Origin of the sequence: Acidihalobacter prosperus (genome assembly GCF_000754095.2) — a bacterium.
In the GTDB taxonomy this organism is placed as follows: domain Bacteria; phylum Pseudomonadota; class Gammaproteobacteria; order DSM-5130; family Acidihalobacteraceae; genus Acidihalobacter; species Acidihalobacter prosperus.
In genome coordinates this window covers 164324-218448 of record NZ_JQSG02000006.1, presented here as the reverse complement: position 1 = coordinate 218448, position 54125 = coordinate 164324, and the positions used below count along the sequence as shown (strand labels likewise).

Genomic DNA, 54125 nt, shown 5'->3' with positions numbered 1-54125 from the left:
ATTCGTCTGGATGCGCCCGAGGGGCTTGCCGATGCATTCGATGCGCTGGGCGGGGTCGAATGCGTCCTGGAGCAGCGTGTCGAGCTGGCCTGCGAGGTGTCGGTGGTGCTGGCGCGCGCCGGCGACGGCGAAATCGCCAGCTATCCGCTGGCGGAAAACGAACACCGCGACGGTATCCTGGCGATCTCCAGCGTGCCGGCGCGGATCGACGACGGGTTGGCGGCGCAGGCGATCGAGATGGCCGGTCGGATCGCCGGGGGGCTGGATTACCGTGGCGTGCTGGCGGTGGAGTTCTTCGTGACCCGGGACGGGCGCCTGCTGGTGAACGAAATCGCGCCGCGCCCGCACAACAGCGGGCACTACACCGTCGATGCCTGCGTCTGCTCGCAGTTCGAGCAGCAGCTGCGTGCGCTTTGCGGACTGCCGCTGGGCGACACCCGCCTGCTCAGCCCGGTTGCGATGGTCAACCTGCTGGGCGACCGCTGGCTGCGTCCTGACGGCCCGCGCTGGCAGTCGCTCTATGCGATGCACGGCGCACGCCTGCACCTTTACGGCAAGCGCGAGGCGAGGCCGGGGCGGAAGATGGGACACTTGTGCGTGCTGGCCGCGACGCGGCAGGCGGCGCTCGATGCCGCGCTGCAGCTCGATGCCGCGCTGTCGCCGGCCACGGACGATGCCGGCTAGGCGCTTGCCGCGCCGCTGTGCGTGCGCGGCAAGCGTACGTGTCGGGCGGCTTCGGCCAGCACGTAGTCGTGAAAGGCCTGGGTCACCGGCGTGTTGCGCTTGCCACGGCGATGCACCATGTACCAGTTGCGCATGATGGGGAAGTCGTCAGCCTTGAGCACGGCGATGCGCTCGGCCTCCAGTTCGAGCTCCAGCGTGTGCAGTGACACGATGCCGAGGCCGAGACCGGCCTCCACCGCATGCTTGATGGCTTCGTTGGAACTCATCTCCATGCCGGTGCGCAGCGTCTGGCCGTGCTGCTCGAAGAATCTCGCGATCGCGCCGCGTGTACCCGACCCCTGTTCGCGCAGAACGAAGCGCTCTTTCGCCAGGCGTGCCAGCGGTATCGAAGTTTCGCCTACCAGCGGATGTTCGGGCGCGGCGATCGCCACCAGCGGATTTTCCATGAAGGCCTCCGCCTCCAGGTCCATGTCGCTGGGCGGTTCGCCCATGATCACGACGTCGGTTTCGTTGTTGGCGAGCTGCTTTAGCAGGGTTTCGCGATTGGTGACATCCAGGCTGATGGCGACGTCGGGGTACTGTCGCGAGAAGTCGGCCAGCAGTCGGGTGGTGAAATGATTGGCCGTGGAGGCGACCGAGATGCGCAGTTGTCCCCGGCGCAGGCCCTTCATGCCTTCGAGCACCTCGTCGGCCTCGGCGACGACTTCGTTGATGCGCTGCACGAAACCGTGCAGCACGCGTCCGGCATCGGTGAGATCGATACGCCGCCCGAGGTGCTCGAACAGGGGGAGGCCGATGTTCTCTTCGAGCTGCCGTACCTGCATCGAGACGGCCGGCTGGGTCAGGAACAGCTCCTCGGCCGCGCGGGTGAAACTCAACTGCCGTGCCACGGCCTCGAAGGTCTTGAGTTGGCGGAAGGTGAAATTCATGATGCCCTCCTCGAAGTGGGGCGAGCGCGCCGCGCGCGGGACGTCTACCCTCCATGGGCGGTGGCGTCATGTGGCGGGTGCAGGATTCGTTTGACGCGGGTCAATATATAAGTTTTATCTGATCAAAACAATCATTAAAATTGATTGTTCTTTATGCTAGCGTTCGGACTAAGCTTGCCGGACCGGGAATAGGGTGGGTGTCCTACGACCACGCGGGCCCCAGATATCTGGATCGAATCAAGAGCTGCTTTCTGATCTGAGGAGACAAATATGGCCGAAAAAAAATACAGTGCCGGTGTTAAAGACTATCGGCAGACTTACTGGCAGCCGGAGTACGTGCCGCTGGATACCGACCTTCTGGCGTGCTTCAAGATCACGCCCCAGGCCGGCATCGACCGCGAGGAAGCGGCCGCTGCGGTGGCCGCCGAGTCTTCGACCGGTACCTGGACCACGGTGTGGACCGACCTGCTGACCGACATGGATTACTACAAGGGTCGCGCCTACCGCATCGAGGACGTGCCGGGCGACGACACTTGCTTCTACGCTTTCATTGCCTACCCGATCGACCTGTTCGAAGAGGGATCGGTGGTCAACGTGTTCACCTCGCTGGTCGGCAACGTGTTCGGCTTCAAGGCCATCCGCGCGCTGCGCCTCGAGGACGTGCGCTTCCCGATCGCCTACGTCAAGACCTGCGGCGGCCCGCCGAGCGGCATCCAGGTCGAGCGCGACAAGCTCAACAAGTACGGCCGCCCGATGCTCGGCTGCACCATCAAGCCCAAGCTCGGCCTGTCGGCCAAGAACTACGGCCGCGCGGTCTACGAAGCCCTGCGCGGCGGTCTGGACTTCACCAAGGACGATGAGAACGTCAACTCGCAGCCGTTCATGCGCTGGCGCGACCGTTTCGAGTTCGTCATGGAAGCCATCCTCAAGGCCGAGCAGGAAACCGGCGAGCGCAAGGGTCACTACCTGAACGTCACCGCCCCGACCCCCGAGGAGATGTACAAGCGTGCGGAGTTCGCCAAGGAAATCGGCGCCCCGATCATCATGCATGACTACATCACCGGCGGTTTCTGCGCCAATACGGGTCTGGCCAACTGGTGCCGCGACAACGGCGTGCTGCTGCACATCCACCGCGCGATGCACGCGGTGCTCGACCGCAATCCGCACCACGGCATCCACTTCCGTGTACTGACCAAGATCCTGCGCCTGTCCGGTGGCGACCACCTGCACACCGGCACCGTGGTCGGCAAGCTTGAGGGCGACCGCGCCGCGACGCTGGGCTGGATCGACCTGCTGCGCGAATCCTTCGTGCCGGAAGACCGCTCGCGCGGCATCTTCTTCGATCAGGACTGGGGTTCCATGCCCGGTGCCTTCGCCGTGGCTTCCGGCGGTATCCATGTGTGGCACATGCCGGCGCTGGTCAGCATCTTCGGCGACGATTCCGTGCTGCAGTTCGGCGGCGGCACGCTGGGTCACCCCTGGGGCAACGCCGCGGGTGCGCATGCCAACCGCGTGGCGGTCGAGGCCTGCGTCGAGGCGCGCAATCAGGGTCGCGAGCTTGAGCGCGAAAGCAAGGAAATCATGACCGCAGCCGCTCAGCACTCCCCCGAACTCAAGGTTGCCATGGAAACTTGGAAGGAAATCAAATTTGAGTTCGATACCGTCGACAAGCTGGATGTGGGCCACAAGTAACCTTGTGGCCGCATCACGCATGCGGTTAGAGATCAAGCCTATCCAAGCGCGCCACGGCGCAGAAAGAACAGGAGTATTGCAATGGCTGTGAACCCGTACATTTCGAGCAAGCGTTACGAGACGTTCTCCTACCTGCCGGCGTTTACGCCCGAGCAGGTGCGAAATCAGATCGCCTACGCCATTTCCCAGGGCTGGAACCCGGCGGTCGAGTATGCGCATCCGGACGATCAGGCCGACCACTATTGGCACATGTGGGGTCTGCCGATGTTCGGCGAGGACTCGGTCGATGTCGTGCTGAGCGAGATCGAAGCGTGCCACCGCGCCTTCCCGAGCTATGTGGTGCGCTTCGTGGCGTATGACAACTACACCCAGAGCCAGGGTCTGGCCTTCGTGGTCCATCGCGGATAGCCAAGCGCCTGACCCTTGTTCGGTGACGGAAGGCCCGCTGCAGGGCCGATTGACCTGCGGCGGCCCGTGTTGGTGAAAGAAGGTAAACGTTATGACGCATATTCAGCCTGAAACTCATGCCGATGTGCGGCTCTCGGGCCGCGAACTGGCACGCCAGCGTCGCAAGGCGATGGCTTCCCAGGGCAAGCGTGCGGTCAAGCCTGCGCGCCAGGTCGCCGCTCGCGCGGCGAGCGTGTCCGGCGGACAGTCGCCGGCGACGCGCAACGCCTCCGCGGTTGCCGCCGCCGAGCCGACCGGGCGCATGCTTGCCCGGAGCCGTCGCGAAGCAATGGCGCGCAACGGCAAGGCTGCGCTGCCGAAGGCGCAGTCGGGTGCGAGGCCTGTGCGTGCGGTCCGGAGCGAGTCCGCCGCCGCGAAGAATCGCGCCGAAGACTGCGGCTGCGGCTGCAAGGGCAAGGGTGCATGCGGCGAGGCGCCGGCCGTCGATAACGGCCCTTCGGCGGATCGCCGCGCCGCCATGGCGAACACGGCAGTGTCGCTCACGCCCAAGGAAATCGCTGCGCGACTGGTGAAGAACCACGTGCATGGCAGCGGCCGCGATATTGCCCTGGCTCGCCGCAAGGCCCTGGGTCAGGAAGGCAAGGCTGGACTCAAGCGCGCGGCGCAGGCGACCAAGATCGCCAAGTATCTGCCCGAGAAGGACTGGCGCATCGCCATCGCCAAGGGCGTGACCGGGCGTCAGGTGGCCATGCAGCATCGCAAGGTGAGGGCGCTCACCGGCCGCGGCGAAGCGGGCGGTCACACGTCCGGCGAAAGCCGCAAGCCTGCCGCACGCCGCTCGGCGCGCGCCCTGACGGCGCCGCCGAAGGTCGAACAGGGGCACACGCTGTCGGGACATGAAGTCACCGGCACGATGGTGGAGCGTACGCGACAGGTCACCGGCAACGAGCCGGGTTCCTGCCGCTCCGTCACCGGGACCGAATATATCGGTCTGGAGCAGTTCGACGCGTTCTGCGGGACGCGTCCGGAGGCGAATCCCGCCAAGGTCACCCTGAGCCGGACGCTGCACGGGCGTTCCGTGTCGGGTACCGAGGTGGCGCCCGACGATGCGATGACGGGCGCGGAGCACGGCGCCTGTCGCGAGGTGACCGGCACGCAGTATCTGTCTGCCGACCATTTCGAGCGTTTTTGCCCGACCCGTCCGCAGCCGCCGGCGAACAAGATCGGCATGACGCGCACGCAAAAAGGCCAGACGCTGACCGGCACGATGGTGATCTCGGAAAACCGCGTGACCGGGGGCGAAGCGGGTGCGGCTCGTGACATCACGGGCACGCGTTATGCGCGCGCCGAGGCTCCGAAGCCGGTCGCTGACAAGGTTGCGGTCACGCATACGGCCAGCGGCAGCCAGGTCACCGGCACCTCGGTCGGGCGTTCGCAGCGCGTGACGGGCGACGAACCCGGTGCGTGTCGCGTGGTGAGCGGCACCGAATACCTGAGTTCTGAACAATATGCGGGATTCTGCGAGAGCACACCTCCCCGGCCGCCACGGAAGGTCAGCATCATGTCGACGCCGGCAGATCAGCCGGTGACGGGTACCTCGGTTGCCCGCGATAAGAAGGTGACGGGTAGCGAACCCGGTTCGTGCCGCGCCATCACCGGTACGCCGTACTTCAACAGTCGCGACTTCGGCGATGCCTGCGCGATCGAGGGTCCGACCAAGGTGGGTGCGGCTGCGACGCGTGCCGGTACCCAGGTGTCCGGCACGGAGGTGCGTTCCAACCCAAAAATGACGGGTGACGAGGAAGGGCGGTGCAGCCTCGTCACCGGAACCGACTACGTCGGCGCGCAGGACCTGCGTGCCGTCTGCGTCGACAGCACCCCGCCGGACCAGGCCGTGGCCAAGGTGGCGGTCGACCGTACCTGGCAGGGCGAGACGATCACCGGCGCGGCCGTGGGCCGTAGCGCCAGCGTGACCGGCGACGAATACGGCGGTTGCGCGCCCATCAGCGGGACGCCTTATATCGGCCAGGGTCAGTACGCGCAGTTCTGCGAGCCGCGCGATAGCGAAGAGCAGTTGGCCCGCGTGCCGACGCGCGGTGTCGTATCGGCCGCCGAGATCACCGGTGATCGCCCAGGCGCCGGCGGTTCCGTGATGACCGGCGACGAACGCGGTGCTTGCGAGCCGGTCACCGGCACGCCTTATGTCGGCCTGGACAATCTGTCTGCGGCATGCGCCATCGACGGCGCCGGTAGCGGCCGTTTCGTCGGTTCGCGCCGACAGGATGCTGAGCCGCCGCGTCCGCCCGCACCGCGGGATTTCAGCATTGTGCCGCCTGCGCGGCAGGCCTACGAGGCGCGGCGTGGTCAGGGTGTGACAGGCGCGCAGATCAACAGCGACCGCATCACCGGCAGCGCCAATCGCGCGCAGGGCCTGATCACGGGTACGCCCGAGTTTCGCCACCGCGACAGCGGCGGCCGCATGGCTCAGGCCGAGGCTGCGCAAGATGCCGTCCGCCAGCGTTTGACCGGAGAGGCGAGCCCGCGAACCGCGCAGATTACCGGCGATGCCTGGGGCGAACAGCAGCGCGTGACCGGCACCGAGGGTCACTTCTCGGTGGTGCGTAACGTGACGCAGCGCGGCAATCCGCGCGGCGCAGGCCGCAATGCGCAGGGTTATCGCGATCTTGAGCGTCCGGATGTGCCGGACAGCCCGGTTACGGGTTCGGCCGGTGCCACCAAGCGTGGCGCGGTCGTGACGGTGTCCGGAGGCGCGCGCGGGTAAGGCCATGCGTACGCGTACCCAACAACGTCAACCAGCCCGGCGCATCCGCCGCCCGGCGTCGACGCTGCCCGGCGGTACGCTGGTAGCCGGCGCCGATGCGTGGGTCGCCGCCCGCGTCACGTTGGCCAACCCGGCCTGCAATCTTGGCGAGAACCAGCATTGCGAGCATGCCCTGGTCGACCGGGAGTTGAATAAGGCACTTTACGGCTACGAAGCCATGCTGCAGGCGCGCTTCGACGGCGTCGCCGATACCCTTCAGGCGGTCGCGGCCTTGCCGCGCGAGCGAGGTTTCGTCGCACAGGCGCAACAGTTGGCGCGTAGCCGTTTGGGTTGCGAACTGCCGACGTCGATGTTGGAGCAGCCGTGGATCGCCGGCCTGGATATGCCCGCCCTGTACGCCCACTGTCTGTTCGAGATGTGCCGCCGTAGCGTGGCGCAGGCGCGCGACGAACAGCGTGGCTGGCTGAAAGGCATGGCGATCGACGACGACTTTATCACCGGATGCGGCTATCACACGCTGGATGTCACGCCTTGCGCGGACGGCCGGCTCCAAGGCGTGCTGCCGTTCGTGCTGCGCATTGCGCCGACCAGCGATGCGGTGGTGCTCAAGGCCTATGCCGGGGCGCTGTTCGATGTCGAGCTGGACATGGCGGACTGGACCCAGCGCGAGCTGGCGCAACGACTGGGCGGCCGGCGCGATGCCCGCTATCTGAAGATGGCGGTTTACCACTACAGCAGTTCCAAGCCCTCGAGCGAAGGCTGCGCGGCGCACGGCAGCGACGAGCTTGCCGCAAGAGACGCCGCGATCGATCGCCTGAAACAATTGCGCGGCGGGATCGCCCAAGCCTTCGGCGAAGGCTTGGGGCCGGACCTGCTGCTGCTGGGTGTGGATACCGATCTCGACGCGATCCGGGTGCACTTGCCCGACGCGAAAGGCGAGCCGACGTCGGCGCCGACCGTCGACGCGGCACGTCTTTACCGCGAAACGCTGGCCATGCCTGCGGAGCAGGCCCGTGCGCACATCGCGGCGGCCGTCGATGCGGCGGCTGGGCAATTGCGCAGTACGGCTTCCGCAGGCATGAAAACCCTGGTCGCACGATTGATCGAAGCCAATCTGTCGCAGATCGAGTTCGTCATACAGCATCACGAAGGCCGCTATGAAAGCCTAGGCCATGGCGAGCGCTTCGTCTGTGTCGGCGACCCGATCGACGACCTTCAGATGCGCAATCTTTATTATTTCGCGCACCTCGATACGCTGGAGGAGGGCGCAGCCTGTGTCGACGTGGGCGTGCATATTTTCGAAAAGCTCAACCTGTCGCGGGGCTTTCCGATGCCGGTCATCGTGCATTTCAGCTATGCCTCAGTCGTTCCTGGCGCGCGCGAGCGGGCGATCGAGCGCGGCGAGCGGGTACTGGCTGCGATCCAGTCGCGCTACCGCGAGCGCATCCCCGCAGGCATGCTCAAATTCGCGCTCTGCGTGAGTGATGCCACCGGCACGGAGCGCCTGGCCCTGGTGCGCGAATGCGGCACGGTTGCCAAGGTCGCACATGGCGAAGGAATGGATTCATGAAGATCATGCGGGTGGTGCAGACCCTGGTGTCCACCAATCGGATCGACAGCATGGGGCATCGGCCACTGCTGGTCGTTCAGGAAAAGGAGGGCGGTACGCCGAGCGTGGCGATCGATGCCATCGGATGTGTGCCCGGCGATTGGGTGATCTGCGTCGGCTCCTCGGCTGCGCGCGACGCGGCGGGGGCCAAGGATTTTCCGTCGGATCTGACGATCGTCGGCATCATCGACCATTGGAATCCGTAGGGGAACGCCATGGAAATCATGCGCGTAATGGATGACTTGGTTTGCACGCGGCGCGCAGCGGGGCTCGGCAGCGAGGACCTGCGGGTGCTGGAATCGTTGAGCGGCGCGCTTTCGGTCGCCGTGGACCCCGTGGGCGCGCCGGCCGGTAGCTGGGTCTTCACGACCAGTGGCAGCGCGGCACGCTATGCGCTGCCGGACCCGAGGATTCTGACCGATCTGACGATCTGCGGAATCATCGACCACTGGGAGGCACCACAGCCTGCGGCATGAAGTGATGGAGGCGTGGCGAGCCGGCTGGCTTGAAACGCATGCTTGGTTTTACTGAATCAATGTTGACATGAGAGGAGATTGACAAATGGCGGATTACAGCGGTGTAGCGTTGGGCATGATCGAAACCCGTGGTCTGGTGCCGGCGATCGAGGCGGCGGACGCGATGACCAAGGCGGCCGAAGTGCGCCTGATCGGGCGTCAGTTCGTGGGCGGCGGTTACGTGACCGTGCTGGTGCGCGGCGAGACGGGCGCGGTGAACGCGGCGGTTCGCGCCGGTGCCGATGCCTGCGAGCGCGTGGGCGACGGTCTGGTGGCGGCGCACATCATTGCGCGCGTGCACAACGAGGTCGAGGGCATCCTGCCCAAGGCGCCCGACGCCTCCGGCGGCGGCCGCGACAGCGAGATCGCGCCGGCGCTCAGCTAAGGGCCGGGCGGCATGAATCCGCGAGTCGATCCGCGCACGTTGGGATGGCTGAATCGCGCGCTCAATCATGAGATGGGCGCCGTCCAGCAATATCTGGCCCAAAGCGTGCTCGCGAGATTGTGGGGCGACGCGGCGCTGGCCGACCGTTTGCGCAAGGAAAGCATGGAGGAACTCGACCATGCCGCGCGACTGATGGAACGCCTGATTCTGGAGGGAGTGGCGCCGAGTGCCGGCACGCTCCCGCCCGCCCGACTCGGGCGCGAGGCCGCAGCATTGCTGGACGTGGACCGAGCGCTGGAAACCGATGCCGTCGCCCTGTACGAAATGGCGTTGGCGCACGCTCGCCGCGTGCGCGATCAGGCCGGCGAGCAGTTGTTCGCGCAGCTGCTGGTCGAGGAAGCCGAGCACGTAGAGGCACTGGACCGTTTCGATGGCGCTGCCAGGGGAGGCGAGGCATGAGCATGACACCACCCGAGGGTTGGGCCGCGAGCAATACCGGCACGGCCGCCTGGTTCAAGCGCTTCGAATTCTCCGACTACGCCCGACTGCGCCGTTTTCTAGACGACCTGGCGGCGCTGGCGGAAGAGACGGGAGTGCATCCCGACAATATCGGATTCGGGCGGGATTATGTGAACGTGACCCTGGAGGCCCCGGCCGAGACCGGCCACGATTCCCGCCAGGGAGATTTCGCGCAGCGCCTGGATCGCCTGTCCGAACAGGGCTGAAGGGGCTGCCATGCATTACATAGCGGTGATCAATCAGAAGGGCGGCGTGGGCAAGACCACCATTTCGGTCAATCTTGCCGCAGGTTTCGCACAGCGTATGCCGACCCTCCTGGTCGATCTCGACCCGCAGGGGACCGCGAGTGCATGGGCCTCGCTGGCCAGCCAGCCACTGCCGATGCAGGTCCGACACGCGGCCGGTGGTTTCGATGCCGAGCGGCCGCTGGCGGACGGCGAACGCCCCGAGGTGGTCATACTCGATTGTCCGCCGACGCTCGACAGCGATACGGTGGTGCGCGTGCTGAGATCGGTCGATCGGGTATTGATCCCGGTCCTGCCGTCGCCGCTTGACCTGTGGTCCAGTCTGAGGCTGGCCGAAGCGGTGGAGGCGGCGCAGCGCGATAATCGCAAGCTGCAGGCGAGCTTGTTGATCAATCAGCTCGAGCCGCGCAGTGCGTTGTCCAGCGCGATGGAAGGGGCGCTGCGCGAGTTTTCGATCCCCTCGCTGCCGACCGCGGTACGCCGCCGGGCGGTCTACCGCAGCAGCGCAATGGAAGGCCTGACCGTGTTTCAGGTAGGCACCAACGGCGCGCCGGCGCGTGCCGAATTCAACGCGATCATAGACGAGGTGCGGACATGACCAGTATGAGCGACAAGCTGAGTGCCAGCATACGCAAGGCCAAGGCGCAGGGCGCCGAGGAAGCCAAGGCCGAGTCCGAAGCGAAGGCCGCCGCGAGCAAGCCGCCGCGCAAGCCGGCTGCCAGCCGCAGCAGCGCAGCGCGCGCCAGCGGTCGCGCGACTCGATCGGCGGCCGCAGCCCGGTCGACCGCGACCGTCGAACGCGCCCAAGCCGCGCCCCAGGACAGCCACGACGAGCTTTTCCCGAGCCGGGTCTGGCCCGACTAGGCGTCGCGTCAACCCGCACACGGACACAGTGGACCGGACCCTATCATGCGCAGACTGACACCCAAGCAACTCCAGGCCCAGCACCGCCGCCAGGGCGTGAGGCCGACCGCCGAACAGGCACCCGCCGCAGAGACCGTCACCCAGACCGGTGCCGGAGAGCCGTTGGCCGAGTATCGTGTGACTCAAGAGCCCTACTACCGGGCCGTTGGCGACGAGATCGAGCTGTACGAGGCCGCCTACGAAATCCGCATGCCGATGATGCTCAAGGGCCCGACGGGCTGCGGCAAGACCCGCTTCGTCGAATACATGGCCTGGAAGCTCGGCAAGCCGCTGATCACGGTGTCCTGCAACGAAGACATGACCGCATCGGACCTGATCGGACGCTACCTGCTCGACGCCAACGGTACGCGCTGGCAGGACGGGCCGCTGACGCTGGCCGCGCGCCATGGGGCGCTTTGCTATCTGGACGAAGTGGTCGAGGCGCGTCAGGACACTACCGTCGCCATCCACCCGCTCACCGATGCACGCCGTATCCTGCCGCTGGAGAAGAAGGGCGAAGTGGTCAAGGCGCATCCCGACTTCCAGCTCGTGGTTTCCTACAATCCCGGCTACCAGTCGGTGATGAAGGATCTGAAACAGTCGACCAAGCAGCGCTTTGCCGCCCTCGATTTCGATTACCCCGAACATGATGTCGAGGTTGAGATCGTGGCGCATGAGTCCGGCGTCGATGCGGACACAGCATCCAAGCTCGTGCATATCGCCGAGCGTGCGCGGAACCTCAAGGGACATGGTCTCGATGAAGGCCTGTCGACCCGTATGCTGGCCTATGCCGGATCGTTGATCGCGAGGGGTATCGACCCGCTGAAGGCCTGCCGCGTGGCGCTGGTGCGCCCGATCACGGATGACCTGGACATGCGCGACGCCCTGGATGCCGCGGTGACGACCTATTTCTAGGCGCCGCGACGACCGCATCCCTGCATGAGCATCCGTCTGGAAGAGCAAAGCGCGCTGCTCGACGCGCTGCCTGAGCACGCCGCTTCGCTGCTGCGCGACAACTGGTCCGAAGCGACGCGGACGTTCTCGGGCGCCGGCCTGCGCAACTACCTGCGCGGCGTCGAAGCGTTCAACGACCTCGGCCGCAACGAGAACCTGCTGCTGAGCTACATCGAAAAGGCACCGCAGCTGGCGCGCGCCGTGGGCGAGGACTGCGTCCCGCTACTGATCGAATTCATCCTGGCGATGGCGTCCAAGACCTCCGGGGAAGTGCTTGGCCTGTTGGTGGACGCGGCGCCGGGCGCGGCCGCGCGTCTCGGCGATATCGAGGTCTTCACACAGTTTCTCGATCTGATGTCGCATGTTGCCGCGACTGCGCCGCGCGGCATGCGCCCGCTGCTCGAGCATCTCGATCGGCTGTTCGGCCAGCTGACCCTGGGCGGCCTGCGCCGCTGGGTGCAGTGGGGACTGAAAACCTACGCCAACGACATAGAGGGGCAGCACCGCTATTTCTCGCTGCAAAGTCCCGATGCGCTCAGCGTATTGCAGCGCGAACGCAAGGGTACGGTTTTCATCGATGTGCAGCGGCGACTCAACATGTATCTGCGCGCGATCTGGGGCCGCGACTTCTTCATGCGCCCGACCGCCGGCGATTATGAAAACCGCGAGGGCCTGCGACCCTACATCGAGCGCTACGTCATTCACATCGCCGACGCCTACGACGATTACAAGATCGGCGAGGACGCACAGGCCGGGATCGTGAGTGGCGTGGACATCTATCGTGCGGCGGCCAACCACTGCGCCGCCCATCTCGTGTTCACGCGCGAACCGATGCCGTCCGACGGGCTCAGCGCGCTGGAGCGCGCCGTCTGCGAGCTGATCGAGGATGCGCGGGTGGAGGCGCTCGCCTGCGCGCGCTATCCGAACATGCGCAACGCCTGGCTGGCGCTGCATCCGGCACCGGTCGCCCACGAGCCGCAAACGCCGGGCGAGCTGTTGCACCGGCTGGCCTATGGCTTGCTCGATCCCGGCTACGAGGATTCGCATGCCTGGGTTGCCGACGCGCTTGCGCGTTTTCGCGCCTGGCCGACGCTTGAGGCGGGGGGGCAGAGCCTGACGCTCGGCGTGCAGCTGGCTGCCGCCCTCGCCGAATTCGGTCTGCCGCCCTACCATGCCGAGCGCGACCGTCAACGGGCGATCTACCGCGACGACAACCGTTTCATCTGGAGCGGCGGCGATTACGATACCGACGAAGCCTTGATGGCGACCTGGGAACCCAAGCAGCAGCGACGCGACGTCAACGTGATGGAAATGGTCAACGCGGTCGACGTCGAATTCGCCGGCGATGATGCCCAGGAGATCTGGGTGCTCGGTACCGAATTCATGCTCGACGACGGTACCTCGCTCAACGAACTGGAAGGCGGCCAGGCGACGAGCATGCCGGTGCACTACCACGAGTGGGACTATCAGATTCAGCTGGAACGACCGGAGTGGGCCACGGTGATCGAGCGGCGCCCGGCGATGGGCGACCTCGACGAGATCGAACGCACGCTCGATACGCTCAAGCCGACCGTTTCGCGGCTCAGGCACAAGATCGAGGCGCTGGTGCCGCAGGGCATGCAGCGGATCCGCCACCTGGAAGACGGCGACGACCTGGACATCGACGCCGCCGTGCGGGCGATGATCGACCTGCGTTCCGGCCGCCAGCCTGATCCTCGGGTGATGATGCGCAATCGCCTGCACAACCGCGATGTCGGCGTGCTGATGCTGTTGGATGTGTCGGAATCGGCCAACGACGCCGTGCCGGGCGGCGACGAAACCATTCTCTCGCTGACGCGCAAGGCCTGCCTGGTGCTCGCCGAGGCGTTGGAGAAGATCGGCGACCCGTTCGCGCTGCACGCCTTTTCCTCCGATGGACGCCACGATGTCCGATACCAGCGCATCAAGGATTTCAACCAGCCCTACGACGACACCGGCAAGGCGCGCCTTGCCGGCATGACTGCCGGCTATTCGACTCGCCTGGGTACCGCGCTGCGCCACGCCGGCGGTTTCCTGCGCCATCTGCCGCAACAGAAGAAGCTGTTGTTGGTGATCACCGACGGCGAGCCCGCCGATGTCGACGTGCGCGATCCGCAGTACCTGCGTTACGACGCGCGCTATGCCGTGGACGAATTGCGTCGGGCCGGGATAGTGACCTACGGATTGAGTCTGGACCCCTATGCCGACCAGTATGTCTCGCAGATTTTCGGTATCGGGCGGTATGCGGTGGTCGACCACGTCGAGCGTCTGCCGGAGAAGCTGTCGACGCTTTACATGGGACTGACGCGATGAACCCGATGAACATCGAGCTGCGTACCTTCGTCTTCATCGACGCGTTGCAGCCGCAGCTCGCGTCTTATCTCGCCACCTCCTCGCAGGGGTTCCTGCCGATTCCGGGCGATGCCTGTCTGTGGGTCGAGGTCGCGCCCGGCATGGCGGTCCATCGCCTGTCCGATCTTGCGCTCAAGTCGACGAATGTGCGCATGGGGCAGCAGGTGGTGGAGCGTTCCTTCGGTTCGATGGAAATCCACTTCCGTAACCAGAGCGAGGTCAAGGCGGCGGGCGACGCGATTCTCGACCAGCTGGACGTGTCGGTCGAGCAGCGTATGGGCTGCAGCATCCCCTGGCTGGAAATCATCCGCGCGATCACCCCCGATCACGCCACCCTGATCAACCGCCAGCAGCGCTACGGCTCGATGATCCTGCCGGGGAAGTGCCTGTTCATCATGGAAACGCAGCCGGCCGGCTACGTCATTCACGCCGCCAACGAGGCGGAGAAGGCCGCCAACGTGACATTGGTCGACGTCAAGCCGTTCGGCAACTTCGGCCGTCTGACCATGATGGGCAACGATGCCGAGGTCGAGCAGGCGGCCGAAGCGGCGCGTCGTGCGGTCGAATCGATCAACCGGCGGGCGAGAGCCGTCGTACAGGCGGACTGAACATGCGCATCGACACCTTGGCCAAGCGCCTGATGTTCAACACCGTGCGCGTGGATACGGTACTGGAAGACGGCACCGAGGGGTCCGGGACGGGATTCGTGGTTGCGCACCAGGGTCCGCACGGGCTTCGCCGCTTCATCGTCACCAACCGCCATCTGGTGGAAGGCGTGCGCAGCGGCGGTCTGGTGTTCACGCAGGGACGCGACGGCCAGCCGTTGATCGGCACCCGTTTCGAGCTTGAGATCGAGGAATTTCCGCATGCGTGGTTCCTGCATCCCGACCCGGAAATGGATCTTGCGATCGTGCCGATGGCGCCGCTGGAACGCGCCGCGCGCGATCAGGGCGTGCAGCTCTACTATCATGACATAGACACCGCCCTGGTGCCCGATGCGGCCACCGTTAACGGTTTCGATGCGCTCGAGGAAATCCTCTTCGTGGGCTATCCCAACGGCGTATGGGATCACGTGAACCTGTTGCCGATCATGCGCCGAGGTACGACGGCGACGCCCATAGGCATGGATTTCGAGGGGCAGGCCGAGTTTCTCATCGATGCGGCCGTCTATCCTGGCTCCAGCGGCAGCCCGGTATTCCTGTACCGAGGCGAGGGCACGGCACAGGCCGGCGCTGCGCGCGCACCACTGTATTTTCTGGGCGTGATCGCGGCGGTGTTCTTCCGCGAGGAGGAGAACCAATTGGTGCCAGGGCCTGTTCCGGCCAGTCAAGGCGGCGCCACGGTGCGCCAGTCGGAGATGATCGACCTCGGCCTGGTCATCAAGTCCCAGGCAGTGGTCGGGCTGATCGAGGAGTATTGCCGGCGCTGGCGCGAGTAAGCGCCCGGCGCACGGTACGCCGCCTCAATTGGTGAACTTCACCAGCCGGCTGACCTGGATGTCGGAAATGAAGATCACGCCCGAATGCTTGTTGAAGAACGGCGTGAAGCCTTCGACGATCGGTTCCACCAGCGCTTCCGGCACGGCGGTGATGATCATGATCAGCACGTCGTCCTCGTTGAACATCACGTGCCCTTCGTAGAAGCCGTGGCTGCCCTTTCCGGATAGCTGGTTGACGATGGTGTAGCCCTTGACGCCGGCACGGTCGAGCAGGTCCGTGGCGAACTCCATATGCTCGCCTTCGAGGATGATTTCCAGTTTTTTCAGCGGATTGAGCTTCAGGTTTTGCATCGCGCTACTCTCTGATCAATGGGTGGAGGCGAGCGGTGCGGCGAGCGGCTCCGACCACTCGCGCCGTTCGTCGTCGAAGAGATGGATCTGTCCGCTTTCGGGGTCGACCACCACCAGCCTGACCCAGCCGTTATGGACCAGCGATTTGACGGGGGCGACCGCATTGAGCGCGTCGCAGGCGTGCGCGAATGGCGCTTCGATGACGGTGATCAGCCGCAACGGGTCGTGGTAGGGGCGGCCGTCCTTGAGCACGGTCTGTGCCGGCAGGCCGGTGCGCAGGTCGCCGATGTTGCCGCTCATGACCGCGAAGCGGCCGGCGACGTTGTGATACACCTTGCTGCCGCTGCCGTAGTGCTCGTTGTCGACGGCGGAAAAATAATGCTCCATGTTGATCCACTGGCCGACCACCAGCGGGCCGGTCAGGATGTTCTCGAGCAGGCGGCGGCGTGGGTCGAGGCGCCAGTCGTATGAGTGCAGGAAGGCGCGTCCGTCCAGTGAGTGGCCCTGGGTCATGCCGCGCCGGCCGATGATGAAATAGGCGTTGCGCGATAGCCCCCATTCGGGGCGGACCTGAGACCAGTCCAAGGCGTTGCGATGCACCAGCCGTTCCGCATGGTCGGGGTCGAGGCGGCGGGCGGATACCGGCGCAAGCTTGGGAGCGCGTTCCAGCGCGGACAGGCGCGAGGCGGCATGCAGTCCCTTGCGCAGCCGGTCGATGTACAGCAGATGGCCGGCTGGCAGCAGTTCGAGGTCGTGTGGCACGACCTCGTCGGTCGTGGTGTTGTGCAGCGCGGGGATGAACCAGGTGTCGTCGGGGATGTCGATGCCCTGTTTGCGCAGACGGCTGCGCACCTCGGGCTTGTTGGCCATGTAGGCCAGCGCACGCGCATTGTTGAGGCCGAGGTTGCCGCCGCAGGCGCCGCAGTCGAGTGCGGATTCGTAGGGATTGTTCTGCGACAGGCTACCGTGCCCGACCAGCAGAACGAAACGCGAGAAATTGCGCGTGAGGCCGATGGAGCTCAGGGCCTGGGTCACGAAGAGCACCTGTTCGCGCAGCGAGAAACCGATCCTGGCCAGCTGCTCCATCTGGCGCGCGGCCTCGTCGCGGTTGACGCGGTAATGTGCGCGCAGGCGCGTCAGCAGGGCGTCGAGCCGCGACCGGTCGATGTCCAGCCGCTCCAGCAGTCCGTCGCCGACGGGCTGGTGCTCGAGCGCGACCTCGCGCAGTTCTCGCACCACGTCGTCGGGGATGGCCTCGTCCGGCCGTCCGAGTTCCTGCCTGAGAGCGATCATGATCAGCGCGCGTTGAACGGCGCGCACGATCGAATCGGCCTGCTCGCTGGTGAGTTTGTCCAGCAGCAGTCGAGTGGCCGGCTTATGCGGCATCAGGCGCTCGCGCCAGCGGTTGTAGAGGGTCGGCGCGAGCGTCTTGCCGAACATGTCGAAGCCGAACAGCAGGCCCACGGCCTCCACCGTGGCGAACGGCGCGACGACGGATTCCTTGAGTTCGTGCAGGGCATGTTCGAGGGCGCTGATCGCGGCCGGCTCGCCGGCCTGCTGGTCGATACTCATTTCCAGGGTCAGGTTGCGCGGGGTGGCCACCGCCGGGCAGAGGTGGGCTTCGCTGCCCTTGCCGAGTTCGATGAAGCTCATCGGTACGCCGAAGAAGCCGGCGATGCCGAAGGTCTGGTAGTCGCCGATGGACTCAAGCTGGCGACGTAGCGGTTCCGAACGGGTGTCGATACAGAAAAGCGCCTGTGCGAAGGGGCGCTTGTCTGCCGTTTCGGGCGGTTGCATGCACAGGTCGCGCAGCAGCGATTGCGTGGCCGTGGCCTCCATGGCGCGCAGCCACAGCATGCCTTCGGCGCGCTCGAACTCGCCGAGCACGCGCAGCAACGCTTCCAGTTCGTCCTCGGAAAGGCGTTCGAGCGCGACGCCTGCGCCTTGGGCGAGCGTCCGCACGCGGGTGGCCTGCTGTGCGCTTTCCTGGGTGAGCAGAGCCTCGACATAGCGCGTGCAGAGCGCACGCGTGGCCTTGGCGTCGTTGCACAGCAGTGCCTCCTCGACCTCTAGCGCGAAGGCGGGCAGGATTTCGCCGCTGTGTAGTTCGTGCTGGAGGAAGGCGCGGTGGGTGTCGCGCTCGAGGTAGGCATGCATGGCCGGCGCGTCGATGCTGCGCCAGGGCAGGTGGCGTGCGTGCTCCTGCAGCAGGGCCAGGCTGAGCGACAGGCGCAGGGCGAGCAGGTCGACGAGATCGGCCGGATGGGTCTTCTGCCAGTGGTACTGCTTGGCATGCGAGCGCCAGCGGATGAAGCCTGACCAGCCATGCAGGCGCGTGAGTTCACGGGTGAAGTAGTCCACCCAGGCTGTTTCCGGAATCTGCAGCGCCTCCATGACCAGCGCGATCATGGTTTCCGGCTGCTGTGCGCGAGTCAGTAGTTGCTTCATGTCCAATCCGCGCAGCTTGAAGCGCAGATTGCGCAGCGCGAGCTGGCGCCAGGCGCGATACAGCCCCTGCTCCCGATCCGGCATGCCCCAGGCGGACTGTCCTTCGTCGAAGAAGTCCAGGCAGCTCTTGACCAGCAGTTCGTCCAGGGTCGTGCCGATGTCGGTGGCCAGCAGGGCATCGACGGATTCGTAGACCGGGCGGCTTTCGCCCAGGGTCGCATGCAGCAGGGTCCGCAGGCTGGCCTCGATGTCGCGCGTCGCGGCCTCTGCGTCTTTGCCGTGCAGCCGGCAGGCGACGTCGCGCGGGGTCGAGAGTTTGTTGCGGCGGGTCACCGGCGTTGCAATGCGGGTGGCGAGGTGCAGAAACAGCTTCCGGCCGTCCAGTCCCTGCGGCAGCGCCTGCCGGCGGCTGAAAGCGTCGATCTGCGCCGTCAGCGCGTCGGCGCTGATACCGCCCTCGGCGAGATAGCGCTGATATTCCCCGCGCGACAGGAAGCCGCGCGCATGGAACAGCGCTTCGCCGTGCGCGATGGCCTGTTCGAAGCGCAGGTGTTCGAGTCCATGCAGCGGGTTGTGGTGGATGAAGCTGCGCATCGGCCAGAAATTGGGGATGGCTTCGCCCGCGATATAGACCATCGAGCGAATCTTGAGCGCACGGGACAGGGGCAGGGTCATCTCAGCCTCCCTGCAGCAGGGTTGTGAGGAGCGCCACGCTGGCGAGCAGCAGTGCGGCCAGGGCGGCCACGAGCACATGGAGTTGCGGCTTGGCCAAGTCTTCGACGGCGGGCAGCGACTGCGGTTTGCCGAACATGAAGCTTTGCATCAGCACCACGGCCGCCCAGGTCCACAGGATCCAGACCGCCATGATGGCGGCGGCGATGGTCGGGTCGCTATGCAGGGCGATGCCCGTGAGTACGAAAAAACCGGGGAACACCGGGCTGGCCACGGCCGCCAGCGTAGCCAGCGTGAGGCCGCCCGCGAGGCGGGGCTGGTGCAGGTGAAGTCCGCCGTAGAGACCGCCGTAGGCGGCGCCGAAACGTCGTTCGAGCGCGCCGCCCACCAGTGCCATCAGGGCCAGCGGCGCGCCGAGACCGAACGCGGACAGCCAACCCGAAATGGAATCCGGGTGCAGGAGCCAGAGCATCGCGTAGGTCGAGGCGCCCAGGTAGGCGGTCCACAGGCGCAGATCGCGCGTGGCCAGCAGCCTTACGGCGTACAGCAGTGCGCTCAACAGCACCCACACGCGCAGCCAGTGCGGCAGGGCGGGGTCGCTACCCAGCAGCATCACGCCGACCAGCGGCCACAGCAGGAACAGTGCGGCGCGGATCGGCGCTGACTTGATCCGGCGGCCTAGCAACTGCACGAACAGCGCGCTGAAGGGGAACACTGGCAGGAACAGCAGGGCTACCACGAGTCGCGGCGTCAGTTCGGTCATCACAGCCACCTCAGCCAGCGGTTGAGTCGGGCGGACGCACGGAACAGCACGCGACCGAACAGAGAGTAGAAATCGCTGATATAAAGTTCGCGCGAAAGGTGCGTGTAGGCGGCAAGCCATATCACGCCTTCGCGCCGGTCGCCGCCGCGCCGGTCTGAGCGGTAGACCAGCAGCCAGCCCGCGAAGATGAACAGCGTGATCACGCCTACCAGGGCGTAGAACCAGGGCTGGGTGATGCCGGCCGCGTGATAGATGGCGAGGCGCATGTCTTCATCCGGATACAGGAGTACGCCGAAGGCGTAGCTGATAAGGGTGTATCCGACCACGATGATCAGCAGGGAAAAGATGGCCAGCGCGATCATGCGCCAGGGGTCGGGGGTTTCCATGCGATGGATCGAGTACAACAGCTGTGCGCCGGTCATCCAGCCGAAGAACAGCAGAATCACCGCACCCTGCTCCTGGAAGATATCGTTGCTCACGAACCAGTGCGCGAAGCCCAGCAGCAGCGCCGGCACCGCGACCGTGAGCAGCGCCATGGCCAGCCATGAGGGCTTGCTCGCGCTCGGCTGTCGTTCGACCACGAAGGTGTAGACGCTGTTCTTCGGCACGTTGTCGCTATGGCGGGCACTGCCGATGACGCCGCCGGAGCTCAGGAACAGCGTGCCCTTGAACAGCCCGTGGGCGATGAGATGAAAAATGGCCAGGGAGAATGCGCCCAGGCCGCACTCCATGATCATGAAGCCCATCTGCCCCATGGTCGAATAACCCAGCGATTTCTTGATGTCGTTCTGAATGAGCATCAGCATCGAGCCGATGATGGCGGTCAGCAGCCCGACCAGGAAGGCCCAGTGCAATACCGGGCCTGCGTCGATGAAGAGCGGCGCAAAGCGGTTGATGACGAAGGCGCCCGCATTCACGATGCCGGCGTGCATCAGCGCCGAGACCGGCGTCGGTCCTTCCATGGTGTAGGGCAGCCAGGTATGCAGCAGGAACTGCGCCGAGCGGGCGAAGGCCGACAGCACAATCAGCGCAGCGGCACTCATGACCACCGGGATGCCCGCGGCCGTAACCGAGGGATTGTCGCGCACCAGTTCGAACAGGTGGGGCAGATACAGAGTGCCGTAGGCGTGATACAGCAGCACGGCGGCGATCACGATGGGCAGGTCGCCGAGGCGGTAGGTCAGCAGGGTCCAGAGCGCATAGCGCTGGGCGCTGCGGCTGCGCGTCTCGAAACCGAGCAGGAAATACAGCAGTACACCGATCAGATGCCATGCGACCAGCAGCAGAATCAGATTGCCCGCCGTGACCATCAATATCAGCGAGGCCGTCATCAAGTCGAGCAGCATGAAGAAATGCGCGTAGCGGGGCTCTTCGGCCATGTAGCGCAGGGAGTAGAGATGCACCACCAGGCTGATCGCGGCGATGACCAGGGCCATCAGCGTGCCCAGGGGGTCGAGCAGCAGCAGGGGCTGGCCGCTTTGAGCGGTGGAGTGGTGCGGCGACAGCAGCTGTCCGGCGAACAGCACCAGCGCCGCCAGCAACGTGAGCACGCTGAAGGTCGCGCTGATCCGGCCCGCGCGCAGAGGCGTGCCGGCCGGCGCGAGCCTCACGGCTAGCGCCGAAACCAGCGGCAGGCAGGTGAGCAGCAAGAGCAGTACGTCCATCGGTCTCCCGTCCTTATTGTCTACCGGTCGACCGCCTGCCGGCGACCGGGTGCGCGTCCGCGTTCCTCTCTATAGCGGTTCCGGCGCCGTGTGGCCATGGCGCGCTGCCGTCCGGGTGGCGCCTGCCGACGCGGGACATGCCTAACGCAGGCTTATGCGAGCCATCAAATTGTGTTATGGAAACACGATAAATTATAGATGGATTTAATCTGAAATCGACGCATGGATGCAAGCCCTGGGGAAGTCGGGTAGTTGACGGCCTTGGCGTCCGGGACATGCGCGCGGGGTATGGCGTGGCGCCTCGATGCGTGCCGGTCTGCCTGGCGGACGATGGCTGCGCGTTGCGTGTGGAAAGCGGTATGATGCGGGTGGATTCGAGCGCCTGAGGGCGGCTCTGCGATATCGATGACGATCCGGACCAACTCGATAAGAACAGGAGATAATTGCATGAGCAGATGGACTGTGGTGACTGCCGGTGTGCTGCTGGCGTCTGGGGGTACGGCCTGGGCGGGCGAGGTCAATACCGCCATCGTCAACGCCGATCGTTATCTTTCGGTCGAGGTCGGGGGGTTGCAGCAGAACTATCGGGAAACCATGAACGGGACGGTGCCGGACAAGGAACAGGGTTTCATCCCTCGTATCGGCGTGGCGTATTCGCTGCTGGGGCTGGAATATCCTTTCCGCTTCACGCTGGGCGCCAGCTACGCCAGCGGCAGCACCCATTACATCGGCAGCCTGCAGAACGGCACGCCCTACGACAGCAATACCGGCAATCATATCCTCGACGCCCATGTCGGCCTGGGCTATGCCTTCGGCTTCGGCTCCTTCGCGCTCATCCCGGGCCTTGAATACGGCGAGCACAGTTGGGAGCGCAACATCAACAACGGTGCCTCGCCGGGCTATCAGGAGCGTTATGGCAACCAGTACATGGCGGCTACCCTGGAGGGGCAGTTCGCCCTGAGCCAGAGCACGGTGCTGAGCCTGTCCGGCGCCTACGGCACGACGCTGAATCCGACCATGACGAACGACAGCGTGCCCGGATTGACCTACTACCTGGGTAACCAGCCTTGGGCGCGGGTGGGGCTCGGTGTGGATTATGCAGCCTATCAGCATCTTCATATCGGCCTGAAGCTGAGTTATACGCGGTTCAAGTACGGCCGGTCGGCGACCTACACGGTGACGATACCGCCTTATGTCTACACGACCTCCGAGCCGGACAGCGAGACCCAGCAGACCGCGTTCAGTCTTACGATGAGCTATAACTTCTAGCCCGCTGCCCGGATTCGGCGCGGTGCCGTCGGCGGCGGCAGGAGGTGCGGTATGGGCGTGACGTTTCACGGGTTGCCTGCCGGGCTCGCGCTGGGTGTCGGCATGGTCTGCGCCTGGATGGCCGTGCTGGCGGTGCGCCGGGCGCCCTGGCGCAGATTCATCGCCGAGCCTGCACTGATCCATCTTTTTGTCGTCGCGGTGCTGTGTCTCGCGGCGCTTTGGCGCCTGCGGGTGGGCACCGCGCCCGAACTGGCCCTGCATTTTCTGGGAATCGCCACGCTGACCCTCATGTTCGGCTGGGCGTTGGCGCTCATGGCTGCCGCGCTGGCCGTGCTCGGCGGCGCCCTGGTCTGGGGCGCGCCGCTTGCATCGCTGCCGCTGGAGCTGTTCGCGGTCGCGGTGCTGCCGGTGGCGGTATGCTGGGGGCTCTATCGCCTGGTCACGCGCTACCTGCCCGCACACCTGTTCGTGTATCTCTACCTCTGCGGATTCCTCGGCGGTTTGCTCAGCATGCTGGTTAGCACCGTCGCCGTGGCGGGCCTGCTGGGGCTGGGTGGTCTCTACCCGCCGCAGCGGCTGATGCACGACTACTTGATGTACCTGCCTCTGCTGGCGTTGCCGGAGGGTCTGCTCAACGGCATGCTGCTTACCGCGCTGGTCGTGCTGCGGCCCGATTGGCTTTCCACCTACAGCGACGCGCGCTATTTGCATGGCAAATAGCCGTACGTTGCGGATTTGGCTAAGATTCAAGGGGATCGCCGCGTCGTGAGCGTGGCGGCGCATGTAAGACAACATCTGCGACTGAAAAGGGAGAAGGCCATGGTATTGAGTGGAAAACGTATGGTGGTCGGTGGCGTGGCAGCCTTGTTGCTGCTGAGCGGCAGCGCGGCGATGGCTGCGGGCGACATCGCCGCGGGACGGGCGAAGGCGGCGATGTGCATGAGCTGTCATGGCGCCCAGGGCATCAGCGCGGTGCCGACCTATCCGAATCTGGCCGGCCAGAAGGAAGCCTACCTGGTCAAGGCGCTGCACGAGTTCAAGGATGGCACGCGCAAGAACGCGACGATGAACGCGATGGTCGCGTCGCTCAGCGACAAGGACATCGACAACCTTGCCGCCTACTTCAGCAGCCTGAAACCGGGCAACTGCAAGTAGCCGCGGGGCGCCTGGCTCCGGATGGCGTGCGCGCCATCCGGGCTCGGCATCAGAACAGCGGGCCGCTGCCTGCGATCACGACGACGATCAGTCCCAGAACCAGATTGACGCCGATGAGCTGACGGATCTGGCCGAGCCGGCGCCCGGCTTCCGCGAAGTCCTCGGCCACGATCGCGCGGCGCATGCGCTTGAAGGGCGCAAAGAAGATGTGCGCGTAGAGGGCCATCATCACCAGCCCGATACCGAACATGGCATGGATGTAGGGCGCGCTCTTCATGCCGCCCAGGTAGGCGAACATCATCCAAAGGCCGGTGCCGAGCAGCAGCAGCACCGCGAGCCATACCCACGGAAAGAAGCGCGCGAAGGTCGCCTCCCACAGGCGCAGCCGCGGTGGCGGTTCGAGCACGGCGACGGCGGCCGGACGCAAGGCCATATAGGCGAAGAACATGCCGCCGACCCAGACGACGGCGGACAGCAGGTGCAGGGTGATCAGCAGCATCAGCATGGCGGTTCCTCGACGTATCGGCGCCCCGCGAAGCCGGGACGGCGCGGGCATTGTGCTTCAACGTACGACCGCCGGACAACCGGTCGCTGGCCGAGGGCTGTAAATCCTTATCCGATGGGTTAGAGTGCGCGTCCTTGGAACCGACACAGAGGTAGGCGTCCGTCATGGCTAACGACAACCTGATTGCACCTTCCATCCTTTCGGCGGACTTTGCGCGTCTGGGCGAGGAGGTCAACCACGTGCTGGCGGCCGGTGCCGACATCGTCCACTTCGATGTCATGGACAATCATTACGTGCCGAACCTGACCATCGGCCCGCTGGTCTGCGAGGCGCTGCGCAAGCACGGCGTGACTGCGCCCATCGATGTGCACCTGATGGTAAAGCCAGTCGATCGCATCATTCCCGATTTCGCCGCGGCCGGCGCCACCTACATCACCTTCCACCCCGAGGCCAGCGACCACGTCGACCGCAGCCTGCAGCTGATCCGCGACAGCGGCTGCAAGTCCGGCCTGGTATTCAATCCGGCCACGCCGCTGTCCTACCTCGAGTACGTGATGGACAAGGTCGACATGGTATTGCTGATGTCGGTGAACCCGGGGTTCGGCGGCCAGAAATTCATCCCGGCGACCCTCGACAAGCTGCGTCAGGCACGCCGCCTGATAGACGAGTCCGGGCTGCCGATCCGTCTAGAGATCGACGGCGGTGTAAAGGTGGACAACATTCGCCAGATCAAGGAAGCGGGTGCCGACACCTTCGTCGCCGGCTCGGCGATTTTCGGCGCCGGTCGCGACGAGGATGCCAATCGTTACGACAGCGTCATCGCGGCCATGCGCGACGAGCTTGCCAAGGCAGGCTGATGACATGTTGCAGCGTCCGAAGCTGATTCTCATCGATCTCGACGGCACCCTGGTCGACAGCGTGCCCGATCTGGCGTGGTGCGTGAACGAAACGCTGGATCGACTCGGCATGGCGCGGCACCCCGAATCGGCGATACGTCAGTGGGTGGGCAATGGCGTCGACCGGCTGGTCGAACGCGCGCTGGTCAACGATATCGACGGGATGCCGGAAGCCGATCTGCGCGCGCGCGCGCTGCCCATCTTCTACGAGCTGTATGCCGAACATACCGCCAAGCGCAGCCGTTTGTACCCCGGCGTCGAGGCGGGACTGGACGCGTTCGCGGCGATGGGCTGTCATCTGGGCTGCGTGACGAACAAGGCGGAACGCTTCACCCTTCCGCTGCTGGAGCAGCTGGGCATACTGGGGCGCTTCGGGCTGGTGGTCAGCGGCGACCAGTTGCCGGAACGCAAGCCCTCGCCGCGGCCTCTGCTGTATGCGGCCGAGCATTTCAGGGTCGCGCCGGGCGATTCCACCATGATTGGCGATTCCCGCAGTGATGTCGCAGCCGCTCGCGCGGCAGGTTTCCAGATTGTCTGCATGAGCTACGGCTACAACCATGGCATCGACATACGCGAGGAACAGCCGGATGCGGTGGTCGACGCCATGAACGAGATTCCGGCGCTGTTCGAGCCGCAGGCCGCCGGCTGATCCGGCGCATGCGCAGCCACTAGCCAAGCGCGCAGCGCCTGTGTTTATAATCGGGCTGCGGCAAGCGTTGCCGCAGAACCTCTTCGAAAGAAACGGGCATGGGCAATTTTCGAGTCAAAGCGATGTGGTGCACGATGCGATGGTGGCGCTGATCCAGCTTCGCCCCAATCGCACGCCCGCAAGCCAAGACTCGGAAGACCGCCATGAGCCCTGAACAGTTCGCCCAACTCGCCAAGCGCGGGTTCAATCGCATTCCTGTCGTCCGCGAGGTACTTGCGGATCTCGACACGCCCCTGTCCGCCTACCTCAAGCTTGCCGACGCCCCCTATACCTACCTGTTCGAGTCGGTGCAAGGCGGCGAGAAATGGGGGCGCTATTCCATCATCGGCCTGCCCGCGCGAGAGGTCGTGCGCGTGCACGGCCACGAGGTGACGCTTGAAGCGGCCGGGCAGGTGATCCTGCGCGAGCAGGTGGACGATCCGCTGGCCTGGATCGAGACCTTCCAGGCGCGCTACCGCGTGGCCGAGCGCGACGGTCTGCCGCGCTTCACCGGCGGACTGGTCGGCTACTTCGGCTATGACACCATCCGCTACATCGAGCCGCGGCTCGCCCGCGGCGCCGAAGGCAAACCGGATCCCATCGGTTGTCCGGACATTCTGCTCATGGTGTCCGAAGAGGTGGTGGTTTTCGACAATCTGAGCGGCAAGCTGTCCTGCATCGTGCACGTCGATCCCGACGAGGCGGGCGCGCACCAGCGTGCTGAGGAACGCCTCGCCGCGCTTGCGTACCGGCTGCGCGAGGCGAATGCTGGCTACCGCGCGCACCGTGCGGCCAAGCGTGTGGACGAATCCGATTTCGAGTCCAGTTTCTCGCAGGCGGGCTACGAGGACGCGGTGCGACGGATTCGCGAGTACATCGTCGAGGGCGACGTCATGCAGGTGGTGCCGTCGCAGCGCATGTCGATCCCGTTTTCGGCGCGCCCGCTCGACCTCTACCGTGCGTTGCGCCAGCTCAATCCCTCTCCGTACATGTACTGCCTGAACCTTGAGGATTTCCACATCGTCGGCTCGTCGCCGGAGATTCTGGCGCGGCTGGAGGACGACCTGGTCACCGTGCGTCCGATCGCGGGTACGCGGCCGCGCGGGCGCGATGAGGCCGGCGATCAGGCGCTGGAGGCGGAGCTGCTGGCTGACCCCAAGGAAATCGCCGAGCACCTGATGCTGATCGACCTCGGTCGCAACGACGTCGGCCGCGTCAGCGAGGTGGGATCGGTCGAGGTCACCGAACAGATGGGCATCGAGCGCTATTCGCACGTGATGCACATCGTTTCGCACGTGACCGGCCATCTGCGCCCCGGTTTGGGCGCGATGGACGTGCTGCGCGCCACCTTCCCGGCAGGGACCGTCAGTGGAGCGCCCAAGATACGCGCGATGGAGATCATCGACGAGCTGGAACCTGTGCGCCGCGGGGTCTATTCGGGTGCGGTCGGCTATCTCGCCTGGAACGGCAACATGGATACCGCCATCGCCATCCGCACGGCCGTGATCAAGGACGGCACGCTGCACATCCAGGCCGGCGGCGGCATCGTCTACGATTCGGTGCCTGCCACCGAGTGGGAGGAGACGCTGAACAAGCGTCGCGCCATGTTCCGCGCCGTCACCCTGGCCGAAGCCGGGCTCGACGGCTCGCACCGGTGAGGGAGGCCATACCATGCTGCTGATGATCGACAACTACGATTCCTTCACCTACAACTTGGTGCAATACCTCGGCGAACTGGGGGCTGAGGTGACGGTCCGCCGCAACGATGCGCTCGCGCCCGAAGACATCGAGGCGCTCGCGCCTTCGCACATCGTCATATCGCCGGGGCCCTGCACGCCCAACGAGGCGGGCATTTCGCTGGCCGTGATCGAGCGTTTCGCGGGGCGCATCCCCATCCTCGGCGTCTGCCTGGGGCATCAGTGCATCGGTCAGGTGTACGGCGGTCGCGTGGTGCATGCGCGCGAGATCATGCACGGCAAGACCTCGCCGATTCATCACGCCGACCGCGGCGTGTTTGCCGGTTTGCCGGAGCCGATGCAGGCGACGCGCTACCACTCGCTGGTGGTGGCGCGCGACGGGTTGCCCGATGCGTTGGAGATCACCGCCTGGACCGAAAACGAGGCGGGCGGCTTCGACGAGATCATGGGGCTGCGTCATCGCGAGCTGGCGGTGGAAGGCGTGCAGTTCCACCCGGAATCCATTCTCACCCCGGAAGGGCATGCGCTGCTGGCCAATTTCTTGCGGGTCGACTCGCCGCGGAGGGCCGCCGCATGACCCTCGCAGAAGCCATTGCGCGACTGCTTGCGCGCGAGGATCTGGGTACCGCCGAAATGACCGATGTCATGGGTCTGATCATGGGGGGCGAGGCGACGCCGGCGCAGATAGGGGCCTTCCTCATGGGGCTCGCGATGAAGGGCGAAACCGTCACCGAGGTGGCGGCGGCAGCGCATGTGATGCGCAGCCTGGCCACGCCGGTGAGCATCGATATCGAAGGCGTGGTGGACATCGTCGGTACCGGCGGCGACGGCGCGCGCACGTTCAACGTGTCGACCACCGCGAGCGTCGTGGTCGCGGCCGCCGGCGGCCGCGTGGCCAAGCACGGCAACCGTTCGGTCTCGAGTTCGTCGGGTTCCGCGGATGTGCTCGAGGCCATCGGCGTGCGCCTGGACCTGAAGCCGGAACAGATCGCACGCTGTGTCGAGCAGGTTGGCGTCGGCTTCATGTTCGCGCCCATGCACCATGCCGCCATGAAGCACGCCATCGGCCCGCGTCGCGAGATGGGCGTGCGCACGATCTTCAACGTGCTCGGCCCGCTGACCAACCCGGCCGGCGTGCACAATCAGGTCCTGGGCGTCTACAGCTCGCGATGGCTGGAGCCACTGGCCGAGGTGCTGCAGCGACTCGGTAGCCGGCATGTGATGGTGGTGCATGCCGAGGACGGGCTCGATGAGATCAGCATCGCCGCGCCCACGCGCGTGGCCGAATTGCGCGACGGCAGGATTTCGAGTTACCGCCTGACGCCGGAAGACTGCGGCCTGACGAGCGCATCCCTGGACGAGATCCGGGTCGAGGACCCGGCGGCCAGCCAGGCGATGATGGCGGGCGTGCTGGCCGGCGAGGCGGGCGCCGCGCGTGACATCGTGTTGCTGAACGCCGGTGCGGCGCTTTATGTGTCAGGGCGTGCCGCGAGCGTGTCCGAGGGCGTCGCCCAGGCCTCCGCCGCGATCGACAGCGGCGAGGCACGCAGGCGGCTCGACGCGCTCGCGCGCTTCACGCAGCAGCTGGCGGAGGCGACGGCGGAATGAATGCGCCTGCGCACGACATCCTGCGGACCATTCTGGCCCGCAAGGCGGAAGAGCTCGCTGAGCGCCGTGTGCGGCTGCCGCTTGCCGGACTGCGCGCGCGCCTCGATCAGGCGCCGCCCGTTCGCCCCTTCGCGGTCGCGCTCGAGACCAGTATCGCCGCCGGAAGGGCGGCCGTGATCGCCGAAATCAAGCGCGCTTCGCCCAGCAAGGGGCTGATCCGCGAGCATTTCGATCCTCCCGCGATCGCCCGCAGCTACGCCGCCGGCGGCGCCAGCTGTCTGTCGGTGCTGACCGACCGCGATTTCTTTCAGGGCGACGACACCTTTCTGCAGGCGGCGCGCCAGGCCTGCAAGCTGCCCGTGCTGCGCAAGGATTTCGTGATCGACCCGTATCAGGTCTATGAGGCGCGTGTGCTGGGTGCGGACTGCATACTGCTTATCGTCGCGGCGCTCGACGATGCGATGCTGGCCGATTGCCTCGCACTGTCCCGAGAGTTGGGGATGGATGCGCTGATCGAGGTGCACGACGCCGACGAACTGGCGCGCGCCCTGGCGCTGCCCGGCGGTCTGCTCGGCATCAACAATCGCAACCTGCGCACCTTCGAGACGCGTCTGGAGACCACCCTGGATCTATTGTCGCGCCTGCCTGCGTCGCGTCGCGTGGTGACCGAAAGCGGCATTCACGCGCCGGCTGATGTCGCGCGCATGCGGGCGGCTGGCGTGCACGCATTTCTGGTCGGCGAAGCCTTCATGCGCGCGGATGATCCCGGCGCGCAGCTCGCCGCGCTGTTCGACTGATGCCGCGCCGACATGCGCGCTGGAGGTGAACGAAGATGAAGGCCCGTGTCAAATGGTTGGATCACATGAGCTTCGTCGGCGAGTCCGAAAGCGGCCACTCCGTGGTCATGGACGGTGCGCCGGAGTTCGGCGGCCGCAATCTCGGCGTGCGTCCCATGGAGATGCTGCTGCTCGGCATGGGCGGCTGCTCCTCCTTCGACGTGGTCAATATCCTCAGGCGTGGTCGGCAGGCGATCACCGGCTGCGAGGTGCATCTTGAAGCCGAACGCGCCAGCGAGGAGCCGAAGGTGTTTACCCGCATACACGCGCATTTCGTGGTCAGCGGCCATGAGCTCAGCGAGAAACGCGTCGCTCAGGCGGTGCAGCTGTCGGCGGAGAAGTACTGCTCAGCGTCGATCATGCTCGGCCAGACCGCCGACATCACACACGACTTCGAGATCGTGTCGACCTGACACGCGGCTCGGGGATATCGGGAGACTGACATGCAACGTCCACCTGCGACGGGCGGGATGCGCCATCTGGCGTTGAACGTCATCAATCTGGAAGCCGCCGAGCGATTCTACGTCGATCTGCTCGGCATGGCGGTGGAATGGCGCCCCGACCCGGACAACCTCTATTTGTGCTCGGGCTGCGACAATCTCGCCCTGCATCGTGCACTCGATTCCGCGCACGCGGAATCCGGGCAGCGCCTGGATCATCTGGGTTTCATCCTGCGCAAGCCGGAAGATGTAGACGCCTGGTTCGAGTTCCTGCAGGCGCATGACGTGCCGATCGACAAGCCGCCGCGAACCCATCGTGACGGCGCGCGCAGCTTCTATTGCTTCGACCCGGATGGCAACCGGGTGCAAATGATCTATCATCCGCCCGTCGCCGCCGCCTGCGGCTGAATCGAGCATTACTTCCAGGAGGACGCAGCGGGTGCCCAAGGCCAAGCAGCGCAAGATCAAGCTCCATGGTTTCAACAATCTGACCAAGAGCCTGAGCTTCAATATCTACGACATCTGCTACGCGCAGACCGAGGAGCACCGGGCCGAGTACATCGCGTATATCGACGAGGTCTACAATGCCACGCGACTGACGCAGATCATCACCGAGGTGGCGGACATCATCGGTGCCAACATCCTCGATGTTTCCCAGCAGGACTACGAGCCGCAGGGCGCCAGCGTGGTGATGCTGATTTCGGAGGAGCCGGTCGTTTCCGAGCAGGTCGAAAACGTCGAGGAGCCGGGGCCGCTGCCGGAGACGGTGCTCGCGCATCTGGACAAGAGCCACATTACGGTGCACACCTATCCCGAGAGTCACCCGCAGGGTGGCATCAGCACCTTTCGCGCCGATATCGATGTGTCCACCTGCGGGCGCATCTCGCCGCTGCGCGCGTTGAACTATCTGATCCACAGCTTCGAATCCGACATCGTGACCGTGGATTACCGCGTGCGCGGCTTCACCCGCGACATCCGCGGCAAGAAGCACTACATCGACCACAAGATCAACTCGATCCAGAACTTCCTCGCCAGCGATACCCGCGAGAGCTATCAGATGATCGACGTCAACGTCTATCAGGAGCACATCTTCCATACCAAGATGCTGCTCAAGAATTTCGATATCGACAATTACCTGTTTGGCATGGGGCGGGGCGACTATACGGCCGCCGAGCTCAAGAAGATCGAGCGCCGCCTGAAGCGGGAGATGTCGGAAATCTTCTACGGCCGCAACATGGTGCGCGCCCGCTGAGCTGACTACAGGCCTTCGGCCGTCGTCGTCATGACCTTGGACACGATGCGCATCATGCCGCGTACGGGAGCGGGCAGCTTGGCCGCGCCGGCCGTGCGCGCCTTGTAGGCGTGGTGCGCCTCGTCCTCGCGCATCTGCGCGAGGACCGCCCGGCTGCGCTGGTCGTCCTGCGGCAGCTTCTGCAGGTGCTCGTCGATATGCCGCACCACCTGCTGTTCCGTTTCGTCGACGAATCCCAGGCTCCAGCGGTCGCCGGCGAGTCCCGCCAGGGCGCCGATACCGAAACTGCCCCAGTACCAGAACGGGTTGAGGTAGCTTTTGTGCGCTTCCAGTGCTTCGAGGCGCGATTCGCACCAGGCGAGGTGATCGTTTTCCTCGTCGGCGGACCGCTGCATCTGTTCGCGGATGCCGGCATCGCGGGCGGTGATGGCCTGCCCCTGGTAGAGGCCTTGCGCGGCGACCTCGCCGGCGTGGTCGACGCGCAGCAGGCGGCCGGCAAGCCGGCGCCCGGCCTCGTCGAGGTCGGCCTCGGGCAGCCCCGCGGCCGGGTTGGGTCGTCCGGTGGTCGGCGGCGTGGCATAGACCGTGCGCAGGGATTGGTCGATCGCGCCTATGAACCGGTCTAGCGGGCTGAGTTGTCGCATGGCGTTAGCCTAAGCGACGCTTCCGGATGCCGCAAGAGGCGCGTCGGGACCGGCGATGCGCCTGGCAATCAGGCTGACCGGATGCACGATGTCGACGGTCACGTCGGCGCGGCGCAGGGCGGCGCGCAGATGCAGGGCGCAACCGATGTTCGAGCTCACCAGCAGGTCGGGCGGTTGCGACGTCAGTTCGGATATCCGCTCATCCGCCAGGGCGTCGGCCATCTTGGGGTGATCGATCATGTGGCGTCCGGCCGCGCCACAGCAACGGCCCTCATGCGTCAATTCGATCAGCTCGACGCCGGGCAGGCGGGCGAGCAGGGCGTGTACCGCAGCCTCGCCGTGCATGGCGTGTTTCAGGGAGCAGGGCGTGTGCAGCGCGACGCGGAGCGGATCGTCCGTGTAGGCGATGCCTGACCAGTCGGCGCGCAGCAGAAAGCCGCTGATGTCCTCGGTGGCGCGCGCCATCCCGCGCGCGTCCTCGCCGTACCAGGAGACGGCGTCCTGCAGCGTCGCACCGCAGCCGCTCGCGGTGGTCAGAATGGGCAGGTCGTCGCGGAAGGCGGCCTGGTTGGCGCGCTGCAGCGCGCGTGCGGCGGCCGCGTCGCCGGCGTGCAGATGCAGCGCGCCGCAACAGGTCTGCGCGGCGGGGATGCGTACGCGGTAGCCGAGGCGTTCGAGAACCTGTTTGGCTGCGGCCAGCGTTTGCCGGTCGAACAGTTCGCCGGCGCAGCCGGTAAACAGCTGCACATCGGCGTCGCCCGGCGCATCGTCGGGCGACGATTGATCCATTTCGAGGAGTGTGGTCTTTTGCATGGGCGGGAGCAGGCTGTGTAGCCTGCCCGCGCCTGCAAGGCGGCCGTTGCCGGAAAGCCCGCGCAGACGCCCGGCGCCGCCGAGCTGCCAGGCCCGCAGGAGACCATGCGCAATGTTGCGGAAGCCGCGGCTGTGGGTGAAGCGCTGCAGGAGCCAGGCTTCGAGCGGTCTGGTTTTCGGGGCATCGCCGCGTGCTGCGAGCTCGCTCCGGGCGGCATCGAGCAGGCTTGCGTAGGGCACATGGGAGGGGCACATGGCCTCGCACGCACGGCATGTCAGGCAGCCGTCCAAGTGCGCGACCATACGCGCGTCGGCGGCGAGTTCGCCGCGTGCCATCGCCTGTATCAAGGCGATCCGGCCACGGGGCGAATCACCCTCGTCGCGCGTCTGCAGATAGGTGGGGCAATGCGGGAGACACAGGCCGCACTGCACACAGCTGTCCGTCGCCGCGAACCGTTCGGGATTTGCCGCAGCGCGGGCCTTGGGGACATTCATCGTCAACTCACCGGAGGTTCTTCATGCGTTTGTTTGCCTATGTTACCGCCTCGTGTGCCCTGTGCGCGTGCTGCGCCCCGGCGTTTGCCGCGTCGCCGCCGACGGGCTGGTCGGGCAACATCCAGCTGGGCGGCGTGCAGACGACGGGCAATACGCAATCGAGTACGGCCAACGGCAAGTTCAAGCTCAACTATCTGCGCGCGCCCTGGCAGAATACGCTGCGCTTCAGCGGCCTGTACGCCTCGAGCGACGGCACCACCAACGCCCAGAGCTGGGAGGGGTCGAATCAGACCCGTTATTCCTTCAGCAAGCATAATTACCTGTTTGGCCTGATCAATGCGCAGGCGGTGCGGTTCAGCGGCTACGACTACCAGGTGTCCGAGGTGGCGGGCCTTGGCCGGCGTTTGTACGATAGCGCTCGGCAGACGCTGGATGTCGAGATCGGTGCGGGTGCGCGACAGAGTCGGTTGACGGAAGGCGGTGCGCGCAGCGTAGGTATCGGTCGTCTGGGTCTGGGCTACGAGTTCGATATCACGGCCCATTCCTCGTTCACCCAGCATGTTTCCAGCGAAATCGGCGTGAACAACACCTTCGTCAAGGCCGTCAGCGCGCTCAAGATGAGTATCTATGGCGCCCTGAGTGCGAACCTGAGTTATACGATCAGCCACAATAGCAATGTCCCGGCGGGTACGCGCAAGACCGATACAATCTCTTCGGTCACGCTGGAATACGATTTCTAGCTTCTTACCTTTTCCCCGAGTTCGGAGTCCGAGATGAGTTACTACGAGCGGCATGTATTCTTCTGCACCAATCAGCGTGACAACGGCAAGGCCAGCTGCGGCGACCATGACGCCGCCGATCTTCGCGCCTATGCCAAGGAGCGCACCAAGGCGCTGAACATCGCCGGCGCCGGCCGGGTCAGGGTCAACATCGCAGGCTGCATGGGGCGTTGCGAGGAAGGCCCGGTGCTGGCGATCTATCCCGAGGGTGTCTGGTACACGTACGAGGACAAGGCCGATATCGATGAGATCATCGAGGAGCACCTGTGCCACGGACGCGTGGTCGAGGCCTTGAGAATATGAGCGCAATGATTGACAAGAATATTCTAATATTGTAATTTTAGCGTGTGATGTGAATCTGCGCCGGCGACGGCTTGGCTTAGCATCCCATCCTCCTTTGGTGGTATTGAGCGCGGCCGATGGCCGCGCTTTTTTTATGTCCGCGTGACGGGCCTTCCTGTGCGGGGCTTGACCGTTAAATCAGAATACAGTTATATATGGAGTCACTGATGTGGACCCAGCGTCCGCGTCGGTATCTCCCCTGATTCGTTCTTGAAGTTTTGAGGCGCGGTTTGTCCGCGCCTTTTTTTATGCGGGCTACTGCGCTTGCGCGCGCGTCCGGCGTCGGTTAATATTCGCCCCCTTTCTGTTGGGCGGCGGAGCGTGTGCGCCGCGCCGCGTAAGACCACATTCGGAGCAGCGAGACACGATGAAGACCTTTAGCGCAAAACCGGCCGAAGTGCGGCGCGACTGGTATCTGGTGGATGCCAAGGACAAGACCCTGGGCCGCCTTGCCACCGAGATTGCGCGCCGTCTGCGCGGCAAGCACAAGCCCGAATACACGCCGCATGTCGATACCGGCGACTACATCGTGGTGGTCAACGCAGGCCAGATCCGGGTGACCGGCGCCAAGACGAGCGACAAGATGTACTACCGGCACACCGGCTACATCGGCAACATGAAGTCGGCGAGCTTCGAAAAGATGATGCAGAAGGATCCCACCAAGGTGCTTGAGCTCGCGGTCAAGGGCATGCTGCCCAAGAACCCGCTGGGCCGCGCCATGCAGAAGAAGCTCAAGGTTTACGCCGGTGCCGAGCACCGCCATGTGGCGCAGCAGCCCGCGCCGCTCGAACTCTAACGTATCAGGAAAGATTCATGGCACTGACTCAGTATTACGGTACCGGTCGTCGCAAGAGCTCCGCGGCGCGTGTTTTTCTACGTCCCGGCTCGGGTTCGATCACGATCAATACCAAGCCCATCGACGAATACTTCGGGCGCGAGACCGCGCGCATGATCGCGCGCCAGCCGCTGGAGGCGGTCCAGCTGAGCGACAAGTTCGACGTCAAGGTCACGGTCGAGGGTGGTGGTTCCAGCGGCCAGGCCGGCGCCATTCGTCTCGGTATCGCACGCGCGCTGCAGGTCTACGACGAGACCCTGCGCGCAGAGCTGCGCCGCCATGGCTACCTGACGCGCGATGCGCGCGAGGTGGAGCGCAAGAAGGTCGGCCTGCGCAAGGCGCGTCGCGCGACCCAGTTCTCCAAGCGCTGATCCTGACCGATCGACCTGTTATTTGGGGGATCGTCTAGCGGCAGGACTACGGACTCTGACTCCGTCAACCTAGGTTCGAATCCTAGTCCCCCAGCCAACGCAAAGGCCCCGTTCCGCGGGGCCTTTTTATTGCCCGGCGGAAAGGCTTTTGGGGAGCCGGCGTCGCCGTGCGGAGACGCCGGCGGCGCGCGCCGGGCTCACTTATGTTGCATTTTTGTTACATGAGTGCACATATGTGTGTTTTTCGCAAAAAAATCCTTGCTTGTGTGTCGTTCGCCGCGTATAAAGGCCCAGTCCTGCAACACAGGGCTTGTTGACAACAAAATTCGCAAGGAGTCATGACTCATGAAGAAAACCCTGATCGCTGCCGCGGTGGGCGCGGTAATTGCGGCCCCTGCCATTGCGCAGGCGGATGTGACCCTGTACGGCAAGTTCGAGGCCTCCCTCGACTACCTCAACACCAACACCACCAATGGTGTGACCAACGGCAGCTCCACCAGCAAGAGCATCTCCGGGTTCTCCCTGAACAGCTCGCGCTGGGGCATCAAGGGCTCGGAGGATCTGGGCGACGGTCTGCGCGCCCTGTTCCAGGTCGAGAGCTCGATTTCAAGCAACGCCAAACCGCAACTGGGCAACCGCAATACCTTCGTCGGCATCGCCGGCGGCTTCGGCACGGTGATCGCCGGTCGTCACGACACGCCGATGAAGAGCCTGGGCCGCGCGGTCGACCTGTTCGGCGATCAGATCGGCGACAGCCGCAACCTGATCAGCGGCAAGTACAACGGCAGCGTGGGCTTCGAYCWGCGCGTRCCGGAYRTGRTCGCCTACGTGACCCCGCAGATGGGCGGCTTCAAGGCCGTCGCGCAGTACGGCTTCGACGGCGGCGTGAAGAGCGGTTCGCTCTACAGCCTGCTGGGCGAATACAAGATGGGCCCGATGATGGTCGGTCTGGCCTACGAGAACCACGGCAAGGGCCTGTACAACGGCGCCAAGCCGGAAACCGGCCTGCGTCTGGCGGGCAGCTACAAGCTGGGCGCCTTCAAGCTGGTGGGCCTGGTCGAGCAGCTGACCAACCTGGGCGGCTACGAGTACGTGGGCAACAACACCGCGAACCCGAAGGCCAAGGCGACCGTGTACGGCGTCGGCGGCAAGTACACCATGGGTTCGAACGCGCTCAAGGCGCAGGTGTACCAGTCCAACCCGGACGGCAGCAACAACAACTCCACGATGTGGGCCGTGGGCTTCGACCACACCTTCAGCAAGCGCGTGATGGCCTTCGTCGACTATGCGCAGATGACGAACCAGAACGGCGCCAAGATGAACGTGTGGGGCGGCGGTCACAGCGCGACCTACGTCAACGCCAACAACAGTGCCGCCTCCATCTCGGTCGGCCCTGGCAAGAACCCCTATGCCATTTCCACCGGCATGATGATCAAGTTCTAAGCCTGAGCGGCCAGAACTTGATCCGGGACGGGCGCCTTCGGGCGCCCGTCTTCGTATGGGCCGCCCGCAAAGGCAATTCCAGCATGGCGCGCGGCTTTTTGTTTGCGGTCGATCCCCGTATGCTTGGCGCTTTGTGTCCGGTCCGCCCGCAATGTCCGAACGTATCCGCGAGATTCCCTACAACTACACCTCGTTTTCCGATCGCGAAATCGTGATCCGTTTTCTCGGCGAGGCGTTGTGGGAAGTCCTCGACCGACTCCGCGCCAGCCGCCGCACCGGCATTTCCGCACGCATGCTGTTCGAAGTGCTCGGCGACATGTGGGTGGTGACGCGCAATCCCTACATCCAGGACGATCTGCTGGGCAACCGCAAGCGCCTGGGTCAGCTGATCGAGGCCATGCGCCACCGCCTGGACCAGATTGTGGCGCGGGCAGAGGGGAATGAGGACGCGTTGAAGCTGGCCGAGGCGGCGCGCGCAGCGGTGGCGCGTTTCGCGGAGGGTTTTCCGGCGGAGCGCAAGCGTCGCGCCCGGGCGCTGCGGCGCTTTGCGCGGCATACACGACGCGACAACATCGACTTCGGCGGACTTGCACGCGTATCCCACGTCACCGATGCCACCGACTGGCGCGTCGAACTGCCCTTCGTGGTACTCGCGCCGGACAGCGAGGCGGAGATGGCTGCGCTGGTGCAGGACTGTATCGCACTGGGCCTGACGGTGATCCCGCGCGGCGGCGGTACCGGCTACACCGGCGGCGTGATTCCCCTGACTGCAGACAGCGCGGTCATCAACACCGAAAAGCTCGAGGGGCTTTCCGAGGTGCGTACCCTGGATTTGCCGGAAGGGCCTTCGCAGGTGCCCACGGTGCGCGCGGAGGCGGGTGTGGTGACCAAGCGCGTATCCGAGCTTGCGGCCGCGCACGGCCTGGTTTTCGCGGTGGACCCGACCTCCCAGGATGCCTCGACCATCGGCGGCAACGTGGCCATGAATGCCGGCGGCAAGAAGGCCGTGCTGTGGGGCACCACCCTGGACAATCTGGTGTCCTGGCGCATGGTGACGCCGGAGGCGGAGTGGCTGGAGGTTGAGCGGCTCGACCACAATCTCGGCAAGATCCACGATCAGGAGACGGTGCGTTTCCGCGTGACGCGCTACCGCGCGGACGGCAAAACGCCGCGCGGCAAACCGGAAATCCTGAGTTTCGCGGGACGCAGTTTCCGCAAGGCAGGACTCGGCAAGGACGTGACCGACAAGTTTTTGGGCGGCCTGCCGGGTATACAGAAGGAAGGCTGCGACGGCCTGATCACTTCGGCGGTTTTCGTGCTGCATCGGATGGCGGCGCATACGCGTACCGTGTGCATGGAGTTCTACGGCGCCGATCTGCACCGCGCGGTGCCGGCCATCGTCGAGATCAAGGATCTGCTGGACGCCGATCCGGACGTGGCGCTTGCCGGCCTGGAGCATCTGGACGAGCGTTACGTGCGCGCGGTCAAGTACACGCCGAAGGGCGCGCGCGGCGAGCGCCCGAAGATGGTGTTGATCGCCGACATCGCCGGCGACGACGAGGATGCGGTCGCGCGGGCGGCTTCGCGCGTGGTGCGCCTGACCAATCAGCGCGACGGTGAGGGCTTCGTGGCCGTGAGCCCCGAGGCGCGCCGCCGATTCTGGGCCGACCGGGCGCGCACCGCGGCGATCGCGGCGCACACCAATGCCTTCAAGATCAACGAGGACGTCGTGATCCCGCTCGAACATCTGGCGGCCTACAGCGAAGGGGTCGAGCGCATCAATATCCGGCTGTCGATCGGCAACAAGCTGCGTGTGATCAAGGCGATGATCGACTGCCTGCAGGGCGATCTGCCCGAACTCAAGCGGGTGTCCGGTTATGAGGCCAGCGACGAAGGCGAACGCCTGCTGAACGTCAAGCGCACGGCCGCGCTGGCGCACCTGCGCGCGGTCGAGGGCCGCTGGCGCGGCCTGCTGGCGTATGCGGAAGCGCCGGCCGCGGACCACCCGGCGTGGCTGCCGGATGCGGTACGTGCACGTGTGCGCGAGGGCGATACGCTGATGCGGCTGATGCTGCGCCGCGACCTGGTGGTCTCTTACCGCGCCGAAGTCGAACGGCCGCTCAAGGAAATCTTCGACGGGCGCGAATTCGAACCGTTGTGCGTACGCCTCGACGGCATCCATCGGGAGATCCTGTCGAGCCGGCTGTTCGTCGCCCTGCACATGCATGCCGGCGACGGCAACATTCACACCAACATACCCGTCAATTCCAACGATTACGCGATGATGCGCGAGGCCGAATCGGTGGTCGACGAGATCATGGATCTGGCCAAGTCCCTCGACGGCGTGATTTCGGGCGAGCATGGCATCGGGCTGACCAAGATGCAGTATCTAGAACCCGAGGCCATCGAGTCCTTCGCCGCATACAAGCGCCGGGTGGACCCGGAGGGGCGTTTCAATCGCGGCAAGCTGATGCCCGGCTCGGGCCTGACGCGCGCGTACACACCGTCGCTGCGGCTGGTCGAACAGGAAGCGCTGATCCTGGAGGCGAGCGAGCTCGGCGACCTGAACAACGACATCAAGGACTGCCTGCGCTGCGGAAAATGCAAACCCGTCTGCACGACCCACGTGCCGCGGGCGAACCTGCTTTATTCGCCGCGCAACAAGATTCTGGCGACGGGCCTGATCGTGGAGGCCTTCCTGTACGAGGAGCAGACGCGACGCGGTATTTCGCTGCACCACTTCGAGGAAATGAACGACGTCGCCGACCATTGCACGGTCTGCCACAAATGCCTCAACCCGTGCCCGGTAAACATCGATTTCGGCGACGTCAGCGTGCGCATGCGCCACATCCTCAAGCAGCGCGGCAAACGTTCGCCCAGCCCGGTGACGGCCCTTTCCATGGCCTTCCTCAACGTCAAGGACCCCGCGACGATCCGTCTGTTGCGCAAGGTGGCCGTCGAATGGGGATACCGCGCGCAGCGCTTCGGCCATGGCATGTTCCGGCGGCTGGGGCTGCTGCGCAACCAGCGCCTGCCGGCCGCGACCACCGGCCGGCAGGCCTTGCGCGCGCAGGTCGTGCAGTTCGTCAAGAAGCCCATGCCCGGGGCGCTGCCGACGCGTACCATGCGCGGTCTGCTGGGGCTGGAGGACTCGAGCCTGGTCCCGGTGCTGCGCGATCCGTCGACAACGACCGACGAATCCGAAGCGGTGTTCTATTTTCCGGGTTGCGGCTCGGAGCGGCTGTTCAGCCAGATCGGACTCGCGACGCTGGCCATGCTGTACGAGGTCGGCGCGCAGACGGTGTTGCCGCCGGGCTATCTATGCTGCGGTTACCCGCAGACCTCCACCGGCGATGTCGAGAAGGGTCGGCAGATCACGACCGAGAATCGGGTGTTGTTCCACCGCGTGGCGAACACGCTCAACTATCTCGATATCAAGACGGTGATCGTGTCCTGCGGCACCTGCATGGATCAGTTGCTCAAGTACGAGTTCGAGCGGATTTTCCCGGGTTGCCGCCTGCTGGATATCCACGAATATCTGATGGAAAAGGGCGTCAAGCTGGACGGTGTCGAGGGCGTGCAATACCTCTATCACGACCCGTGTCATACGCCGATGAAGACCTACGACCCCCTCTCTGTCGCCTCCGGCCTGATGGGGCAGGCGGTCGGTCTGTCGGACCGCTGCTGCGGCGAGGCCGGCACCTTCGCGGTCAGTCGCCCCGACATTGCCACGCAGGTGCGCTTCCGCAAGGAGGAGGAGATCCGCGGCGGCATTCGCACGCTCACCGGCGCCGAACGCGCGGAAGCCGGCAACGTCAAGATGCTCACGAGTTGCCCAGCGTGTCAGCAGGGTCTGTCGCGCTATGCCGAGGATACCGGGCTGGACACCGACTATATCGTGGTCGAACTGGCCCGCCACCGCCTGGGAGAGGCCTGGGCGGAGGGATTCGTCGAGCGCGTGCGCAACGGCGGTATCGAACGCGTGCTGCTTTAGGCGGCAATGCGCGTGCCGCTAGAGCATGCGGCTCAGATGATGGGAGCGGATGGCGTAGCCGGCGCGCAGGTAGAAGCGGTGCGCGTCGAAGCGCTGCACCCCCGAGTCGAGCACCAGTTGGCTGCAACCCGCTTCTCGGGCGGTCTGCTCCAGCCATTCGAGCAGGCGGCGGCCGTGTCCCTGCGAGCGTGCGGTCTGGTCGGTCACCAGGTCGTCGACATAGAGAAAACGGCCGATCGCCAGGTTTTCGTTCAGCCGGAAGCCCGCGACCGCCTGCACGTCGCCCTCGTCCTCCAGCAGCGCCAGGCGGAATCCGCCCGCCATCTGGCGGCGCACGCGCGTCACGAATTCGTCCGCCGCCAGGTGCGGGCGAAGCTGCGACATCACCGCGAAGCCGCGAGCGATGTCCTCGTCGCTGTGCGCCTCGCGGATGCGATTCACTTGAGCGTCTCGATGCCCTGGGCGGTGCTCAGCAGCAGCACGTCGGCGGGACGCGCGGCGAACAGGCCCACGGTGACGATGCCCGGGATCATGTTCAGCTCGCCTTCGAGCTTGACCGGGTCCATGATCTCGAGGTTCTGGATGTCGAGGATCAGGTTGCCGTTGTCGGTGGTGAAGCCTTCCCGCAGCACCGGCTTCCCGCCCAGTCGAACCAGCTCGCGGGCGACGAAGCTGCGCGCCATGGGAATGACCTCGAGCGGCAGGGGGAAGCGGCCGAGATAGCTGACCAGCTTGCTCTCGTCGGCGATGCACACGAAGCGCTCGCTGGCGCCGGCAACGATTTTCTCGCGGGTGAGCGCGCCGCCGCCGCCCTTGATCAGGTGCAGCTGGCGGGTGGCTTCGTCGGCGCCGTCCACGTACAGCGGCAGCGCGCCGACGGCGTTGAGGTCGAACACGGGGATGCCGTGCGATTTGAGACGCTGCGCGGAAACTTCCGAGCTGGCCACGGTGCCGTCGATGCGGCCCTTGATGCCGGCGAGCAGATCGATGAAGTGATTCGCCGTGGAGCCGGTACCGACACCGACGACCATGCCGTTCTCGACATAGGCCAGCGCGGCTTCGGCCGCGGCGCGTTTCATTGCGTCCTGATCCATCTGTACTCCAGGTCCTTGGTGGTTTTCGGCATCATACCCGGATCGGGCGAGCGGCCGGAAGCGGGGGCCTATTGCGGGGTGTCGGCGCGGCCTGTATCGTGCGCCGATGGACGATTACGTACGACGCATCCTGACCGCCAAGGTCTACGACGTGGCGCGGGAAACGCCGTTGGATGCGGCGCAGAGCCTTTCCCGGCGCATCCGCAATCAGGTGCTGCTCAAGCGCGAGGATCTGCAGCCGGTCTACAGCTTCAAGCTGCGTGGCGCGTACAACATGATCGTCAACCTCAGCGAGGCCGACCGCGCGCGTGGCGTGATCACCGCTTCCGCCGGCAATCACGCGCAGGGCGTGGCGCTGGCCGCGCGCCATCTGGGTGTGCGTGCGGTCATCGTCATGCCGCGCACCACGCCCTCCATCAAGGTCGACGCAGTGCGCGCCCACGGCGCCAAGGCGGTGCTCGAGGGCGACGATTTCGATGCGGCGTTCGCGCACACGCAGAAACTGGTGGCCGAAGAGGGACTGGTCTTCATCCCGCCGTTCGACCATCCGGACGTGATTGCCGGTCAAGGCACCATCGCCGTGGAGCTGATGCGCCAGCATCGCGATCCCATCGACGCTATCTTCGTGCCGGTCGGGGGCGGCGGCCTGATCGCCGGGATCGCGGCCTATTTCAAGTCGCTCAGCCCGCAGACGCGGATCATCGGCGTCGAGCCGGACGATGCGGCTTCCATGCATGCGGCGCTGCGCAGGGGCCGGCGCGTCAGGCTCAAGCAGGTGGGCATATTCGCCGACGGCGCCGCCGTTCGCGAGGTCGGGCGCGAACCCTTCCGTCTCGCCAAGCAGTATGTCGACGAGGTGTTGCTGGTCGATTCGGACGAGATCTGCGCGGCCATCAAGGACATCTTCGACGAAACGCGGGCAATTTCCGAGCCGGCCGGCGCGCTGGCGCTGGCCGGGCTCAAGCGTTGGGTTGCGCGCGAAGGCGCCGTGGATCGCACGCTGGTGGCGATCAACAGCGGCGCGAACATGAATTTCGACCGCTTGCGGCACGTGTCCGAGCGCGCCGAGATCGGCGAGCGCCGCGAGGCCCTGCTGGCCGTCACGGTGCCCGAGCGTCCCGGCAGCTTCCGCAAGTTCTGCCGCGTGCTAGGCCGCCGCGCCATCACCGAGTTCAACTACCGCTATTCCGACCCGGATACCGCGCAGGTGTTTGCGGGCATCCGGCTGAGCGAGGGCGATGCCGAGCGCAAGGCCATCGTCGAGCGTCTGGAGGCGAAGGGGTATCCGGTACTCGATCTCACCGATAACGAGATGGCGAAGCTGCACATGCGCTATATGGTCGGCGGGCGAGCGCCGCTGGCGGACAACGAAATGCTGTACCGCTTCGAGTTCCCGGAACGCCCGGGGGCGCTGCTGGAATTCCTGCTGCGCATGGGCGCGGCCTGGAACATCAGCCTGTTCCACTACCGCAATCACGGCGCCGCGGACGGCCGCGTACTGATCGGCATGCAGGTGCCGCCGGAGGAAAAGCCGTTGGTCGCGAACTTTCTGGAGGACCTGGGCTACCCCCACTGGGAGGAAACCCAGAACCCCGCCTACCGGCTGTTCCTGGCCTAAGCGTCCAGGGTCTGTTTACGCGACGGGGTGACAGGCACTAGCGCCCCTTCTGCGCCAAGGCCTCTTCGTTGAAGGCCGAGTCGATGGTTGCGATCACCTTTTCCACGATCCGAAAGCCTTCGACCGGGGCGTCGTCTGCCATGTACTTGAGGCGCAGCCGCCCTAGCGAATTGATCACCTGCACCCGTTCGGGCAGCGCCGCGTCGGCGTCGTCGATGGCGAGGCGTTCGGCCAGACAGGCGACGATCTCGCCGGCATAGGCGTTGGCATGCCCGTCTGTTCGGGCCTTGCCCAAGGTCTCGGCGGGAGTGCCGTCGAGTATCGGATAGCCGCTATGGCGGTCCAGATAGGTCAGCAGTTCCGATAAGGTCATGGCAAATCTCCTTTGCGTGGCGGGGCTCAGGTTGCGAGCTGCCCTTCGGACAGTGGCGTAGCGCAGGTCTCGCCGACGCGTTGCAGGTAATACATGAGGTCGATCGGCAGCGCGATGCCGTCATGAATCTGAATGGGGTAGAGATCGGCCGCGAGCAGCAGGTCGGCAATGCTGATCTCGCCCATGTAGAAGCGCCTTTGCGCCAGATGCCGCGCCAGTTCGTCGAGACGCGAGAGCTGGCGCAGTTGTGCGTAGCCATCGTAACGGTCGTTGGCCAGCGCTTCCAGCGACATGCCGAAACGCGCCTCGACCTCGGCCTTGTAGGCCGCCAGGATGGCGGGATCGCCGCCGATGTCGCGATAGGCCGGGCGGATCGGCGCATAGAGCCTTTCCAGCACGTGGTGCACGCGCACGCGCCATTCGAGCAGCGCCGTCCAGGCCGCTGCGTCGATCCGCCCCGAGACCAGCGTCGGCCCGTCCGGGAAGAATTCGTCGATCCGCCACAGGATATCGGTCGAGTCGGTCAACAGTCGTCCGTCGTCGAGGCGTAGCAGCGGCACCTGTCTCGCGACGCCAAGCTCGAAGAAGGTCTCGTCGTCGTCGTAGGCCAGGGCCTGATCCGCATAATCCACGCCCTTGTAGCCGAGCGCGAGGCGCACGCGCTGCGACTCGGGCGAAGACCAGAAATGATAGAGCGTCGGCACCATGCCTATTCCAGGGCCAGGATCGCATCCCAGTGGCGCTTATCCACCGGCAGGATGGACAGCCGGTTGCCCTTGCGCAACAGGGGCATGTCGGCCAGTTCCGGGCGCGCGCGCAGTTCCGCCAGGGTGATGATGCGGCCGAGCTTGCGCTCGAATTCGACGTCCACGAGATACCAGCGCGGTGCATCCTGGCGACTCTTGGGGTCGTAGTACTTGGCTTCGGGGTCGAAGGCCGTGGGGTCGGGGCGCGCCTCGCCGGCGATGCGCATGATACCGGCCACACCGGTAGGGTCGGCGTTGGAGTGGTAGAACAGCGCGAGATCGCCCGGGCGCATGTCGTCGCGCATGAAGTTGCGTGCCTGATAGTTGCGGATGCCGTCCCAGGGTTCGCGTTCGACCCGCTCCAGGTCGTCGATGCCGAAGGCCTCGGGTTCGGATTTCATCAGCCAGTACTGCATGGGTCCGCCGTTTCGTGATGCAAGTGGCCGGCAGTATAAACCAAGGTGCGCTATGGCAAGCCAGCGGCGCCGGTTTCCAGTCGCCGGGCGCCGGCAGGCAAGACGATGCCTGCGAGCGGGACGTCCCAGGGTTCGCTCGCCAGGATATTGACCTCCTGGAAGTCGTAGGCGAGCCCGATCAGCGGCGGGCGGCGCCAGCGTCGATGAAGGCGCTGATAGGCGAATGTGCGGTCGTAAAAGCCGCCCCCCATGCCAAGCCGGTTGCCCGCGCGGTCGAAGCCGACCAGCGGCGTCAGCACCAGATCCAGCGCGCGTGCTTCCAGTCGATGTCGGGGGTGGGCGGCGGGTTCGGGGATGCCGAAACGGTTGCGGCGCATGGGCATGCGTGGATGCCAGCGTTGGAACCAGAGCCGTCCATCCGGCGCGAGCACGGGCAGATAGACCTGCTTGCCGGCCGCGAGGGCGGCCAGTAGCGCCGGGCCGGCATCGAGTTCGCCGCCGACCGCGTGATAACCCGCAATGCGTTGTGCGGCGCGGAACCAGGGAGTTTTGACAAGATGCCTGGCGACGCGCTGCGCGGCGAGCTGGCGTTCGGCCGCGGAAAGGGCGGCGCGCCGGCGTCTGAGGGTGCTGCGGAGTCGGTCGCGCGCAATCATGGAAAAAAGAGGACACGCTCCGTAGGTGCCGTGGTGACCTTCGACCTTGAACCAGGGGTTCAAGTGGGAGCGTCGGCAGCGAACGTAGGCTTTCCGCAAAGCGCGGACATGCGCATGTTCTCCGCAAACCGGCTCCCCGGGTAAAAAACTAGGCTCAAGGGTACTACCCGGTCACTCACGAACACCACAGAGGTGTCCTGGCGCCCACTATATCACGAGCCCTGTGCGGTGCCGTTAGTTTCCGTCGCGCCGATGCGCTCGAGGGTGACCGCGACGGTGGCGTCCAGGCTTTGCAGGCGTGCAGCCAGCGCCCGATCCGACAGCGACTGCGCGGTTTTCTGCTGCATCAGCTCGTGGATCAGATTCAGCGCGGTCATCACCGCGATTCGCTCGCCGCCGACGATGCGGCCGGTCGAGCGGATGTCCCGCATGCGTCCGTTGAGGGCCTGGGCGGAGGCGACCAGCGCCTCGCGCTCGTCCTCCTCGCACATGACCTGATATTCGCGTTCGAGTATGTGCACGCTCACGGAAACCTGACTCAAGGCATCTCCTCCAGGTTCTTGAGACGCCCGATCATGGCCTCGACACGGTGCTTGGCGAGTTCGTGTTTCTCGATCAGTCCGCTGCGTTCATGCTGCAGGGTCTGCAGCTGGCGCTTGAGCGCCAGATTTTCCTTGTGTTGCTGTTCGCACAGCGCCGTCAGCGCGATGACGCGCCGCTCCAGCTCGCGCAGTGCGTTCTCGTAGCCGGCGGTGGAGGGCGTATCGCTCATTCGCCAAATATAGGCATGCCCGCCGAACAGGGTCAACCATGGGCGCGACCATGGGGATGCCTGCCCCGACAGGCGAGTGTTAACATGGCCTATTCGCCAGTAGCAGAACGTTACACGCTGACATGAACCGATCCTCGGACCCGCAGGATTTCTTCCAGGCCAACCCGTTGTCGCCGGACGCGTGCGTCATCGACGGACAGGCGCGCAACGGCAAGCCCTGCCGGATCGTCGACAATACAGGCACCGTGCCGTTGCCGGAACTGCGGGCATTGCTCGAACAGCTGATCGAGGACGGCCGTTTCGGCATCTCGGGGCGCTCTCAGGTGGGTGATGGACGCATGCTCATCGGTGCGCCCGAATTCACCCATCTGCAGATTGGCGAATCGGTCTACCGCTTCATCCTTTTTCCCTACGAGGCGCGCATCGAGGCCTTTTGATGACGAACGTGCACTTCGAATCGCTGGACGAGATCCTGCGCGGTGCGGGGGCGGCCATGGGGGCGGCCGAGGGCCATGGCGCCTTGTGCGGTCGCCTTGCGATCCATGAGGCCGGCGGAGAGGTGGCCTGGACGCACGAAATGCTCGAAGGTGTCGGCGGTGCCGACGCGCCCGCCTGCCGCGAGGCACTGTCGAATCTGTACCGGGAGACGCGCAGCGCCCTCGACGATGCCGATCTGTCCTTCCAGCCCCTGCTGCCCGACGACAATACCGCGCTCGGGCTGCGCGTCGAAGCGCTCGGCGAGTGGTGCTACGGCTTCAGCACGGCGCTGGTGCTGGCGGGCCTGACGCCCCAGCGCCTCGCGGATTTGCCCGAACACGCGCGTGAATTCGTCGACGATCTCGGCCAGATCGCGCAGGTGTCGCCCGAGATGGTCGCCTACGACGAGAGCGAGGCCGATTACGCCGAGCTGCTTGAATACGTCCGTGTCGGGGTGCTGTTGCTGTTCGATGAGCTGCAGCCCAGAACGCCGCTGCCCGGCCTGCACTGAGGTTGGGGCACCCCTTACCCAGGAGTCCATCATGAATCTTCCCGCCGCAGAGTTTGCCCGCCGCCGACGTCAACTGATGCGCCAGATCGGCGGGCGCGGCATCGCGATTCTGCCTGCGGCACCGGTCCGGCTGCGCAACCGGGATGCGGACTACCGCTATCGCCAGGATAGCGACTTCCTGTATCTGACCGGCTTCGCGGAACCGGAGGCCGTGGCGGTGCTGATTCCCGGCCGCCCACAGGGGGAATACATACTATTCTGCCGCGAGCGGGATCCTGCGCAGGAAACCTGGCATGGGCGCCGGGCCGGCCAGGCGGGTGCCGTCGAGTGCTACGGCGCCGACGACTCGTTTCCGATCGCCGATATCGACGACATCCTGCCAGGACTGCTGGAGAATCGAGACCGCGTGTTCTACAGCATGGGACGCGACGCCGTATTCGACCGGCAACTCATGGACTGGATCAACCGTCTGCGCGCGCAATCGCGCTCCGGCCGCCAGCCGCCCCACGAGTTCGTCTCGCTGGACTACCTGCTGCACGAAATGCGCCTTTTCAAATCGGCTGCCGAGCTCAAGCTGATGCGGCGGGCGGCGGAGATCGCCATCGAGGGGCATCGACGCATGATGGGTATGTGCCGGCCGGGCCTGCACGAATACGAGATCGAGGCCGAATTCATCTACACGGCGCGTCGGCACCGGGCCGAGTTGGCCTACCAGTCCATCGTCGGCGGCGGCGAAAACGGCTGCATCCTGCATTACGTGGACAACGATGCCCCTCTGCGCGACGGCGATCTGCTACTGATCGATGCCGGCGCCGAATATGCCGGCTATGCCAGCGACATCACGCGTACCTTCCCGGTCAACGGGCGTTTTTCGCCGGCTCAGCGCGAGCTGTACGAACTCGTGCTCGAAGCGCAGCGTGCGGCCATCAAGAAGACTCGGCCCGGCAATCACTGGAACGATCCCCACGCGGCTGCCGTGCGCGTGTTGACCCGCGGCCTGGTCGAGCTCGGTCTGCTCAAGGGCCAGGCGGCGAAACTCATCCGCGAAGGCGCCTACCAGCGTTTCTACATGCACCGCACCGGACATTGGCTCGGGCTCGACGTGCACGATGTCGGCGAATACAAGGTCGACGGGCAATGGCGGCTGCTGGAGCCGGGCATGGCACTTACCGTCGAGCCCGGCCTATACATATCGCCCGCGCGCGATGTCCCTAAGCGTTTCCATAACATCGGCATCCGTATCGAGGACGATGTGCTGATCACCGCAAAGGGTTGCGAGGTACTGACCGAGGCGATGCCCAAGGCGGTTGACGAGATCGAGGCGCTGGTCGGTAGCCTGGCGCCCGCCGCCACGGCGGCGCCGGCGCGACGGCGGGCATGAATCCGGATTTCGACATTCTGGTCGTCGGTGGCGGCATGGTCGGCGCCAGCCTCGGCGTTGCCCTGGCCGCCCCGGGTCGCAGGATCGGCATTCTCGAGGCGCGGCCCTACGGTTCGCCAGGGCAGCCGAGCTACGACGATCGCAGCACGGCGCTCGCGCTCGGTTCCCGTCATCTGCTGGAACGCCTCGATGTTTGGCCGGCGCTGCAGGCGGAGGCGGCGCCGATCGCCCATATTCATGTCAGCGACCGCGGGCGGTTCGGCGCGGCGCATATCGATGCCGCCGAACAGGGTGTGCGTGCGCTCGGTTACGTCGCGCCCAATCGTGCGATCGGCGCGGCACTGCTGCCGAGGCTGCAGCAGGCCGAAGGGGTCGAGCTGCTGGCGCCGGCGAGGGTGGCCGACCTCCTGCAGCCGCAGGGCGACGATGACCGTGTCGAGGTCCGGCTGGTGGACGCGGTGCCGGCCCAGCGCCTGCGTGCGCGTCTGGTGATCGCAGCCGACGGTACCGCTTCGCCGATGCGCGAACGGGCGGGCATCCCGGTCGAGACCCGTGCCTACGGGCAGGTGGCTTTGATCGCCAACGTCAGCGTTTCGCGGCCGCGTGCCGGCTGGGCCTACGAGCGCTTTACGGCGGACGGGCCGCTGGCGATGCTGCCGATGGGCGGTGCGCGCTACTCGCTGGTGTGGACCCATCGCGAGGTGGATGCCGAGGCGGCGCTGGCGCTCGATGACGGGTGTTTCCTGGCCGCATTGCAGCAGCACTTTGGCTGGCGCCTGGGGCGTATCGAGGCCGTCGGGCAGCGCGCGTCCTACCCCTTGGGGCTGACCCGGGCGCTGGAAACCTCGCGCGGGCGCGTGGCGCTCGCCGGCAATGCGCTGCATACCCTCCATCCCGTGGCGGGGCAGGGGTTCAACCTAGCGTTGCGCGATGTGGAGGCGCTTGCCCGGGCGCTGGAGGGGGCCGCGGATCCGGGAGCGCCGGGCGTGCTGGCGCGGTATGCGCGCATGCGCGAAGGCGACATGCGTACCGTGGTCAGCCTTACCGACGCGATGGTGCGCCTGTTCTCCGGGCAGCGCCCATTGCCGGGATTTCTGCGCAGCCTGGGGCTGGTCGCCGCCGATTGCCTGCCCGACCTCAACCGGCTGCTGGCGCGCCAGCACATGGGCCTGTACGGGGCCGTCGCACCCACGCGGCCGCCTGCCGGTGCGGAGCTGGGGGCATGAGCGTCGAGCATTACGAGGTCGTGGTCATCGGCGGCGGTATGGTCGGCACCGCGCTCGCCCGGGCGCTCGGTCGTCAGGGACGTCGCGTGGCGCTTGTCGAAGCGCATGCGCCGCGCCCCTGGCGCGGCGACGAACCCTACGATCTGCGCGTATCGGCGATCAACCGCGCCTCGCAACGGCTGTTCGAGCAGCTTGATGCCTGGCGCGCCATGCTCGAACGGCGTGTCAGCCCCTATCGGCGCATGCACGTCTGGGACGCTGGCGGCACGGGTGCGATCACCTTCGATGCGGCCGAAATCGGTGAACCGGATCTCGGCCACATCATCGAAAACCGGGTCATCCAGGAAGCGTTGGGCGATGCCCTCGAAGGCGTGACCGAATACTGCCCGGCAGCTCTCGAATCGATGACGGTCGACGCGGCGCGGGTGCGGCTGATGCTGGCCGACGGACGCGAATTGAGCGCGGCGCTAGTGGTGGGCGCGGACGGCGCGCGGTCGCGGGTGCGTTCGCTGGCCGGCATCGAACGCGAGGAGCGTCCTTACGGCCAAAAGGCAATCGTGGCGACCCTGATGACCGAGCGGCCACACCAGGCTACCGCCTGGCAACGGTTTCTGGCGACCGGCCCGGTCGCCCTGCTGCCCCTGGCCGACGGCAGCAGTTCGTTGGTCTGGTCCGCGGACAGCGAGGTGGCGGATCGCCTGATGGCGCTTTCCGACGACGATTTCCGGCTCGAACTCGGGCGCGCGACGGCGCTGCGCCTGGGTTGCGTCGCGCGAATCGGTCCGCGCGCCGCGTTCCCTCTGGTCGGTAGCCGCGTGCGCCCCTATGTCCGCCCGCGCATCGCGCTGGTCGGCGATGCGGCGCACACCATCCATCCGCTTGCGGGACAGGGGGTGAATCTGGGGTTCATGGATGTGGCCGTGCTGGCCGAGCGGCTGGCGGATACGCGCCGCGATATCGGCAGCCTGAGGGTGTTGCGCGCCTACGAGCGTGCCCGCCGCGCCGAGAACGAGGGCGCGATGCGGGTCATGGAGGGCTTCAAGCAGATATTCGGCAGCCGACTTCCCGGGCTGGGCTGGCTACGCGGGCAGGGGTTGGCGCTCGCGGGCGGCTTGCCGCCGCTCAAGCGCCGCCTTGCCGCGCGTGCCCTGCTGGGCGGCGGTCCGCCCAGCAGGGCCGATCGGGTCTAGGCGCCGCCGATCTCAGTGTGCGTGGCCGCCCGGGCCGTGCACATGGCCGTGCGACAGCTCTTCCTCGGTGGCATCGCGCACGTCGACCACGGTGACGTCGAAGTTGAGCGGCATGCCTGCCAGCGGGTGGTTGGCGTCGATGGTGACGTCGTCGCCGTCCACCGAAACGATGCGCACGACCTGCATGCTGCCATCGTTCGCCTGGGCGTGGAATTCCATGCCGACCTCAAGCGTGTCCACACCCTCGAACATGGAGCGGTCGATCGCCTGGATCAGGCCTTCGTGGTGCGGTCCGTAGGCGTCGTCGGGTTCGACGTGAACATTGATCACATCGCCGGCACTCTTGCCCTCGAGCGCGGCTTCCAGGCCGGGGATGATGTTGCGCGCGCCATGGAGGTAGGCCATGGGTTCGCCCCCGCGGGAGCTGTCGATCACCTCGCCGGCGTCATCGGTCAAGGTGTAGTCGATGGTGACGACGGTGTTGTTGCTGATTTGCATCGATGCGGTCTCTGGACATGTATGTCCTTGCGAGTTTACGTGATGCGTGGCGGCCTGCACAGCGCGCGGGCCGTGCGGGGCCGCCTCAGCCACCCAACAGATGCTTGATTTCGTCGATGTCCTGCTGCGCATCGTCCAGGAACTCGCGCATGCGCTCGGGCGTGGAAGGTGCGAGGCCGAGCCGAGCGAACGCGGGGACCTCATCCAGGGGCGGGCGCGTGTCGCGCACGCCCTGTTGCGCGGGCAGCATCAGCTGCGCCGCGACCACGAGATCCGCGTAATCGGGTTCCGATCCCGAACCGCGTTTCCAGTCTTCGGCGCATTGGATGACCGCCTGCAGGTCGCTGTTGAGCTGCCAGTGATCGACGATCAGCATGCCCACCGGCACGCGCAGGTTGACGATCGCGGATTCGAGACGCTCGGCATCGCCCAGCAGGCCGTAGCGTTCGGCGTGCTGGAGAATGGGAATGGCGCCGATGTCGTGCAGTAGCCCGGCGAGCATGGCGTGGCTGGGTTCGAGCGCGGGTGCGCAGCGCTCGGCCAGGGTCTGACAGAGCGCAGACACGTGTACGCTATGTTCCCATAGCGCGTGCATGCGCTGACGGACGGCGGCCTGCTTGGTGTGGAAGACGGTCGTCAGCGCGAGGCTGATCGCTAGCGACCGTGTCGTCTCCAGACCCAGCCGGACCACCGCGTCCGGCAGCGTGGTCGCCGGCTGGGCGCCGTGCCGTGCCGCGGTATTGGCCGCACGCAGAACGCCGGCGGCGACCGCAGGATCGATCTGCACGATTTTGGCGATGTCCTTGAGGCTGATCTCCGGGCGCAGCGTGGCATCGCGGATGCGCAGCGCCACCTCGGGCATGCTGGGCAGTTCCAGATTGCCGCTGTTCAGCGAGCGCAGAATGTGCGCGAGCAGAGTGCCTTCCTCTTCGCTGATCGGCGTGTCCTCGACCTGGTAATCGCCCTCGCGCTGTTCGCGCAGGATGATCTCGAACAGCCGACGGTCGAGACGCAGCAGACGGCAGGCGCTCTGCGCGACCGCCGACCCGGGGCGCTCGTCGCTGAACAAGGGGCGTTTGGCGCGCGGCGTGCCGCTGGCGATGGATTCCTGTCCGTTGGGGCGTTTGATGGCCAGCTGGCCGTCGAGCAGGTAGATCAGCCAGCGGTCGCTGCCGGCCCCGTCCAGCGACTGGCGGGGCTTGAGCGAGACGATCTGACCCTTCTCCGCCAATCGGTTGCGGTTCTCCGGGCTGAGTTCGGCGATGGGGATCAGGTCGTCGATTTCTTCGAGCAGGATAGGCATGGGGTCGCTTCTTGATATCAGAAGGCAATCATCGGTTATCCGGGGGCTGCTGCCAAGGGTGTCAGGGGCGCAGGCAGGCTTGCGGGCGTTCCCGGCGGTCGATCAGCGCGTGTGCCAGCAGCCACTCGCGGGCCTCGGCCGCATCGTGCAGAAACCATTGGCGCGTGCTGCCAAGGCGAAAGCTGTAGCCCCAGGCGTCCATGTCGCGCATCAGCCGTGCACGCCCGACGCCAGGCAGTTCGTCCGCCAGCAGTATCTGTAGGTAGCACACCGCGCATTCCTCGGTGTCCGTGCCGCCGGCATCGGTGTGCAAATGCCGGCGTCGGGGCGTATCCATGCAGATCACGTGCGCGAATTCGTGCAACAGGGAGTGCACCGGCGTGTCGTTGCGCACCAGCACGGTGTCGCCGACCAGCCCGGCCTCGGGCGCGCCCCAGTAACTGCCGGGGATGTCGGCATCATCCGGAAGCC

Annotated in this window: 59 protein-coding genes, 1 tRNA gene and 1 other RNA gene (2 of these 61 running past the window's edge); 41 read left to right on the top strand and 20 right to left on the bottom strand. The window is 65.6% G+C overall.

Going from position 1 to position 54125, the window contains the following annotated elements; all coding sequences use genetic code 11:
• Positions 1–684, top strand: partial view of a 5-(carboxyamino)imidazole ribonucleotide synthase gene (locus THPRO_RS11770; RefSeq protein WP_038093504.1) — the 3' portion only. The gene continues 465 nt to the left of window position 1, outside the view; only the last 684 of its 1149 coding nucleotides appear in the window; its start codon lies beyond the left edge, outside the window; its stop codon occupies positions 682–684.
• Here THPRO_RS11770 and THPRO_RS11765 read toward each other — a convergent pair.
• A complete protein-coding gene (locus THPRO_RS11765; protein WP_038093507.1) occupies positions 681–1613 on the bottom strand; it encodes a LysR family transcriptional regulator in 933 nt (310 codons plus the stop codon). The genes THPRO_RS11770 and THPRO_RS11765 overlap by 4 nt on opposite strands.
• A gap of 270 nt (positions 1614–1883) precedes the next feature.
• On the opposite strand from THPRO_RS11765, the gene THPRO_RS11760 reads away from it, so the two are divergent.
• The 15 genes from THPRO_RS11760 to THPRO_RS11690 all read left to right on the top strand — a co-directional run bounded on the left by THPRO_RS11760 (position 1884) and on the right by THPRO_RS11690 (position 15433).
• A complete protein-coding gene (locus THPRO_RS11760; protein ID WP_038093510.1) occupies positions 1884–3305 on the top strand; it encodes a form I ribulose bisphosphate carboxylase large subunit in 1422 nt (473 codons plus the stop codon).
• 81 nt (positions 3306–3386) lie between these two features.
• On the top strand, positions 3387–3713 hold the full coding sequence (locus THPRO_RS11755; RefSeq protein WP_038093513.1) for a ribulose bisphosphate carboxylase small subunit: 327 nt from the start codon (positions 3387–3389) through the stop codon (positions 3711–3713).
• A 91-nt stretch (positions 3714–3804) separates the two neighbouring features.
• Positions 3805–6495: a CsoS2 family carboxysome shell protein gene (locus THPRO_RS11750; protein WP_065089679.1), complete on the top strand. Its 2691-nt coding sequence runs from the start codon at positions 3805–3807 to the stop codon at positions 6493–6495.
• Positions 6496–6499: 4 nt separating this feature from the next.
• The gene (locus tag THPRO_RS11745; RefSeq protein ID WP_052064696.1) at positions 6500–8065 is read left to right on the top strand and encodes a carboxysome shell carbonic anhydrase; all 1566 of its coding nucleotides are present in this window, start codon (positions 6500–6502) and stop codon (positions 8063–8065) included.
• Entirely contained in the window at positions 8062–8310 is a 249-nt protein-coding gene (locus THPRO_RS11740) for a carboxysome peptide A (RefSeq protein ID WP_038093516.1), read from the top strand. Before THPRO_RS11745 ends, THPRO_RS11740 begins: the two co-directional genes overlap by 4 nt.
• A 9-nt stretch (positions 8311–8319) precedes the next feature.
• Positions 8320–8580, top strand: coding sequence for a carboxysome peptide B (locus THPRO_RS11735; protein ID WP_038093519.1), 261 nt, complete (start codon positions 8320–8322; stop codon positions 8578–8580).
• Between the two features lie 85 nt (positions 8581–8665).
• The gene (locus THPRO_RS11730; protein ID WP_065089678.1) at positions 8666–9004 is read left to right on the top strand and encodes a BMC domain-containing protein; all 339 of its coding nucleotides are present in this window, start codon (positions 8666–8668) and stop codon (positions 9002–9004) included.
• A gap of 12 nt (positions 9005–9016) precedes the next feature.
• On the top strand, positions 9017–9463 hold the full coding sequence (locus THPRO_RS11725; RefSeq protein WP_038093839.1) for a ferritin-like domain-containing protein: 447 nt from the start codon (positions 9017–9019) through the stop codon (positions 9461–9463).
• The gene (locus THPRO_RS11720) at positions 9460–9729 is read left to right on the top strand and encodes a 4a-hydroxytetrahydrobiopterin dehydratase (RefSeq protein ID WP_052064721.1); all 270 of its coding nucleotides are present in this window, start codon (positions 9460–9462) and stop codon (positions 9727–9729) included. Before THPRO_RS11725 ends, THPRO_RS11720 begins: the two co-directional genes overlap by 4 nt.
• A 10-nt stretch (positions 9730–9739) precedes the next feature.
• Positions 9740–10366, top strand: coding sequence for a ParA family protein (locus THPRO_RS11715; RefSeq protein WP_038093842.1), 627 nt, complete (start codon positions 9740–9742; stop codon positions 10364–10366).
• On the top strand, positions 10363–10632 hold the full coding sequence (locus tag THPRO_RS11710; protein ID WP_038093846.1) for a hypothetical protein: 270 nt from the start codon (positions 10363–10365) through the stop codon (positions 10630–10632). Before THPRO_RS11715 ends, THPRO_RS11710 begins: the two co-directional genes overlap by 4 nt.
• 45 nt (positions 10633–10677) lie before the next feature.
• A complete protein-coding gene (locus tag THPRO_RS11705; protein ID WP_082954624.1) occupies positions 10678–11586 on the top strand; it encodes a CbbQ/NirQ/NorQ/GpvN family protein in 909 nt (302 codons plus the stop codon).
• A 24-nt stretch (positions 11587–11610) separates the two neighbouring features.
• Entirely contained in the window at positions 11611–13956 is a 2346-nt protein-coding gene (locus THPRO_RS11700) for a nitric oxide reductase activation protein NorD (protein ID WP_065089677.1), read from the top strand.
• A gap of 5 nt (positions 13957–13961) precedes the next feature.
• A complete protein-coding gene (locus THPRO_RS11695) occupies positions 13962–14603 on the top strand; it encodes a BMC domain-containing protein (RefSeq protein ID WP_038093912.1) in 642 nt (213 codons plus the stop codon).
• A gap of 2 nt (positions 14604–14605) precedes the next feature.
• Positions 14606–15433 (top strand): S1 family peptidase, encoded by an 828-nt coding sequence (locus tag THPRO_RS11690; protein ID WP_038093849.1) that lies wholly within the window; start codon positions 14606–14608, stop codon positions 15431–15433.
• A gap of 24 nt (positions 15434–15457) precedes the next feature.
• On the opposite strand, the gene THPRO_RS11685 is transcribed toward THPRO_RS11690, so the two are convergent.
• From THPRO_RS11685 to THPRO_RS11670, 4 genes are read right to left on the bottom strand one after another with little or no spacing between them, the layout of a single operon-like run.
• Positions 15458–15784 carry a P-II family nitrogen regulator gene (locus THPRO_RS11685; protein WP_038093852.1) on the bottom strand — a complete coding sequence of 109 codons (327 nt, stop codon included), beginning with the start codon at positions 15782–15784 and terminating at the stop codon, positions 15458–15460.
• 15 nt (positions 15785–15799) lie between these two features.
• Positions 15800–18907: a DUF2309 domain-containing protein gene (locus tag THPRO_RS11680; RefSeq protein WP_038093855.1), complete on the bottom strand. Its 3108-nt coding sequence runs from the start codon at positions 18905–18907 to the stop codon at positions 15800–15802.
• A 1-nt stretch (position 18908) separates the two neighbouring features.
• Positions 18909–19667: a hypothetical protein gene (locus THPRO_RS11675; RefSeq protein WP_052064722.1), complete on the bottom strand. Its 759-nt coding sequence runs from the start codon at positions 19665–19667 to the stop codon at positions 18909–18911.
• A complete protein-coding gene (locus THPRO_RS11670; protein ID WP_065089676.1) occupies positions 19667–21331 on the bottom strand; it encodes a proton-conducting transporter transmembrane domain-containing protein in 1665 nt (554 codons plus the stop codon). The genes THPRO_RS11675 and THPRO_RS11670 overlap by 1 nt, the downstream gene beginning before the upstream one ends.
• A 447-nt stretch (positions 21332–21778) precedes the next feature.
• Between THPRO_RS11670 and THPRO_RS11665 the strand changes: the two genes are divergently transcribed.
• From THPRO_RS11665 to THPRO_RS11655, 3 genes are all read left to right on the top strand, one after another.
• Positions 21779–22600, top strand: a complete 822-nt coding sequence (locus THPRO_RS11665) for an FKBP-type peptidyl-prolyl cis-trans isomerase (protein WP_145930848.1) — start codon at positions 21779–21781, stop codon at positions 22598–22600.
• Between the two features lie 51 nt (positions 22601–22651).
• On the top strand, positions 22652–23320 hold the full coding sequence (locus THPRO_RS11660; RefSeq protein ID WP_065089674.1) for an energy-coupling factor ABC transporter permease: 669 nt from the start codon (positions 22652–22654) through the stop codon (positions 23318–23320).
• Positions 23321–23419: 99 nt separating this feature from the next.
• Positions 23420–23755, top strand: a complete 336-nt coding sequence (locus tag THPRO_RS11655; RefSeq protein WP_038093861.1) for a c-type cytochrome — start codon at positions 23420–23422, stop codon at positions 23753–23755.
• A 49-nt stretch (positions 23756–23804) separates the two neighbouring features.
• Here the strand turns inward: THPRO_RS11655 and THPRO_RS11650 are convergent, their stop codons facing one another.
• Positions 23805–24260, bottom strand: a complete 456-nt coding sequence (locus tag THPRO_RS11650; RefSeq protein ID WP_038093865.1) for a CopD family protein — start codon at positions 24258–24260, stop codon at positions 23805–23807.
• A 164-nt stretch (positions 24261–24424) separates the two neighbouring features.
• Between THPRO_RS11650 and rpe the strand changes: the two genes are divergently transcribed.
• The 9 genes from rpe (at position 24425) to speD (ending at position 31677) form a co-directional block, all read left to right on the top strand.
• Entirely contained in the window at positions 24425–25117 is a 693-nt protein-coding gene (rpe, locus tag THPRO_RS11645; RefSeq protein WP_038093868.1) for a ribulose-phosphate 3-epimerase, read from the top strand.
• Positions 25118–25121: 4 nt separating this feature from the next.
• On the top strand, positions 25122–25805 hold the full coding sequence (locus tag THPRO_RS11640) for a phosphoglycolate phosphatase (protein ID WP_038093871.1): 684 nt from the start codon (positions 25122–25124) through the stop codon (positions 25803–25805).
• Positions 25806–26008: 203 nt separating this feature from the next.
• The gene (gene trpE, locus THPRO_RS11635; protein WP_038093875.1) at positions 26009–27502 is read left to right on the top strand and encodes an anthranilate synthase component I; all 1494 of its coding nucleotides are present in this window, start codon (positions 26009–26011) and stop codon (positions 27500–27502) included.
• A gap of 13 nt (positions 27503–27515) precedes the next feature.
• Positions 27516–28118, top strand: a complete 603-nt coding sequence (locus THPRO_RS11630; RefSeq protein ID WP_065089673.1) for an anthranilate synthase component II — start codon at positions 27516–27518, stop codon at positions 28116–28118.
• On the top strand, positions 28115–29149 hold the full coding sequence (trpD, locus tag THPRO_RS11625; protein ID WP_038093881.1) for an anthranilate phosphoribosyltransferase: 1035 nt from the start codon (positions 28115–28117) through the stop codon (positions 29147–29149). The genes THPRO_RS11630 and trpD overlap by 4 nt, the downstream gene beginning before the upstream one ends.
• Positions 29146–29946, top strand: a complete 801-nt coding sequence (gene trpC, locus THPRO_RS11620; protein WP_038093885.1) for an indole-3-glycerol phosphate synthase TrpC — start codon at positions 29146–29148, stop codon at positions 29944–29946. The genes trpD and trpC overlap by 4 nt, the downstream gene beginning before the upstream one ends.
• Positions 29947–29981: 35 nt before the next feature.
• Positions 29982–30398, top strand: coding sequence for an OsmC family protein (locus THPRO_RS11615; protein WP_038093888.1), 417 nt, complete (start codon positions 29982–29984; stop codon positions 30396–30398).
• 30 nt (positions 30399–30428) lie between these two features.
• Positions 30429–30833 (top strand): VOC family protein, encoded by a 405-nt coding sequence (locus THPRO_RS11610; RefSeq protein ID WP_038093890.1) that lies wholly within the window; start codon positions 30429–30431, stop codon positions 30831–30833.
• 31 nt (positions 30834–30864) lie between these two features.
• Positions 30865–31677 carry an adenosylmethionine decarboxylase gene (gene speD / locus THPRO_RS11605; RefSeq protein WP_038093893.1) on the top strand — a complete coding sequence of 271 codons (813 nt, stop codon included), beginning with the start codon at positions 30865–30867 and terminating at the stop codon, positions 31675–31677.
• Positions 31678–31682: 5 nt separating this feature from the next.
• On the opposite strand, the gene coq7 is transcribed toward speD, so the two are convergent.
• Together coq7 and THPRO_RS11595 are read right to left on the bottom strand one after the other, a co-directional pair.
• The gene (gene coq7, locus THPRO_RS11600; protein ID WP_065089672.1) at positions 31683–32321 is read right to left on the bottom strand and encodes a 2-polyprenyl-3-methyl-6-methoxy-1,4-benzoquinone monooxygenase; all 639 of its coding nucleotides are present in this window, start codon (positions 32319–32321) and stop codon (positions 31683–31685) included.
• Between the two features lie 9 nt (positions 32322–32330).
• Positions 32331–33629: a (Fe-S)-binding protein gene (locus THPRO_RS11595; RefSeq protein ID WP_052064724.1), complete on the bottom strand. Its 1299-nt coding sequence runs from the start codon at positions 33627–33629 to the stop codon at positions 32331–32333.
• 23 nt (positions 33630–33652) lie between these two features.
• On the opposite strand from THPRO_RS11595, the gene THPRO_RS11590 reads away from it, so the two are divergent.
• From THPRO_RS11590 to THPRO_RS11560, 7 genes are all read left to right on the top strand, one after another.
• Positions 33653–34369 carry a DUF481 domain-containing protein gene (locus THPRO_RS11590; protein WP_038093896.1) on the top strand — a complete coding sequence of 239 codons (717 nt, stop codon included), beginning with the start codon at positions 33653–33655 and terminating at the stop codon, positions 34367–34369.
• Between the two features lie 33 nt (positions 34370–34402).
• Positions 34403–34711 carry a (2Fe-2S) ferredoxin domain-containing protein gene (locus THPRO_RS11585; protein WP_038093899.1) on the top strand — a complete coding sequence of 103 codons (309 nt, stop codon included), beginning with the start codon at positions 34403–34405 and terminating at the stop codon, positions 34709–34711.
• 406 nt (positions 34712–35117) lie between these two features.
• Positions 35118–35546, top strand: a complete 429-nt coding sequence (gene rplM / locus THPRO_RS11580; protein ID WP_038093901.1) for a 50S ribosomal protein L13 — start codon at positions 35118–35120, stop codon at positions 35544–35546.
• A 17-nt stretch (positions 35547–35563) separates the two neighbouring features.
• A complete protein-coding gene (gene rpsI / locus THPRO_RS11575) occupies positions 35564–35956 on the top strand; it encodes a 30S ribosomal protein S9 (protein ID WP_038093904.1) in 393 nt (130 codons plus the stop codon).
• Between the two features lie 23 nt (positions 35957–35979).
• A tRNA-Gln gene (locus tag THPRO_RS11570) sits at positions 35980–36053 on the top strand.
• A gap of 248 nt (positions 36054–36301) precedes the next feature.
• Positions 36302–37399: a porin gene (locus THPRO_RS11565; protein WP_065089671.1), complete on the top strand. Its 1098-nt coding sequence runs from the start codon at positions 36302–36304 to the stop codon at positions 37397–37399.
• A gap of 151 nt (positions 37400–37550) precedes the next feature.
• The gene (locus THPRO_RS11560; RefSeq protein ID WP_065089670.1) at positions 37551–41393 is read left to right on the top strand and encodes a DUF3683 domain-containing protein; all 3843 of its coding nucleotides are present in this window, start codon (positions 37551–37553) and stop codon (positions 41391–41393) included.
• Between the two features lie 18 nt (positions 41394–41411).
• Here the strand turns inward: THPRO_RS11560 and THPRO_RS11555 are convergent, their stop codons facing one another.
• Both THPRO_RS11555 and rpiA read right to left on the bottom strand, forming a co-directional pair.
• A complete protein-coding gene (locus THPRO_RS11555; protein ID WP_236717306.1) occupies positions 41412–41834 on the bottom strand; it encodes a GNAT family N-acetyltransferase in 423 nt (140 codons plus the stop codon).
• Entirely contained in the window at positions 41831–42487 is a 657-nt protein-coding gene (rpiA, locus tag THPRO_RS11550; protein WP_038091816.1) for a ribose-5-phosphate isomerase RpiA, read from the bottom strand. Before rpiA ends, THPRO_RS11555 begins: the two co-directional genes overlap by 4 nt.
• Positions 42488–42593: 106 nt before the next feature.
• Between rpiA and ilvA the strand changes: the two genes are divergently transcribed.
• A complete protein-coding gene (gene ilvA, locus THPRO_RS11545; RefSeq protein ID WP_038091814.1) occupies positions 42594–44105 on the top strand; it encodes a threonine ammonia-lyase, biosynthetic in 1512 nt (503 codons plus the stop codon).
• 37 nt (positions 44106–44142) lie between these two features.
• On the opposite strand, the gene THPRO_RS11540 is transcribed toward ilvA, so the two are convergent.
• The 7 genes from THPRO_RS11540 to THPRO_RS11510 all read right to left on the bottom strand — a co-directional run bounded on the left by THPRO_RS11540 (position 44143) and on the right by THPRO_RS11510 (position 47068).
• Positions 44143–44478, bottom strand: coding sequence for a hypothetical protein (locus tag THPRO_RS11540; protein ID WP_038091812.1), 336 nt, complete (start codon positions 44476–44478; stop codon positions 44143–44145).
• Between the two features lie 26 nt (positions 44479–44504).
• Entirely contained in the window at positions 44505–45182 is a 678-nt protein-coding gene (locus THPRO_RS11535; RefSeq protein WP_038091908.1) for a glutathione S-transferase family protein, read from the bottom strand.
• A gap of 5 nt (positions 45183–45187) precedes the next feature.
• On the bottom strand, positions 45188–45640 hold the full coding sequence (locus THPRO_RS11530; protein ID WP_065089669.1) for an EVE domain-containing protein: 453 nt from the start codon (positions 45638–45640) through the stop codon (positions 45188–45190).
• A 50-nt stretch (positions 45641–45690) separates the two neighbouring features.
• Positions 45691–46296, bottom strand: a complete 606-nt coding sequence (locus THPRO_RS11525) for a 5-formyltetrahydrofolate cyclo-ligase (RefSeq protein ID WP_038091904.1) — start codon at positions 46294–46296, stop codon at positions 45691–45693.
• Positions 46297–46308: 12 nt separating this feature from the next.
• A non-coding RNA gene (ssrS, locus tag THPRO_RS11520) (6S RNA) lies at positions 46309–46492 on the bottom strand.
• A gap of 16 nt (positions 46493–46508) precedes the next feature.
• Complete coding sequence (locus THPRO_RS11515; protein WP_082954623.1) at positions 46509–46838, bottom strand: cell division protein ZapA; 330 nt, start codon at positions 46836–46838, stop codon at positions 46509–46511.
• A complete protein-coding gene (locus tag THPRO_RS11510) occupies positions 46835–47068 on the bottom strand; it encodes a TIGR02449 family protein (RefSeq protein WP_038091899.1) in 234 nt (77 codons plus the stop codon). Before THPRO_RS11510 ends, THPRO_RS11515 begins: the two co-directional genes overlap by 4 nt.
• A gap of 122 nt (positions 47069–47190) precedes the next feature.
• Between THPRO_RS11510 and THPRO_RS11505 the strand changes: the two genes are divergently transcribed.
• Genes THPRO_RS11505 through THPRO_RS11485 form a run of 5 tightly spaced genes read left to right on the top strand, consistent with a single transcriptional unit; the run spans position 47191 to position 51853 of the window.
• A complete protein-coding gene (locus tag THPRO_RS11505; RefSeq protein WP_052064542.1) occupies positions 47191–47505 on the top strand; it encodes a hypothetical protein in 315 nt (104 codons plus the stop codon).
• Complete coding sequence (locus tag THPRO_RS11500) at positions 47505–48056, top strand: UPF0149 family protein (protein ID WP_038091808.1); 552 nt, start codon at positions 47505–47507, stop codon at positions 48054–48056. Before THPRO_RS11505 ends, THPRO_RS11500 begins: the two co-directional genes overlap by 1 nt.
• Positions 48057–48087: 31 nt before the next feature.
• Complete coding sequence (gene pepP, locus THPRO_RS11495) at positions 48088–49437, top strand: Xaa-Pro aminopeptidase (protein WP_038091806.1); 1350 nt, start codon at positions 48088–48090, stop codon at positions 49435–49437.
• Positions 49434–50663 (top strand): 2-octaprenyl-6-methoxyphenyl hydroxylase, encoded by a 1230-nt coding sequence (gene ubiH / locus THPRO_RS11490; RefSeq protein WP_065089668.1) that lies wholly within the window; start codon positions 49434–49436, stop codon positions 50661–50663. The genes pepP and ubiH overlap by 4 nt, the downstream gene beginning before the upstream one ends.
• Positions 50660–51853 (top strand): UbiH/UbiF/VisC/COQ6 family ubiquinone biosynthesis hydroxylase, encoded by a 1194-nt coding sequence (locus tag THPRO_RS11485; RefSeq protein WP_065089667.1) that lies wholly within the window; start codon positions 50660–50662, stop codon positions 51851–51853. Before ubiH ends, THPRO_RS11485 begins: the two co-directional genes overlap by 4 nt.
• A gap of 12 nt (positions 51854–51865) precedes the next feature.
• On the opposite strand, the gene THPRO_RS11480 is transcribed toward THPRO_RS11485, so the two are convergent.
• The 3 genes from THPRO_RS11480 to THPRO_RS11470 all read right to left on the bottom strand — a co-directional run.
• Complete coding sequence (locus THPRO_RS11480) at positions 51866–52351, bottom strand: FKBP-type peptidyl-prolyl cis-trans isomerase (protein ID WP_038091803.1); 486 nt, start codon at positions 52349–52351, stop codon at positions 51866–51868.
• Between the two features lie 85 nt (positions 52352–52436).
• On the bottom strand, positions 52437–53654 hold the full coding sequence (locus tag THPRO_RS11475; protein WP_038091800.1) for an HDOD domain-containing protein: 1218 nt from the start codon (positions 53652–53654) through the stop codon (positions 52437–52439).
• Positions 53655–53715: 61 nt separating this feature from the next.
• A protein-coding gene (locus THPRO_RS11470) for a hypothetical protein (protein ID WP_038091886.1) crosses the window boundary here: on the bottom strand, positions 53716–54125 show its 3' portion. Its footprint extends 58 nt past the window's final position; the window shows 410 of its 468 coding nt (coding positions 59–468); its start codon lies beyond the right edge, outside the window — the gene reads right to left on this strand; it ends in the stop codon at positions 53716–53718.

Excerpts from the sequence above, each read along its gene's own strand:
- THPRO_RS11615 (WP_038093888.1), top strand. The coding sequence starts at position 29,982 with ATGAAGGCCCGTGTCAAATGGTTGGATCACATGAGCTTCGTCGGCGAG.
- rpsI (WP_038093904.1), top strand. The coding sequence starts at position 35,564 with ATGGCACTGACTCAGTATTACGGTACCGGTCGTCGCAAGAGCTCCGCG.
- rpiA (WP_038091816.1), bottom strand. The coding sequence starts at position 42,487 with ATGGATCAGGACGCAATGAAACGCGCCGCGGCCGAAGCCGCGCTGGCC.
- THPRO_RS11725 (WP_038093839.1), top strand. The coding sequence starts at position 9,017 with ATGAATCCGCGAGTCGATCCGCGCACGTTGGGATGGCTGAATCGCGCG.
- THPRO_RS11675 (WP_052064722.1), bottom strand. The coding sequence starts at position 19,667 with ATGACCGAACTGACGCCGCGACTCGTGGTAGCCCTGCTGTTCCTGCCA.
- THPRO_RS11745 (WP_052064696.1), top strand. The coding sequence starts at position 6,500 with ATGCGTACGCGTACCCAACAACGTCAACCAGCCCGGCGCATCCGCCGC.
- THPRO_RS11480 (WP_038091803.1), bottom strand. The coding sequence starts at position 52,351 with ATGCAAATCAGCAACAACACCGTCGTCACCATCGACTACACCTTGACC.
- THPRO_RS11560 (WP_065089670.1), top strand. The coding sequence starts at position 37,551 with ATGTCCGAACGTATCCGCGAGATTCCCTACAACTACACCTCGTTTTCC.
- trpD (WP_038093881.1), top strand. The coding sequence starts at position 28,115 with ATGACCCTCGCAGAAGCCATTGCGCGACTGCTTGCGCGCGAGGATCTG.
- THPRO_RS11705 (WP_082954624.1), top strand. The coding sequence starts at position 10,678 with ATGCGCAGACTGACACCCAAGCAACTCCAGGCCCAGCACCGCCGCCAG.
- THPRO_RS11750 (WP_065089679.1), top strand. The coding sequence starts at position 3,805 with ATGACGCATATTCAGCCTGAAACTCATGCCGATGTGCGGCTCTCGGGC.
- rpe (WP_038093868.1), top strand. The coding sequence starts at position 24,425 with ATGGCTAACGACAACCTGATTGCACCTTCCATCCTTTCGGCGGACTTT.
- THPRO_RS11700 (WP_065089677.1), top strand. The coding sequence starts at position 11,611 with ATGAGCATCCGTCTGGAAGAGCAAAGCGCGCTGCTCGACGCGCTGCCT.
- THPRO_RS11525 (WP_038091904.1), bottom strand. The coding sequence starts at position 46,296 with ATGATTGCGCGCGACCGACTCCGCAGCACCCTCAGACGCCGGCGCGCC.
- THPRO_RS11755 (WP_038093513.1), top strand. The coding sequence starts at position 3,387 with ATGGCTGTGAACCCGTACATTTCGAGCAAGCGTTACGAGACGTTCTCC.
- THPRO_RS11670 (WP_065089676.1), bottom strand. The coding sequence starts at position 21,331 with ATGGACGTACTGCTCTTGCTGCTCACCTGCCTGCCGCTGGTTTCGGCG.
- THPRO_RS11595 (WP_052064724.1), bottom strand. The coding sequence starts at position 33,629 with ATGAATGTCCCCAAGGCCCGCGCTGCGGCAAATCCCGAACGGTTCGCG.
- THPRO_RS11680 (WP_038093855.1), bottom strand. The coding sequence starts at position 18,907 with ATGACCCTGCCCCTGTCCCGTGCGCTCAAGATTCGCTCGATGGTCTAT.
- THPRO_RS11510 (WP_038091899.1), bottom strand. The coding sequence starts at position 47,068 with ATGAGCGATACGCCCTCCACCGCCGGCTACGAGAACGCACTGCGCGAG.
- trpC (WP_038093885.1), top strand. The coding sequence starts at position 29,146 with ATGAATGCGCCTGCGCACGACATCCTGCGGACCATTCTGGCCCGCAAG.
- ilvA (WP_038091814.1), top strand. The coding sequence starts at position 42,594 with ATGGACGATTACGTACGACGCATCCTGACCGCCAAGGTCTACGACGTG.
- rplM (WP_038093901.1), top strand. The coding sequence starts at position 35,118 with ATGAAGACCTTTAGCGCAAAACCGGCCGAAGTGCGGCGCGACTGGTAT.
- THPRO_RS11590 (WP_038093896.1), top strand. The coding sequence starts at position 33,653 with ATGCGTTTGTTTGCCTATGTTACCGCCTCGTGTGCCCTGTGCGCGTGC.
- THPRO_RS11665 (WP_145930848.1), top strand. The coding sequence starts at position 21,779 with ATGAGCAGATGGACTGTGGTGACTGCCGGTGTGCTGCTGGCGTCTGGG.
- THPRO_RS11650 (WP_038093865.1), bottom strand. The coding sequence starts at position 24,260 with ATGCTGATGCTGCTGATCACCCTGCACCTGCTGTCCGCCGTCGTCTGG.
- THPRO_RS11715 (WP_038093842.1), top strand. The coding sequence starts at position 9,740 with ATGCATTACATAGCGGTGATCAATCAGAAGGGCGGCGTGGGCAAGACC.
- THPRO_RS11710 (WP_038093846.1), top strand. The coding sequence starts at position 10,363 with ATGACCAGTATGAGCGACAAGCTGAGTGCCAGCATACGCAAGGCCAAG.
- THPRO_RS11540 (WP_038091812.1), bottom strand. The coding sequence starts at position 44,478 with ATGACCTTATCGGAACTGCTGACCTATCTGGACCGCCATAGCGGCTAT.
- THPRO_RS11610 (WP_038093890.1), top strand. The coding sequence starts at position 30,429 with ATGCAACGTCCACCTGCGACGGGCGGGATGCGCCATCTGGCGTTGAAC.
- THPRO_RS11685 (WP_038093852.1), bottom strand. The coding sequence starts at position 15,784 with ATGCAAAACCTGAAGCTCAATCCGCTGAAAAAACTGGAAATCATCCTC.
- THPRO_RS11500 (WP_038091808.1), top strand. The coding sequence starts at position 47,505 with ATGACGAACGTGCACTTCGAATCGCTGGACGAGATCCTGCGCGGTGCG.
- ubiH (WP_065089668.1), top strand. The coding sequence starts at position 49,434 with ATGAATCCGGATTTCGACATTCTGGTCGTCGGTGGCGGCATGGTCGGC.
- THPRO_RS11640 (WP_038093871.1), top strand. The coding sequence starts at position 25,122 with ATGTTGCAGCGTCCGAAGCTGATTCTCATCGATCTCGACGGCACCCTG.
- coq7 (WP_065089672.1), bottom strand. The coding sequence starts at position 32,321 with ATGCGACAACTCAGCCCGCTAGACCGGTTCATAGGCGCGATCGACCAA.
- THPRO_RS11530 (WP_065089669.1), bottom strand. The coding sequence starts at position 45,640 with ATGCAGTACTGGCTGATGAAATCCGAACCCGAGGCCTTCGGCATCGAC.
- THPRO_RS11720 (WP_052064721.1), top strand. The coding sequence starts at position 9,460 with ATGAGCATGACACCACCCGAGGGTTGGGCCGCGAGCAATACCGGCACG.
- THPRO_RS11475 (WP_038091800.1), bottom strand. The coding sequence starts at position 53,654 with ATGCCTATCCTGCTCGAAGAAATCGACGACCTGATCCCCATCGCCGAA.
- THPRO_RS11485 (WP_065089667.1), top strand. The coding sequence starts at position 50,660 with ATGAGCGTCGAGCATTACGAGGTCGTGGTCATCGGCGGCGGTATGGTC.
- THPRO_RS11690 (WP_038093849.1), top strand. The coding sequence starts at position 14,606 with ATGCGCATCGACACCTTGGCCAAGCGCCTGATGTTCAACACCGTGCGC.
- THPRO_RS11735 (WP_038093519.1), top strand. The coding sequence starts at position 8,320 with ATGGAAATCATGCGCGTAATGGATGACTTGGTTTGCACGCGGCGCGCA.
- trpE (WP_038093875.1), top strand. The coding sequence starts at position 26,009 with ATGAGCCCTGAACAGTTCGCCCAACTCGCCAAGCGCGGGTTCAATCGC.
- THPRO_RS11695 (WP_038093912.1), top strand. The coding sequence starts at position 13,962 with ATGAACATCGAGCTGCGTACCTTCGTCTTCATCGACGCGTTGCAGCCG.
- THPRO_RS11630 (WP_065089673.1), top strand. The coding sequence starts at position 27,516 with ATGCTGCTGATGATCGACAACTACGATTCCTTCACCTACAACTTGGTG.
- THPRO_RS11655 (WP_038093861.1), top strand. The coding sequence starts at position 23,420 with ATGGTATTGAGTGGAAAACGTATGGTGGTCGGTGGCGTGGCAGCCTTG.
- THPRO_RS11585 (WP_038093899.1), top strand. The coding sequence starts at position 34,403 with ATGAGTTACTACGAGCGGCATGTATTCTTCTGCACCAATCAGCGTGAC.
- THPRO_RS11730 (WP_065089678.1), top strand. The coding sequence starts at position 8,666 with ATGGCGGATTACAGCGGTGTAGCGTTGGGCATGATCGAAACCCGTGGT.
- THPRO_RS11765 (WP_038093507.1), bottom strand. The coding sequence starts at position 1,613 with ATGAATTTCACCTTCCGCCAACTCAAGACCTTCGAGGCCGTGGCACGG.
- THPRO_RS11760 (WP_038093510.1), top strand. The coding sequence starts at position 1,884 with ATGGCCGAAAAAAAATACAGTGCCGGTGTTAAAGACTATCGGCAGACT.
- THPRO_RS11660 (WP_065089674.1), top strand. The coding sequence starts at position 22,652 with ATGGGCGTGACGTTTCACGGGTTGCCTGCCGGGCTCGCGCTGGGTGTC.
- THPRO_RS11740 (WP_038093516.1), top strand. The coding sequence starts at position 8,062 with ATGAAGATCATGCGGGTGGTGCAGACCCTGGTGTCCACCAATCGGATC.
- pepP (WP_038091806.1), top strand. The coding sequence starts at position 48,088 with ATGAATCTTCCCGCCGCAGAGTTTGCCCGCCGCCGACGTCAACTGATG.
- THPRO_RS11505 (WP_052064542.1), top strand. The coding sequence starts at position 47,191 with ATGAACCGATCCTCGGACCCGCAGGATTTCTTCCAGGCCAACCCGTTG.